This is a genomic window from Provencibacterium massiliense, assembly GCF_900169495.1.
GTDB classification, from domain to species: domain Bacteria; phylum Bacillota; class Clostridia; order Oscillospirales; family Ruminococcaceae; genus Harryflintia; species Harryflintia acetispora.
In genome coordinates this window covers 453,718-510,451 of the sequence record NZ_FWCH01000012.1, presented here as the reverse complement: position 1 = coordinate 510,451, position 56,734 = coordinate 453,718, and the positions used below count along the sequence as shown (strand labels likewise).

At 56.4% G+C, this 56,734-nt stretch carries 56 protein-coding genes, 1 tRNA gene, 1 pseudogene, 1 CRISPR repeat array and 1 riboswitch (1 of these 60 cut by a window edge); of the genes and pseudogenes, 22 read left to right on the top strand and 36 right to left on the bottom strand.

The genetic code is table 11. From position 1 onward, the window contains the following. From B5477_RS07495 to B5477_RS07485, 3 genes are all read left to right on the top strand, one after another. Positions 1 to 3 carry the final stretch of a helix-turn-helix domain-containing protein gene (locus tag B5477_RS07495; protein ID WP_079700423.1) on the top strand. The gene continues 288 nt to the left of window position 1, outside the view, so 3 of the gene's 291 nt are visible here — the last part of the coding sequence; its start codon lies off the left edge, out of view; it ends in the stop codon at positions 1 to 3. 90 nt (positions 4 to 93) lie between these two features. Next, positions 94 to 342, top strand: coding sequence for a helix-turn-helix domain-containing protein (locus B5477_RS07490; RefSeq protein ID WP_079699093.1), 249 nt, complete (start codon positions 94 to 96; stop codon positions 340 to 342). 57 nt (positions 343 to 399) lie between these two features. Beyond that, a complete protein-coding gene (locus B5477_RS07485; RefSeq protein WP_079699092.1) occupies positions 400 to 1,440 on the top strand; it encodes an IS30 family transposase in 1,041 nt (346 codons plus the stop codon). Between the two features lie 124 nt (positions 1,441 to 1,564). Here B5477_RS07485 and B5477_RS07480 read toward each other — a convergent pair whose 3' ends face one another. Continuing rightward, positions 1,565 to 2,275, bottom strand: coding sequence for a YjjG family noncanonical pyrimidine nucleotidase (locus B5477_RS07480; RefSeq protein ID WP_079699091.1), 711 nt, complete (start codon positions 2,273 to 2,275; stop codon positions 1,565 to 1,567). A 128-nt stretch (positions 2,276 to 2,403) separates the two neighbouring features. Between B5477_RS07480 and glpK the strand changes: the two genes are divergently transcribed. Then, complete coding sequence (gene glpK, locus B5477_RS07475) at positions 2,404 to 3,891, top strand: glycerol kinase GlpK (RefSeq protein WP_079699090.1); 1,488 nt, start codon at positions 2,404 to 2,406, stop codon at positions 3,889 to 3,891. A gap of 60 nt (positions 3,892 to 3,951) precedes the next feature. Here the strand turns inward: glpK and B5477_RS07470 are convergent, their stop codons facing one another. From B5477_RS07470 to cbiD, 20 genes are read right to left on the bottom strand one after another with little or no spacing between them, the layout of a single operon-like run. Further along, on the bottom strand, positions 3,952 to 4,140 hold the full coding sequence (locus B5477_RS07470; protein ID WP_079699089.1) for a hypothetical protein: 189 nt from the start codon (positions 4,138 to 4,140) through the stop codon (positions 3,952 to 3,954). Continuing rightward, a complete protein-coding gene (locus B5477_RS07465; RefSeq protein ID WP_341456005.1) occupies positions 4,137 to 4,778 on the bottom strand; it encodes a precorrin-8X methylmutase in 642 nt (213 codons plus the stop codon). Before B5477_RS07465 ends, B5477_RS07470 begins: the two co-directional genes overlap by 4 nt. Positions 4,779 to 4,835: 57 nt before the next feature. Further along, on the bottom strand, positions 4,836 to 5,039 hold the full coding sequence (locus tag B5477_RS07460) for a YdeI/OmpD-associated family protein (RefSeq protein ID WP_079699087.1): 204 nt from the start codon (positions 5,037 to 5,039) through the stop codon (positions 4,836 to 4,838). A gap of 52 nt (positions 5,040 to 5,091) precedes the next feature. Continuing rightward, a complete protein-coding gene (locus B5477_RS07455) occupies positions 5,092 to 6,594 on the bottom strand; it encodes a cobyric acid synthase (protein WP_079700422.1) in 1,503 nt (500 codons plus the stop codon). Positions 6,595 to 6,602: 8 nt separating this feature from the next. Continuing rightward, a complete protein-coding gene (locus B5477_RS07450; RefSeq protein WP_079699086.1) occupies positions 6,603 to 7,769 on the bottom strand; it encodes an alkaline phosphatase family protein in 1,167 nt (388 codons plus the stop codon). Next, positions 7,766 to 8,821 (bottom strand): threonine-phosphate decarboxylase CobD, encoded by a 1,056-nt coding sequence (gene cobD / locus B5477_RS07445; protein WP_079699085.1) that lies wholly within the window; start codon positions 8,819 to 8,821, stop codon positions 7,766 to 7,768. Before cobD ends, B5477_RS07450 begins: the two co-directional genes overlap by 4 nt. Positions 8,822 to 8,839: 18 nt before the next feature. Continuing rightward, positions 8,840 to 9,793 (bottom strand): adenosylcobinamide-phosphate synthase CbiB, encoded by a 954-nt coding sequence (gene cbiB / locus B5477_RS07440; RefSeq protein ID WP_181966663.1) that lies wholly within the window; start codon positions 9,791 to 9,793, stop codon positions 8,840 to 8,842. Then, complete coding sequence (locus B5477_RS07435; protein WP_079699084.1) at positions 9,790 to 10,401, bottom strand: histidine phosphatase family protein; 612 nt, start codon at positions 10,399 to 10,401, stop codon at positions 9,790 to 9,792. The genes cbiB and B5477_RS07435 overlap by 4 nt, the downstream gene beginning before the upstream one ends. Then, positions 10,401 to 10,787 (bottom strand): bifunctional adenosylcobinamide kinase/adenosylcobinamide-phosphate guanylyltransferase, encoded by a 387-nt coding sequence (locus tag B5477_RS07430; protein ID WP_079699083.1) that lies wholly within the window; start codon positions 10,785 to 10,787, stop codon positions 10,401 to 10,403. The genes B5477_RS07435 and B5477_RS07430 overlap by 1 nt, the downstream gene beginning before the upstream one ends. Before the next feature lie 11 nt (positions 10,788 to 10,798). After that, the gene (locus tag B5477_RS07425) at positions 10,799 to 11,569 is read right to left on the bottom strand and encodes an adenosylcobinamide-GDP ribazoletransferase (RefSeq protein WP_242942148.1); all 771 of its coding nucleotides are present in this window, start codon (positions 11,567 to 11,569) and stop codon (positions 10,799 to 10,801) included. Further along, complete coding sequence (locus B5477_RS07420) at positions 11,566 to 12,087, bottom strand: bifunctional adenosylcobinamide kinase/adenosylcobinamide-phosphate guanylyltransferase (RefSeq protein WP_079699082.1); 522 nt, start codon at positions 12,085 to 12,087, stop codon at positions 11,566 to 11,568. Before B5477_RS07420 ends, B5477_RS07425 begins: the two co-directional genes overlap by 4 nt. 12 nt (positions 12,088 to 12,099) lie before the next feature. Beyond that, a complete protein-coding gene (gene cobT / locus B5477_RS07415; protein ID WP_079699081.1) occupies positions 12,100 to 13,158 on the bottom strand; it encodes a nicotinate-nucleotide--dimethylbenzimidazole phosphoribosyltransferase in 1,059 nt (352 codons plus the stop codon). After that, positions 13,158 to 14,528 (bottom strand): cobyrinic acid a,c-diamide synthase CobB, encoded by a 1,371-nt coding sequence (locus B5477_RS07410; RefSeq protein WP_242942147.1) that lies wholly within the window; start codon positions 14,526 to 14,528, stop codon positions 13,158 to 13,160. Before B5477_RS07410 ends, cobT begins: the two co-directional genes overlap by 1 nt. Then, a complete protein-coding gene (cbiE, locus tag B5477_RS07405; protein WP_079699080.1) occupies positions 14,518 to 15,714 on the bottom strand; it encodes a precorrin-6y C5,15-methyltransferase (decarboxylating) subunit CbiE in 1,197 nt (398 codons plus the stop codon). Before cbiE ends, B5477_RS07410 begins: the two co-directional genes overlap by 11 nt. Then, entirely contained in the window at positions 15,711 to 16,481 is a 771-nt protein-coding gene (cobK, locus tag B5477_RS07400) for a precorrin-6A reductase (protein ID WP_079699079.1), read from the bottom strand. The genes cbiE and cobK overlap by 4 nt, the downstream gene beginning before the upstream one ends. After that, on the bottom strand, positions 16,474 to 17,214 hold the full coding sequence (cobJ, locus tag B5477_RS07395) for a precorrin-3B C(17)-methyltransferase (protein WP_079699078.1): 741 nt from the start codon (positions 17,212 to 17,214) through the stop codon (positions 16,474 to 16,476). The genes cobK and cobJ overlap by 8 nt, the downstream gene beginning before the upstream one ends. A gap of 13 nt (positions 17,215 to 17,227) precedes the next feature. Further along, positions 17,228 to 18,262 carry a cobalt-precorrin 5A hydrolase gene (locus tag B5477_RS07390; RefSeq protein WP_079699077.1) on the bottom strand — a complete coding sequence of 345 codons (1,035 nt, stop codon included), beginning with the start codon at positions 18,260 to 18,262 and terminating at the stop codon, positions 17,228 to 17,230. Positions 18,263 to 18,282: 20 nt separating this feature from the next. After that, complete coding sequence (cobM, locus tag B5477_RS07385; protein ID WP_079699076.1) at positions 18,283 to 19,041, bottom strand: precorrin-4 C(11)-methyltransferase; 759 nt, start codon at positions 19,039 to 19,041, stop codon at positions 18,283 to 18,285. Next, positions 19,038 to 19,733, bottom strand: a complete 696-nt coding sequence (gene cobI, locus B5477_RS07380; protein WP_242942146.1) for a precorrin-2 C(20)-methyltransferase — start codon at positions 19,731 to 19,733, stop codon at positions 19,038 to 19,040. Before cobI ends, cobM begins: the two co-directional genes overlap by 4 nt. After that, positions 19,730 to 20,848, bottom strand: coding sequence for a cobalt-precorrin-5B (C(1))-methyltransferase CbiD (gene cbiD, locus B5477_RS07375; RefSeq protein WP_079699074.1), 1,119 nt, complete (start codon positions 20,846 to 20,848; stop codon positions 19,730 to 19,732). The genes cobI and cbiD overlap by 4 nt, the downstream gene beginning before the upstream one ends. Before the next feature lie 123 nt (positions 20,849 to 20,971). Further along, positions 20,972 to 21,153: riboswitch (cobalamin riboswitch) on the bottom strand. A gap of 382 nt (positions 21,154 to 21,535) precedes the next feature. Between cbiD and B5477_RS07370 the strand changes: the two genes are divergently transcribed. Next, a tRNA-Ala gene (locus B5477_RS07370) sits at positions 21,536 to 21,611 on the top strand. 300 nt (positions 21,612 to 21,911) lie between these two features. Here the strand turns inward: B5477_RS07370 and B5477_RS07365 are convergent. From B5477_RS07365 to alsK, 10 genes are all read right to left on the bottom strand, one after another. Then, entirely contained in the window at positions 21,912 to 23,552 is a 1,641-nt protein-coding gene (locus B5477_RS07365; protein WP_079699073.1) for a recombinase family protein, read from the bottom strand. Between the two features lie 600 nt (positions 23,553 to 24,152). Continuing rightward, positions 24,153 to 24,422, bottom strand: coding sequence for an AbrB/MazE/SpoVT family DNA-binding domain-containing protein (locus B5477_RS07360; RefSeq protein ID WP_079699072.1), 270 nt, complete (start codon positions 24,420 to 24,422; stop codon positions 24,153 to 24,155). 101 nt (positions 24,423 to 24,523) lie between these two features. After that, entirely contained in the window at positions 24,524 to 24,817 is a 294-nt protein-coding gene (locus tag B5477_RS07355; protein ID WP_143533562.1) for a hypothetical protein, read from the bottom strand. A gap of 98 nt (positions 24,818 to 24,915) precedes the next feature. After that, positions 24,916 to 25,581, bottom strand: a complete 666-nt coding sequence (locus B5477_RS07350) for a ribulose-phosphate 3-epimerase (protein WP_079699070.1) — start codon at positions 25,579 to 25,581, stop codon at positions 24,916 to 24,918. Continuing rightward, entirely contained in the window at positions 25,575 to 26,591 is a 1,017-nt protein-coding gene (locus B5477_RS07345) for a nucleoside hydrolase (RefSeq protein WP_079699069.1), read from the bottom strand. Before B5477_RS07345 ends, B5477_RS07350 begins: the two co-directional genes overlap by 7 nt. Before the next feature lie 3 nt (positions 26,592 to 26,594). Continuing rightward, a complete protein-coding gene (locus B5477_RS07340) occupies positions 26,595 to 28,154 on the bottom strand; it encodes an ABC transporter substrate-binding protein (RefSeq protein WP_079699068.1) in 1,560 nt (519 codons plus the stop codon). A gap of 31 nt (positions 28,155 to 28,185) precedes the next feature. Next, on the bottom strand, positions 28,186 to 29,049 hold the full coding sequence (locus B5477_RS07335) for a carbohydrate ABC transporter permease (RefSeq protein WP_079699067.1): 864 nt from the start codon (positions 29,047 to 29,049) through the stop codon (positions 28,186 to 28,188). A 5-nt stretch (positions 29,050 to 29,054) separates the two neighbouring features. Next, a complete protein-coding gene (locus B5477_RS07330) occupies positions 29,055 to 29,942 on the bottom strand; it encodes a carbohydrate ABC transporter permease (protein ID WP_079699066.1) in 888 nt (295 codons plus the stop codon). Beyond that, positions 29,923 to 30,384, bottom strand: a complete 462-nt coding sequence (gene rpiB / locus B5477_RS07325) for a ribose 5-phosphate isomerase B (protein ID WP_079699065.1) — start codon at positions 30,382 to 30,384, stop codon at positions 29,923 to 29,925. The genes B5477_RS07330 and rpiB overlap by 20 nt, the downstream gene beginning before the upstream one ends. Next, positions 30,381 to 31,349: an allose kinase gene (gene alsK, locus B5477_RS07320; protein WP_079699064.1), complete on the bottom strand. Its 969-nt coding sequence runs from the start codon at positions 31,347 to 31,349 to the stop codon at positions 30,381 to 30,383. Before alsK ends, rpiB begins: the two co-directional genes overlap by 4 nt. Before the next feature lie 269 nt (positions 31,350 to 31,618). Here alsK and B5477_RS07315 point away from each other — a divergent pair, with 269 nt between their 5' ends. Continuing rightward, the gene (locus B5477_RS07315; protein WP_079699063.1) at positions 31,619 to 32,593 is read left to right on the top strand and encodes a LacI family DNA-binding transcriptional regulator; all 975 of its coding nucleotides are present in this window, start codon (positions 31,619 to 31,621) and stop codon (positions 32,591 to 32,593) included. A 137-nt stretch (positions 32,594 to 32,730) separates the two neighbouring features. On the opposite strand, the gene B5477_RS07310 is transcribed toward B5477_RS07315, so the two are convergent. The 5 genes from B5477_RS07310 to B5477_RS07285 all read right to left on the bottom strand — a co-directional run bounded on the left by B5477_RS07310 (position 32,731) and on the right by B5477_RS07285 (position 36,579). Then, the gene (locus B5477_RS07310) at positions 32,731 to 34,242 is read right to left on the bottom strand and encodes a recombinase family protein (protein ID WP_007215987.1); all 1,512 of its coding nucleotides are present in this window, start codon (positions 34,240 to 34,242) and stop codon (positions 32,731 to 32,733) included. Positions 34,243 to 34,332: 90 nt separating this feature from the next. After that, positions 34,333 to 34,548 (bottom strand): hypothetical protein, encoded by a 216-nt coding sequence (locus B5477_RS07305; protein ID WP_007215986.1) that lies wholly within the window; start codon positions 34,546 to 34,548, stop codon positions 34,333 to 34,335. After that, positions 34,532 to 35,476, bottom strand: coding sequence for a MobV family relaxase (gene mobV, locus B5477_RS07300; RefSeq protein ID WP_007215985.1), 945 nt, complete (start codon positions 35,474 to 35,476; stop codon positions 34,532 to 34,534). The genes B5477_RS07305 and mobV overlap by 17 nt, the downstream gene beginning before the upstream one ends. A 183-nt stretch (positions 35,477 to 35,659) precedes the next feature. Beyond that, positions 35,660 to 36,055: a replication initiator protein A gene (locus tag B5477_RS07290; protein ID WP_007215984.1), complete on the bottom strand. Its 396-nt coding sequence runs from the start codon at positions 36,053 to 36,055 to the stop codon at positions 35,660 to 35,662. 110 nt (positions 36,056 to 36,165) lie between these two features. Continuing rightward, complete coding sequence (locus B5477_RS07285) at positions 36,166 to 36,579, bottom strand: cysteine-rich VLP domain-containing protein (protein ID WP_007215983.1); 414 nt, start codon at positions 36,577 to 36,579, stop codon at positions 36,166 to 36,168. A 470-nt stretch (positions 36,580 to 37,049) separates the two neighbouring features. Here B5477_RS07285 and B5477_RS07280 point away from each other — a divergent pair, with 470 nt between their 5' ends. The 16 genes and pseudogenes from B5477_RS07280 to B5477_RS14870 all read left to right on the top strand — a co-directional run bounded on the left by B5477_RS07280 (position 37,050) and on the right by B5477_RS14870 (position 56,060). Beyond that, entirely contained in the window at positions 37,050 to 37,850 is an 801-nt protein-coding gene (locus B5477_RS07280) for a helix-turn-helix domain-containing protein (protein ID WP_007834095.1), read from the top strand. Between the two features lie 261 nt (positions 37,851 to 38,111). Beyond that, complete coding sequence (locus tag B5477_RS07270; protein ID WP_007215980.1) at positions 38,112 to 38,657, top strand: P-loop nucleotide/nucleoside kinase family protein; 546 nt, start codon at positions 38,112 to 38,114, stop codon at positions 38,655 to 38,657. A gap of 63 nt (positions 38,658 to 38,720) precedes the next feature. Further along, on the top strand, positions 38,721 to 39,485 hold the full coding sequence (locus tag B5477_RS07265) for a class I SAM-dependent methyltransferase (RefSeq protein ID WP_230197147.1): 765 nt from the start codon (positions 38,721 to 38,723) through the stop codon (positions 39,483 to 39,485). Next, positions 39,482 to 39,721 carry an aspartate/glutamate racemase family protein gene (locus B5477_RS15450; RefSeq protein WP_071585656.1) on the top strand — a complete coding sequence of 80 codons (240 nt, stop codon included), beginning with the start codon at positions 39,482 to 39,484 and terminating at the stop codon, positions 39,719 to 39,721. The genes B5477_RS07265 and B5477_RS15450 overlap by 4 nt, the downstream gene beginning before the upstream one ends. A 156-nt stretch (positions 39,722 to 39,877) precedes the next feature. Continuing rightward, the gene (locus B5477_RS07255) at positions 39,878 to 40,744 is read left to right on the top strand and encodes an aminoglycoside 6-adenylyltransferase AadE (RefSeq protein WP_001255868.1); all 867 of its coding nucleotides are present in this window, start codon (positions 39,878 to 39,880) and stop codon (positions 40,742 to 40,744) included. Positions 40,745 to 41,545: 801 nt separating this feature from the next. Next, positions 41,546 to 42,211, top strand: a pseudogene (locus B5477_RS07240) (recombinase family protein). After that, the gene (locus tag B5477_RS07235) at positions 42,163 to 42,489 is read left to right on the top strand and encodes a hypothetical protein (RefSeq protein ID WP_181966671.1); all 327 of its coding nucleotides are present in this window, start codon (positions 42,163 to 42,165) and stop codon (positions 42,487 to 42,489) included. Before B5477_RS07240 ends, B5477_RS07235 begins: the two are co-directional and overlap by 49 nt. 154 nt (positions 42,490 to 42,643) lie before the next feature. Beyond that, positions 42,644 to 45,085: a CRISPR-associated helicase/endonuclease Cas3 gene (locus B5477_RS07230; protein WP_079699061.1), complete on the top strand. Its 2,442-nt coding sequence runs from the start codon at positions 42,644 to 42,646 to the stop codon at positions 45,083 to 45,085. 1 nt (position 45,086) lies between these two features. Then, positions 45,087 to 45,815: a type I-C CRISPR-associated protein Cas5c gene (cas5c, locus tag B5477_RS07225; RefSeq protein ID WP_079699060.1), complete on the top strand. Its 729-nt coding sequence runs from the start codon at positions 45,087 to 45,089 to the stop codon at positions 45,813 to 45,815. After that, a complete protein-coding gene (gene cas8c / locus B5477_RS07220; protein WP_079699059.1) occupies positions 45,816 to 47,642 on the top strand; it encodes a type I-C CRISPR-associated protein Cas8c/Csd1 in 1,827 nt (608 codons plus the stop codon). It begins immediately after the preceding gene. Then, positions 47,626 to 48,471 carry a type I-C CRISPR-associated protein Cas7/Csd2 gene (gene cas7c, locus B5477_RS07215; protein WP_079699058.1) on the top strand — a complete coding sequence of 282 codons (846 nt, stop codon included), beginning with the start codon at positions 47,626 to 47,628 and terminating at the stop codon, positions 48,469 to 48,471. Before cas8c ends, cas7c begins: the two co-directional genes overlap by 17 nt. Next, positions 48,461 to 49,123, top strand: coding sequence for a CRISPR-associated protein Cas4 (cas4, locus tag B5477_RS07210; RefSeq protein ID WP_079699057.1), 663 nt, complete (start codon positions 48,461 to 48,463; stop codon positions 49,121 to 49,123). The genes cas7c and cas4 overlap by 11 nt, the downstream gene beginning before the upstream one ends. Then, positions 49,120 to 50,151, top strand: coding sequence for a type I-C CRISPR-associated endonuclease Cas1c (gene cas1c, locus B5477_RS07205; RefSeq protein ID WP_079699056.1), 1,032 nt, complete (start codon positions 49,120 to 49,122; stop codon positions 50,149 to 50,151). The genes cas4 and cas1c overlap by 4 nt, the downstream gene beginning before the upstream one ends. A gap of 12 nt (positions 50,152 to 50,163) precedes the next feature. Beyond that, the gene (gene cas2 / locus B5477_RS07200) at positions 50,164 to 50,454 is read left to right on the top strand and encodes a CRISPR-associated endonuclease Cas2 (protein WP_079699055.1); all 291 of its coding nucleotides are present in this window, start codon (positions 50,164 to 50,166) and stop codon (positions 50,452 to 50,454) included. Positions 50,455 to 50,636: 182 nt separating this feature from the next. Beyond that, positions 50,637 to 55,560: a CRISPR direct-repeat array (repeat unit 33 nt; unit sequence GTCGCACCCCTCACGGGGTGCGTGGATAGAAAT). A 4-nt stretch (positions 55,561 to 55,564) separates the two neighbouring features. Continuing rightward, on the top strand, positions 55,565 to 55,867 hold the full coding sequence (locus B5477_RS14875; protein ID WP_132085062.1) for a hypothetical protein: 303 nt from the start codon (positions 55,565 to 55,567) through the stop codon (positions 55,865 to 55,867). Further along, positions 55,836 to 56,060, top strand: a complete 225-nt coding sequence (locus B5477_RS14870; protein WP_132085063.1) for a hypothetical protein — start codon at positions 55,836 to 55,838, stop codon at positions 56,058 to 56,060. Before B5477_RS14875 ends, B5477_RS14870 begins: the two co-directional genes overlap by 32 nt. Positions 56,061 to 56,734: the final 674 nt, after the last annotated feature.

Sequence of the window (56,734 nt, the reverse complement as noted above, 5' to 3'; positions counted from 1 at the left end):
TAAACAGAGGCCCGGAACAATCCGGGCCTCAAATTTTTTCTTGACATACTACACCAAAAGGTGTATATTATAAGCACAACGGAGGTGAGCACGATGGACGCCAAGAAAAACAGCAAACTGCAAAACGCCCGCCTGGCCGCCGGGCTCTCCCAATCCCAACTGGCCAGCGCCGCCGGGCTCAATGTGCGGATGCTCCAGTATTATGAGCAGGGAGCCAAGGACCTCAACGGAGCCAAGCTGGCCACGCTCTTGAAACTCTGTCTTGCCCTTGACTGCAAGCTGGGGGACATCTTGACGGATGAGGAAACGGTCAAGCTGCTGGAGCAGTACACGGCGGCATAAACGGCAGATCGGAGCGGGGCGGAAACGCCCCGCTTTTCTTATTTCTGGAGGTGCAGCATGAACCACAAGGACGCCAAGCATTTCACCTGGGACCAACGCTTGACCCTGGAGCGGATGCTCAAAAAAGGATTTACCAAGGCCGCCATTGCCAGCGCTCTGGGCAAATGTGAGCGGTCCATCTACTATGAAATCAACCGGGGCCTCTGTGTCCAGCAGACCTCCGAATATGAGTTTATTGAGGTTTACTGCCCGGAGGTGGCGGAGCGGAAATATAGGGACTTTCTCAAGGACAAAGGCAGGGACCTCAAGATTGGTAAGGACCACGCCCTGGCCCGGCGGCTGGAGGAGCTGGTCATGGTCCAGGGCTTTGCCCCCGGAGCCGCCCTTGCGGAAATCCGAAACAACGGGGAAGTCTATGACACCGTGATATGTGAGAACACGCTCTATAATTACATCTACCGTGGAGATGTGTTCCTCCACCTCACCCCGGAGCACCTGCACAACAAGGGCCGCCGCCACTACGCCGCCAAGAGCAAGCGGCAGGCTGCCCGGAGCTCCTACGGCAAGAGCATTGAAAACCGCCCCCAGGAGGTCAAGAGCCGGGGCAGTTTCGGCCATTGGGAGATGGACAGCATCATGGGGTGCAAGGGCTCCAAAAAAGCCCTGCTGGTCCTCACAGAGCGCCGGACCCGCATGGGCATTGTGATGCTCCTGGAGGACCACACGGCGGCCAGCGTGGTCAAGGCCATCAACAGCCTGGAGCGCCGTTTTGGCAAGCTGTTTTATAAGCTGTTCAAATCCATCACGGTGGACAACGGCTGTGAGTTTCAAGACTTCGAGGGCATCGAGGCCGCCCACCGGCGCAAGGGCAAGCGGACCATTGTGTTTTTCTGCCACCCATACAGCGCCTTTGAGCGGGGGTCCAATGAGAACATGAACAGACTGATTAGACGGTTTTTCCCCAAGGGCACCAGCTTTGACACCGTAAAGCCGGAGGAGGTGAGGGCGGCAGAGAGGTGGGTGAACAACTACCCCCGCAAGCTGCTGGGGTGGAAATCGGCGGCCATGCTCTTTGAGAAAGAGCTCCTGTCCGCTTGACGGCGCATAAAGCAAGCCAGCCGAATGGGCTTGACCCCATCCGGCTGGCTTGCCATGTTGTTTTGTTGTGAAATCGCCCAATAAGGGCACTTTTTATTTGTGCTGATTGCCGTTTTTTCTTGACTTATGCAAATTTCTCTTGACTTTTAGCATCCAGCACAATGGGGACGAATTCCTCAATCGCATGGATCTGGTAAGTCACCGGCAGTCCCGGGGCCCGGTGCCTCCCAAAATTCAGCCAGCAGGTGGCGATGCCATAATCCACCCCGCCCCTCATGTCCGAGGTCAGCGAATCTCCCAATATGATCACCCGCTCGCGCGGCGGGCGGCCGAGCCTCGCAAACACCCTGTCAAAATAGGCGGCCTGGGGCTTTTGCGCGCCCAGGTCCTCTGAAACGAAGAGGTCGTGGATAAAGGGGGCGATGGACGAGCGCCTCAGGCGCCCGCGCTGCACCCAGGACACCCCGTTGGTGGCAAGGCACAGGCGGCAGCAGCCATGCAGCCGCTCGCAGAGCTCCTGCGCGCCCGGCAGCAGGAACGCCCCCTTTTTGAGCTCATCGAGATACTCTTCATTAAAGCGCCGCGGCTCTTCGCCGATCCCCATCTCTTCAAAATAGAGGGAGAAGCGTAGCCGCAGCAGCTCCTCTTTTTGCAGCTCCCCGCGCTCGAAGCGCCGCCAGAGCCCCTCGTTGATCTCCCGGTAGGCGGCGAGGTGCCGTTCCCCGGGCACAATCCCCCTTGCACGCAGCGCGGCAAACAGCGCCTCCCGCTCGGCGCGCTCGAAGTCGAACAAGGTCCCGTCCGCATCCAGCAGCAAAATGTCGTATCGTGGCATCCAAATTTCCCCCCTAAATGTCTTTTATTATATCACAGGAAGCGCGAATTTGCTTTCAACAGGCCGGATTTTATTGTATAATGGCTATAAATTGGCTATTATGCAATTGATTTGTGGGAGGAAGGGCTTTGAAAAAATATGTCGTTGCCCTGGACCAGGGCACTACCAGCTCGCGGGCAATCGTCTTCGATAAGCAGCAGCATATCGTCGGGGTCGCCCAGAAGGAATTCATGCAGCTCTATCCCAAGGCCGGATACGTCGAGCACGACCCGATGGAGATCTACGCCTCCCAATACGGGGTGCTCATGGAGGTGCTCGCCGGCAGCGGGATCGAGCCGCAGGAGATTGCCGCCATCGGGATCACCAACCAGCGCGAGACCACCATCCTGTGGGACCGCAAAACCGGGCGCCCGGTCTATAACGCCATCGTCTGGCAGTGCCGGCGCACCGCGGCGATCTGCGAGGAGCTGAAAGCGCAGGGCCTCGGCGGTTATGTGCAGGAGACCACCGGCCTGGTGATCGACGCCTATTTCTCCGCCACCAAGATCAAATGGATTCTCGACAACGTCCCCGGCGCGCGGGAAAAGGCGCGCCAGGGCGAGCTGCTCTTCGGCACGGTGGACAGCTGGCTGATCTACAAGCTCACCGGCGGCAAGGTACATATCACCGACTACACCAACGCCTCGCGCACCATGCTCTACGACATCAACAAGCTCTGCTGGGACCGGCGGCTGCTCGACGTTTTGGACATCCCCGCCTGTATCTTGCCCGAGGTGCGCCCCTCGAGCGAGGTCTACGGCACGGTGAACATCTCGGGTGTGGAAATCCCCATCGCCGGGATCGCCGGGGACCAGCAGGCCGCCCTGTTCGGTCAGACCTGCTTCGAGGAAGGGGAATGTAAAAACACCTACGGCACCGGCTGCTTCCTATTGATGAACACGGGGCATAAGCCCTGCCAAAGCCGGCACGGGCTGGTTTCCACCATCGCCGCCAGCGTCTCGGGCGAGGTGCAGTACGCGGTGGAGGGCAGCGTCTTCGTCGGGGGCGCGGTGATCCAGTGGCTACGCGACGAGCTGAGGCTGATCACCGATTCGGCCGATTCGGAATACTTCGGCGGCAAGGTCAGGGACAACGGCGGGGTCTACATCGTCCCGGCCTTCACGGGGCTGGGCGCGCCGCACTGGGATATGTACGCGCGCGGGGCGATTTTCGGGCTGACCCGCGGGGCCGGGCGGGACCACATCGTGCGCGCGGCGCTCGAGTCGATCGCCTACCAGTCCAAGGACGTGCTCGACGCCATCGAGGCGGACACCGGGATCGCAGTGCGCGAGCTGCGCGTCGACGGCGGGGCGAGCGTCAACAACCTGCTCATGCAGTTCCAATCCGACATTCTGGACAGGCCCGTCTGCCGCCCGAAGGTGCGGGAGACCACCGCCCTGGGGGCCTCATATCTCGCCGGGCTGGCGGTCGGCTTCTGGAAGGACCTCGAAGAAATCCGCGCCCAATGGGCTCCCGAGCGGGTCTACACCCCCGGCATGCCCGCCGAAACCCGGCAGCGGCTCATGCGCGGCTGGAGCAAGGCGGTCAGCCGGGCAAAGGACTGGGAGGAAGAATAGCTTCGCTTAACGCTTGGTCGTAAAAGGACCGGGAGGGGGATATCCCCCTCCCGGTCCTTTTTATTTAAGTGCATCCCCGGGGTATATCCTCACCGGCGACAGAAAGCTCATGAGCGCGTCCCCGGCCAGCAGCCTTTCCAGCTTGTGCAGACTCCCCGGCAGGCCGGTGTCCACCGGCACCGAGCCCCGCCCGCCCAGGAGCAGGCAGCAGTTCACCGTCCCGCAGCGGATGGCTCTGACCCGGGTCATGGGCGCTCCCTTGCCTGATAGAGCAGCGCGTTGCAGATGGCGGCCGCCACGTTGCTGCCCCCCTTGCGCCCGCGCGCGACGATCTGCGGCACCGGGAGCGAGAGCAGCAGCTCCTTGGACTGGACCACGTTGACAAACCCGACCGGCACCCCAATGACCAGCTCGGGGCGCACCTTACCCTCCCCGATCAGCTCGCAGAGCCTGACCAGGGCGGTGGGGGCATTGCCGATGGCAAAGATCAGCGGGCGGCAAAGCCCCGCCGCCTTGTCCATGCAGGCGCTCGCGCGGGTGGTGCCCGCCCGCCCCGCCGCCTCCCGGATGTCCGGGTCGCTCATGAAGCAGAAGACCTCCCCCCCGCAGCGCGCGAGGGCCTGCTTGTTAACCCCCGCCTTTGCCATCTGGGTATCGGTCACGATGGATGCGCCGCTTCGCAGCGCAGCGATCCCCCGCTCGACGGCTTCCCTCGAAAAGACGAGGTTTTCGGCGTAGTCGAAGTCCGCCGTGGTGTGGATGACGCGCTGTACCACCGAACGCTCGATCCCCTGCGGCAGCCGGGGCCCGGCCTCCCGCTCAATGATTTCAAAGCTGCGCCGCTCGATGTCGCCGGGGGCTACATGCTCCAGTTTGATGTCCACAATCCGTCAGCACTCCTGTCTATGCACACGGCCCTGCCCGGGGCCGTGTATAGAAATTTTTCAGCTCAACATGCCGCCCTTGGGCAGGGAATCGACATAGGCCTGCATCTCCTCCTTGGAGGAAATGGTGTGGGTATAGTTGATAACCGCCTGCTTTTGCGCGGGGGTCAGCGAGGCGAAGAAGTTCATCGCCTCGATGTTCTGTGCCAGGGCCATGCCCAGTCCCATCGGGATTTCGGGGGCGTTGGTAAAGTTTTTCTCCATAGGTATCATCCTTCCTTTCGGTGGTATTCTTGCCGCCGAAGGAAGCGTTTAGTCAGATCCCCGCCTCGATGATCCGGTAGATTTCGTCCATCCTTACATTTTCCCGGATCTCCTGTGCAAGCAGGTCGTACTGCTGTTGGCGGTAGCGCTGCGGGTCGAAGTCCGCAAAGTCCCCCGCCTGCAATCCCTTACGCGCACACAGGCAGCCGATCAGCGCCTCGATCGCCTGGGCGCTGTCAAAAATCCCGTGCAGGTAGCTGCCGTAGACGTTTCCCCGGCAGCAGCCGTCCGGCTTTTTCTGCTCCTGTCCCAGCAGGGAAATCTCGCAGAGCGCCCCATCCGCAAGGAGAGTGGTTTCCCCCATGTGGATTTCGTAGCCCTCGACTTCCTTGCCGCCGAGATCAGCCAGCGCGCCGGGCAGCGGCAAAAACCGTCCGGACGCGCGGGTGCGGGTCTTCTCCCCGGTGAAGACGGTCTCCACCGGAAGCAGGCCCATCCCCGCGAGGGCGCCGCCGTGCTCAATCCCCTGCGGGTCGCGCAGTGTTTGGCCGAGCATCTGGTACCCGCCGCAGATGCCGAAGACGATCCCGCCCGCTGCCGCGTACTTCTTGATTTGTGCCTCCAGCCCGCACTGGCGCAGCCAGAGCAGGTCGTCCATGGTGTTCTTGCTCCCCGGCAAAAAGAGGATGTCCGGGCTCCCGAACTCCCGCGGCGAGGAAAGGTAGCGCACCGAAACCCCGGGCAGGCTGGACAGGAGATTAAAATCGGTGAAGTTCGAGATGCGCGGCAGCCTAATTACGGCGATGTCGATCGCACCGGCTTTCCCCCGCGAAAAACGCTCGGAGAGGCTGTCCTCGTCGTCGATGTCCACCTGCAAATAGGGGATCACCCCCTGCACCGGCACCCCGGCGCGCGCTTCGAGCATGCGCAGCCCCGGCTCCAGGATCGCCCGGTCGCCCCGGAATTTGTTGATCAGCAACCCCTTGACAAGGCTGCGCTCATCCTCCTTTAGCAGGAGCAGCGTCCCGTAGAGCGAGGCGAACACCCCGCCGCGGTCGATGTCTCCGCAGAGCAGCACCGGGGCCCCGGCCATTTTGGCCATCCCCATGTTGACGATGTCGTGCTCGCGCAGGTTGATTTCCGCCGGGCTGCCCGCCCCTTCGAGGACGATGACATCGTACTCGGCCTCGAGCTTTTCATAGGCGCGCTTGATGTGCGGCACGAGCTCTGTCTTGCGGCGGTAGTACTCCTGCGCCGGCATGACGCCCCACACCTCGCCGTCCACAATCACCTGTGAGCCGGTGTCGCTCTGGGGTTTTAACAGGATCGGGTTCATCGCAACGTCCGGCTCGATCCCGGCCGCCTCGGCCTGCACCACCTGGGCGCGGCCCATCTCCAGGCCCTCGCGGGTGATAAAGGAGTTGAGCGCCATGTTCTGGGACTTGAAGGGGGCGACGCGGTAGCCGTCCTGCCGCAAAATCCGGCAGAGCCCCGCTGCAATCAGGCTCTTGCCCGCGTTGCTGGCCGTGCCCTGGATCATAATCGCTTTTGCCATTTGGATCATCATTCCTCTCTGGACGTTTCGTCGTGCGCGATTGACGCCGGCGGCAAAGTTTCTCCTCTCAGCAGGCCGACCGCCGCCGTCCCCGGCAGAGTGCCGAGATCCCCGCGGCGGTGGGGCGAGCGAAGCCAGAAGGGCTGCGCCCCCCGCTCATGGCGGCCGGTCTGGGAATTGGTTCCGTGATCCCCACAGACCAGCAGGCTGTCCTCCGCTCCCAACGCGGCGTACAGCGGGGCGAGGAGCTCCCGCTCAACCCGGGACAGAAACCGCGCCTTTCCCACCGGGTCGCGGCGGTGCGCGCACTCGTCGGCACCGTTGAGATGGAGCAGCAGGAAGTCATGATCCCACATATTTCGCGCGGCGCGCAGCTTTCCCGCAAGGTCGGTGTCCCAGTCGGCCGTGGCGCCGGGGAGGGAGGGGCAATCGATCTCCATCGCCGCACAAATTCCCCGCACAATCCCCGCCGCGCAGACGCCGCCCGCCCGCAGCCCGTGCAGTTCCATAAACGCCGGCAGCCGCCCCTTCATAGCCCCGCCCCAGGGCAGCAGGAGGTAACGCCTGTCCTCCCGCGCGAGAGGTGCGAGGAGCTCGCCGCTTTTTCGGATCAGGCCGCGCAGGAGCGCCGCCTCTTCCCCTCCCCTTGGCAGCAGCGCCGCCAGCGGCTTCCCGAGATTCTGATGCGGCGGCGGAAGGCTCAGCCGCCCCATCCATCCGGCGCGCCCCGGCAGGCAGACCAGCCCCCGGTAGTCCCCGGCGGGGAAGTAGGAGCAGCCGCCTGCTTCGAGCGCGCGCAGCAGCCGCGCGGCCTCGCTAAGCCCGTCGGAATCCAGGCCCGCGCCCACCGCGGAAAGAAGCTCGCCGCTCGCTGACACGGCCGCGAGGCTCACGCGCAGCCAGAGGTCCCCCTCCCGCACCGGCAACCCGAGCGCCATCGCTTCAAGGCAGGCGCGCCCATCGGGAATCCGCTGCGCTTCCACGCCCAACAACGTAAGGATGCACCCCATGCTGTCCGGTTCCCGCCCCGGAGGACAGGTGTCAAAGAAGCCGTGGGCTCCGTGGGCTCGCATGTCGCGAAGGGTTGCGCTCCCGGCCACCTGCAGCGGCGTTTTATAGCCGAGCTGCGGGGCCGGCACGTCGCAGAGCCCGTCGAGGATCAGTAAAACTTTCATCGCACGCAGTCCCGCAGCGCTGCCAGCAGCAAGCTGTTTTCCCTTCTCGTGCGCACCGCGACCCGGTAGTAGCGCCCATCCAGCCCGGGATAGTTTTTGCAGCTGCGGATCAGGATGTTTTCCCGCTCCAACTTCCCGCGCAGGCCGGCAACCGGCGAGCGAAAGAAGATATAGTTTGCCCGCGAGCCCATCACCCCGAACCCCAACGCAAGGAGCCCCCGGCACAAATATTCCCGCTCGCTCCGGATCAACGCGGCGCTCTCCTTTAAATATTCGTGTTCCCGCAGCGCCTGGACCCCTGCCAGCTGGGCGGGTACCGAAACGCTCCAGGGCTGGCCGCATTCGGCCATGCGCTCCAGCAGCGCGCCGTCGGAGCACAGGCAGTAGCCCAGCCGCAGCCCGGCCATGGCATAGATTTTGGTGAAGGCGCGCAGGATCAACAGATGCCGGCTTTCCCCGAGCTGCGCGCGCAGAGTGTGCCGTCCGGGCTCGTCGAGGAAATCAACGAAGCATTCGTCGGCCACGAGCAGAATCCCGTTTTGCCCGCAGCGCAGAAGGATTTCCTCCATCAGCCCGGGGTCCGCCACCTGCCCGGTGGGGTTGTTGGGGTTGCAGAGGAATACGAGGTCAAGCCCCGGCGTCAGCCGCTCCAAAATCGTTTCGGTCAGGCAAAACTCGTCCGCCTCTTTGAGGTAGTGGCGCTCCACCTCGCAGCCAACGGCGCGCAGGGCTTGCTCATACTCGGCGAAGGTGGGCGCCAGGATCAGCGCCCGATGGGGACGCAGCGCCTGGCAGAGGCGGAAAATAAGGTCCGCCGCCCCGTTGCCGCAGAGCACCATTTCTTTCGGCACGCCCTCGTGCGCCGCGATGGCGGCGCAAAGCTCCCGGCAGAGCGGGTCGGGGTAGCACGCGCATGCGTCCGCCGATTCGGCCAGCACCCGCCTGACCCCTTCGGGCAGCCCCAGGGGATTGAGGTTGGCGGAAAAATCGAGGATTTCCCCTTGCATGCGCGCGCGCGCCGAGTAAATATCCCCTCCGTGTATCAGCTCCATTGGGATCGCCGCCTCCTTTTATAATGCCAGCCGCCAAAGGCCCAGCAGAATTAGCGCGAGGGCCGAAGCCACCCACATCAGCCGGTTGGCCGCCGCGATGTCTTGAGGGTCGATGGGGCGGGTATCGTCCCCCAGAGAGGACTTGTGGTGCACCACTCCGAAGTAGGTGGCATCCCCGCCCAGGCACACCCCCAGCGCCCCGGCACAGGCGGCCTCGGTCTGGGCGCTGTTGGGGCTGGGGTGCTTTCGGCGGTCCCGCCGCCAGATACGATAAGCACCGCGTCCGTCGAGCCCCAGTAAAAAGGCCGCCGCGACCATCAGCAGCGCGCAAAGCCGCGACGGAATGAAATTGCACAGGTCGTCGAAATGCGCCGCGAAGCGCCCGAAATAGAGGTAACGCTCATTTTTGTAGCCGATCATCGAGTCCAGGGTGTTGACCGCCTTGTAGAAAAGGCCGAGCGGCGCGCCGCCCAGCAACAAAAAGAAGAGCGGCGCGACGACGCCGTCCGACGCGTTTTCCGCCACCGTTTCGACCGCCGCGCGGGCCACCCCCGCCTCATCGAGGGTTTCGGTCTCCCGCCCGACGATCATCGAAACCGCCGCGCGCGCGCCCGGCAGGTCGCCCTCCCGCAGCCGCCGGCAGACGCACATGCTCTCCTCACAGAGCGAACGCGCCGCGAGCAGCTGGAAGCAAAGTACACCCGCCACGACCAGGTAAAGGTACCGATTGATCCAAAGGCAGAACCAGAGCGCCCCGCCGGCACAGATGGAGGGCAGCAGCGTCACGCAGAGCGTCAGCACGAGCCCCGCGCCGTATTCCCCGCGCGGGGTCTTCGGAAAGAGGCGGCGCAGCGCGCCCTCGCCCCATGCGATCATCCTCCCCAGCCCGCGCACCACATGGGGCATCCCGCGCGGGTCGCCCAGCAAGAGGTCGAGCAGAAAGCCGATGAGCACCGGCAGCAGGATATTCAAACCGCGTCCCTCCCCTGTAGTTTCCCGATCAGCTCCAGCTTGCGCGCTTCCCGCCAGAGCCGCGGCTCAAAGCGCAAAAGGTATCCCTCCCCGTTTCGGAGCTGCCAATCATAGAAGTCCTTTTGCGGCAGCGCGAAGGCTTCCATCAGCGCCATGATGACCCCGCCGTGCAGCACCAGTGCCACATCCTCTTGCGGCGGTTCGCGCTCCACCAGGCGGACAAAGGCCTCCCGGCAACGCTTACAAAACGCCGCGCGCCCCTCGCCGCCGGGAAAGGCGGCGTGCCCGCCGCTCTCCAGCCACTGCCGGTAGCCTGGCCGGTCCTTTAGCTCCTCATAGGTCTTCCCTTCGTACTCCCCGAAGTCGCATTCGCGCAGCCCGTCCACCACGAGCGGCCGAAGCCCCGGATAGATCAGCCCCGCCGTCTCGGCGGTGCGCCGCAGCGGGGTGCAGTAGACCCTGGCGGCGGGCGGATAACACCCTTCCCGGCAGCGGGAGAGAATCTCCTGGCGGCCCTGCGCGCAGAGCGGCTCGTCGCTGCGCCCGACGTAGGCGCCGCGCAGGTTCCCCGCCGTGCGGCCATGCCGGATCAGGGCAAGGCCGCCCATCACGCCTCCCCCTTGATGGTTTGCGCGATCCCGCAGAAGACCCGTTCCACCCGCCCGGCGCGCGCGGCCAGCGTGCGGCAGAGCCGCCCGGTCTCCTCCCGCCAGCGCCGCTCGAAGGGGTCTATAGGCACAATCCCGCAGCCGATCTCGTCACAGATTAAGACAATATCCGGGTTTCCCTCAACCAGGCGAAGGATCAGCACGGCGGGGTCCAGCCCCGCCAGCAGCGCCCGGCGCACCAGCAGGTGCAGCCGGTCCAGCGCCGCCGCCCGGGAAGGGAGCAGCGGGCAGCGCTCCCCGTCGAGCAGCTCGCTCCCGGCGATCCGGTAGGCGGTCTTGACATAGGCGCGTTTCCCCTGTGCCGCGCCGCCGATGATCAGCTTCATAGGCTCTCCTTTTAAACGATTAGATTTAGTAATACCAAAGCCGCGAGCTCCATCAGCTCGCACATCTGCAAAAACCAGCCCGCCAGGTCCCCGGTGATCCCGCCGAATTGGCGGTAGGACATGCGGCGGTAGCAAAGAAAGATGGCCAGCGCCGCCAGCAGGCAGATGGCGCCGTAAAGGGGGCTGCACCAAAGCATTCCCGCCGCGGTCAGAATGAGCAGCGCCGAGAGGATGGCCCCCGCGTTTCGCCGCGCGGCGCCGCTTTGAAAGGCGTGCACCAGCCCGCTGTCCTTGGCGCAGCGAAAGGCGACCACCGACAGCCCGCTCAAAATTCGCGAAAGCAAAAAGAGAAAGCATAGCTCCACCAGGCCCGCCGTATGGCGGTACAATTCGCCATACAGGCCGAAACAGACGAGCAGCCAGAGCGCGCACCCCATCACCCCGAAGGCGCCGATGTGCGGGTCCTTGAGGATCGAGAGCTTTTTCTCCCGCTCCCCATGGGAGGAGAGCGCGTCCACCGTGTCGCAAAAACCGTCGAGATGGATTCCTCCCGTTACCAGCACCGGCAGCGCGGCGGCGACGGCGGCGTAGAGCAGAACTCCCGCATCGATGGATCGGGCGAGCAGGAACCAGCCGTATTCCAGCCCGCCGAGCAGCGCGCCGACCAGCGGGAAGGCGCACATCACATAGCGCAGGTTGCGTTCCTTCCACTCCACATGCGGCATGGGCAGGGCGCTGTACATCGAAAAGGCCACCGCAATGGTCTCAAAAAATGCCTTCAAATTCCCGCCCCCTTGTGGATCAGCACAATCCCGCAGACGACCTCGGCCACAAAATCGCAGAGTGAAGCCGCATAGCGGTTGATTTCTCCCAGAAGGTGCTGGTAGCGCCTTGTCTCAGGGTCACGCTCGCCGGCGCCGAACACCTCGTTCGAGACGATGACGAGATTGTTCGCCGTCCCCGAGAGCCTTCGCAGCCCCGTGCAGACCGCCTCCAGGACCCCATCCCCGGAGCCCCCGGGGGCGTAGAGCTCGTTGGCGGCCAGGTTTCCCAGGCACTCGAGCAGCACGCTGCTTCCGGCGGGGATTATAAGGCTCTGCAGCCCCACCGGGCACTCGAGGGTGGAAAAACCCTTCCCCGCGCGCTGGCGGCGGTGGCGCAACACCCGCGCGCGGCACTCGCCGTCCTGGGCGAGCATGGTCGCCAGATACAGCTTTTCCCCTTCACAAAGCGAGCAGAGCAGCCCCTCGGCATACTCCGACTTGCCGCTGGCAGCGCCCCCGGTGATCAGTGCCGTCATCCCGTCCCCTCCTCAGTCAAGCGGCTTATATTCCTCCACCTGGATGTCCCCGAAGGTGCCCATCTCGCGGTAGACTGCCAGCGCCATGTCCAGCAGCGGCAGCGCCGCCACCGCGCCGGTCCCCTCGCCCAGGCACATCCTGCAGGTAAGGAAGGGCTCGAGCCCGAGCGCTTCCAAAACCATCCGCCCGCCCGGTTCGTTCGAGGCGTGCGAGGCCAGCAGGTAATCCCCCACCGCCGGGGCAATCCTTGCCGCCGTCAGGGCCGCCACCGCCGAGATGAACCCGTCGATCAGCACCGGCACCCCCGCCGCCGCGCCGCCAATGAACACGCCGCAAAGGCCCGCGAGGTCGAGCCCACCGACCTTTTGCAGCACCCCGATCGGGTCGGCCGGATCGGGCCGGTTTTTCTCGATCGCCCGTTCGATGGCCGAAACCTTGCGCCGCATTCCCTCGCTCGAAAGGCCGGCTCCCCGCCCGGTGACCGCGGCGGGCTCCGCTCCCAAAAAGACCGCGGCCAGCGCGCTGCTGGTGGTGGTGTTCCCAATCCCCATCTCGCCGGTGGCGAGAATCCGGTAGCCGCTCTCTCTGAGCGAAAAGACGAGGCCGATCCCGTATTCGAGCGCATCGAGCGCCTGCGCGCGGGTCATGGCGGGGCCCTTGGTCATGTTCGCCGTGCCGGGCGCGACCTTATGGATCAAAAGCCCCTCGCCCGCCACCGGGCACGCGACCCCGATGTCCACCGGGATCACATCTGCCCCGGCGACCTTTGCCATCTTGTTGACACTGGCCATCCCGCGGGTGAAGTTCTCGGTCACGATGGCCGTGACCTCGCTGCCGGTCTGGGTCACCCCTTCCTCGACGACGCCGTTGTCCGCGCACATCACAACCACGCCCCGCTTATGTAAATCCACCGCCTCGCTGCCGGTTATCCCGGCGATTTTTACAATCGCGTCCTCCAGCAGCCCCAGACTGTGCAGGGGCTTTGCCACGCTGTCCCAGCGCGCGCGCGCCGCGGCCATGGCCCTGTCATGCAACGGATGGATACTTTCAATCGCTTGTTGCAGCTTCATTATCTTCTCTCCTTCTGCGCGCCACGGCAGCGCGCGACAAACCGCTTTGCCAGCTCGCCATGACAAAGGTGCAGATGTCCGAACCCCGCGTAGAGGCTTCCGGTCATCACGCCCTCGCGCCAGGAGCCGTCCCGCCCCGGCTTCTGCGCCAAGAAGCCGTCCCCCGGCGCGGTGCTGTCCCAATAGTGAAAGGAATGGATGGGCAGGCTCTCCCCCCTCCCACAGAGCAGCCCGTCCGAAAGGGCGGTATACCGGGCGTAGCCGAAGCGGCAGAGCCGCTGCTGCCGCCTGCACTCCCCGGGCAGAGCGCCCGCCATCGGATAGCGGTTCCCGTCCGTCCCCTCCAGGCTCTCCTGCAGCAGCATGAAGCCGCCGCACTCGGCGATGGTGGGCAGCCCGCCGCGCACAAGGGCGCGCAGCTGGCCCAGCAGCGGCCGGTTTTCGCTGAGCTCATGCGCGTACAGCTCGGGGTACCCTCCGCCGAGGAGCAGCCCGTCAATATGATCCGGAAGCCGCTCATCGTGCAGGGGGCTGAAGGGGACGAGCCGCGCCCCCAGCCCCTGCAGCCGCTGCAGGGCCTCTTCATAATAAAAACAGAAAGCCTCGTCCCTCGCCAGCGCGATTTGCACCGGGACGCCGCCCGAAGGCGCGGCCGCCAAAGCGGGCGCCTCCAGTGCGGGGGCGCCTTTGGCGAGCGCGAGCAGCGCTTCCAGCTCGAAGGAACGCGCCGCCTGCTGTGCGAGCCGCTCCAGCCGCGCGCCAAGATCATGCAGCTCCTGCGCGGGGATCAGCCCCAGATGCCGGCTCTCGAAGGAGCATTCGGGCAGCTCGGGCAGATAGCCGCAGACACGCAGCGGCAGCTCGCGCTCGATGAGCGCCTTCATCCCCGGATAGAGCCGCCCGGGCAGGCGATTGAGGAGCACGCCCCGGATGTTGCTGTCCGCCCGGTGGCAAAGAAACCCCCGGATCTGCGCCGGGACGGAAGCCGCCGCCCCCTTGCAGTCGATCACCAGCACCACCGGCACGCCAAGACTGCCCGCCAGCTCGTAGCCGCTGGCCTCGGTGGTCATGGCGATCCCGTCGTAGTAGCCCATCGCCCCTTCCAGTACAGAGACGCCGTCCTCTTCGCCGTGGGAGGCGAGGGTGCGCCGCAGCTCGGGAGGCTCCAGAAGGAAGGGGTCGAGGTTGAAGGAGGGGACCCCCAGCGCTGAGCGGTGGAACATCGGGTCGATATAGTCCGGCCCGCATTTGAAGGAAGCGACACGCCCGCCCCGCATGCGCAGCGCGCCGAGCAGCGCGCAGGTGATTGTGGTCTTGCCGCTGCCGCTGCGCGGGGCCGCCAGCATGAGGCGGGGGCGGTTAACTTTCATTTTGTACCCCTCCCGCGCGGATCAAAAAGACGGGATTTTGCGCGTCCAGGAGATGATAGCCTCCCACGCGCCGGGTGCGGGTCACCGAAAGCTCGACGACCTCGGCCTTCCGCCGAAGGTCCGCCAAAACCCGAGTTGCTTCGCCCAGTGTCTCGAGTGTCACGGCACTGATCACCAGGCGCGCCGCCGGATTCTTTTCATACAGCGCCAGGATGATCTCCCGCAGGTTCCCGCCCGAGCCGCCGACAAAGGCGCAGTCCGGCGCGGGGAGCCCCGCGAAGGCGGCGGGCGCCGTACCGGGGACGCACTGCATATGATAGACCCCGAAGCGGCGGCGGTTCTGTTCCATCAGCCCGAGCGCGTCGGGCTCCCGTTCAATGGCGTAGACGCAACCGGTGGTGGATAGTGCCAGCTCGATAGCGACCGAGCCGGTCCCGCTCCCCACGTCGTAGACGGTTTCCTCCGCACCGGGGGCGAGCTTCGAGAGGATCACCGCGCGCACCTCGCTCTTGGTCATCGGGACCGGGCCGCGCAGGAACTCCCCGTCCGGGATGCCCGGCAGGCGGCTTCGCGCCGGATTCCCGTTCTCCACCAGCAGCACGCTAAGCGGGGCGTACTCCCCCGCCGCCAGCTCCCGCGCGCTCCCCGAGCTGATCCGCTCGTCGGGATAGGAGAGCCGCTCTCCGATATGGACGCGCAGCTCCCCCACACCCTGGCAAACCAGGGTGCGGCAAATTTTTTCCGCCGTAAGCTCTCCCCCGGCGAGCAGGAAGGTGCGCCGGTTTTTGGCCACCGTCCCGAGCAGGTGGCCCTCCCGCCCATGTAGGCTGAGCACCGCCACATCCTGCCAGGGGATCCCCAACCGGGCGCAGAAATATTGCAGCGAGCTGATCCCGCAGATGGTCCGGCTCTCCCGATCCAAAAGCTCCCCGCGCAGCTTGGTGGCCGCGCTGTAAAAGCCTGCGTCCCCGGACAGGAGCACCGCGACATTCTCAAATTCGGGGTGCTCTTTAATAAAGGGTACGATTTGCGAAGGCAGGCAGCGCTCCTTCTGCGCGGGAAGGTCCGAAAAGCAGTCCACCAGCCGCCCGGCCCCGATCAGGCAGTCGGCGCGTGCGATCGCGTGCAGCGCCTCGAGCGTCAGGCACTCCCGGCTGCCCATCCCGATTCCAATGAGATCAATCATAGTTTCTCCTCTTTTAAGGACCAGTTTTCGACGAGATAGCATATCGCCTGTTCCAGCGTTTTACCCGGCTCCTGCGGCGGCCGGCCGACGACAATCGCCTGCGCGCCCGCCTCCCGCACCGCCGCGAGCTTTTGCGGCAGGCCTCCCGCCTCGCCCGAGTCCTTGGTCACCAAAAAACGCGCCCCGGTCTGCCGCAGCAGCGCCAGATTGAGCTCCTGCGAAAACGGGCCCTGCATGGCGATGATTTTCCCCGGCGAAAAGCCGAGCTCCAGCGCCTGCCTTATCGGCTCGGGCGCCGGCAATATCCGGATATAGAGCCGCCGCTCCCAGCCGGGAATGGCGGTATAGTCCCTCAAATTGCGGCTCCCGGTGGTCAGCAGGATGTTCCCCTCCCGCGCGGCAAGGCAATCCGCCACCTCACGGTGGCTCTGCACCCATATCCCGTCCCGCTCCTCCGAGCGTGGGCGCAGGATGCGAAGGTAGGGCGTGCCGCTCTCCCCGCAGGCCGCCTTGATATTCTCGCTCGCCTGCCGTGCGAAGGGGTGGGTCGCGTCACACACGCAGGCAAAACGCCCCTCCTTCATCAGCGCGCGCATCCCCGCCTGCTCCAGTTTCCCGGACAGGACGGTCAGCCGCTCATCGTTTGGCAGCAGGCTGCCGCCGTATTCGGTTGCGGCGCAGGCCGTGAGCCGCACCCGGTAGCCCAGCAGCGCCTCGCAGAGCGCGCGCCCCTCGCTCGTCCCGGCAAAGACCAAAAACTCACACATCCCGATATCCCCGCGGGGTGACCATCCTCCCGCCGATCACCCTGGTCTTGCTGCTGCCGACAAAGACGATGGTGAACATATCCGTTTCACATTCTTTCAGCTCGCGAAGCGTCAGCAGCCGCATGCTCTCCCCCGGCCGCCCGACATTTTGGGCGAGCCCGGCCACGGTGTTTTCATCCTTATATTGCAGCAGGATTTCGCAGGCGCGCCACAGATGATCCTTTCTTTTTCTGCTCGAAGGGTTATACAGACAGATGGCAAAGTCCGCCTGTGCCGCGGCGGCGAGCCGCCGCTCGATTTGCGGCCACCCGGTCAGCAGGTCGCTCAGGCTGATCACCGCAAAGTCGTCGGTCAGCGGCGCACCGAGCAGCGCCGCCCCGCTGCAGGCGGCGGTGATGCCGGGGATTACCTCGATTTCGATCTTCCCAAGCGCCGCCTGCCGTTCGGCCGTCTCGAAAATCAGCCCCGCCATGCCGTAAATCCCGGCGTCCCCGCTGCAGACCATCGCCACCCTGCGCCCAGACAGCGCCGCCTGCACCGCTTTGGCGCAGCGCTCGGCTTCGCCGAACATCCCGGTGGCGAGCTGCTCCTTATCCGGGAACAGCCCCTCAACCAACTGAATATAGGTGGTGTACCCGGCGAGCAGGTCGCACTCCGTCAGCGCCTGCCGCGCGCGGGGGGTAATTTCCCCCGGCCCACCCGGCCCAAGCCCCACCACAAAAACCTTTCCCATCAAACGCTTATCCTCACTCAAAACACGCCCTCCATTCCCGCACAGCCAGCGCCACCGTCACGCCGTCACGCGCGCGCTTTCGCACGATCAGCCGCCCGCCGGCAAGCACGGCGGCCCGCTCGCAGACGTTGTCCACCCCGACCGTCTCCTCCACAAAGCGCGAGGGGGTATATTCTCCCGGCGCCTTTTGCAGCTGCGCCGCCGTGAAGGTGCGCAGCGGCAGTCGGTACCTTTCGCAAAAATCCAGCAGCCCCGGCTCCTCCCGTTTGCAGTCGATCGAGGCGGCGGCGCAAAGCGCGTGGGGAGAAATCCCCGACTGCGCCAACGCCGCGCATACCTGCTCCTCGATCTGCCGGCCCGAAGTCCCCTTGCGGCAGCCGATCCCGGCCGTGACCAGGCGGGGGACCAGGTTCAGCGTACAGGAAAAGGGATTTTTATTTTCATCCAGGGAGAGGCAGATCCCGCACTCCCCCTTATCCGAGAGAACGACACCGCCGGGAAGCGGGCCATCGATTGCAAAATCGCTGTAAAGGAAAACCTCTTTGCAGTCTAAAAGCCGCGCGGACACTTCCTTTGCGGCCTGCCGCCCGGCAAGATGGAGATCCTCGCGCTTCGCCCAAGCATCCACCGAAAAGAGATCGTTCACGTCGGTGGCGGTGGTGATCACCGGGGTGGCGCCGAGCGCTCCGGCCACGGTCTTCGCCAACTCGTTGGCTCCCCCAACGTGTCCGCTGAGGAGAGGGATGACATACCGTCCCCTGTCATCTATTACCAGCACCGCCGGGTCGGTAAACTTATCCCGCAGATGGGGTGCGATGGCGCGCACCGCGATCCCGCACGCGCCGACGAAGATCAGTCCCCCGCACTCCCGGAAGGCTTGTCCCGCGAAGTCCTGCAGGCTTCCGGGCAGCGGCGGCATCCCCGCCTCGCGGGCGGCGCGGCCGCCCGCAAAGGCTTCGCAGTCATATCCGGTCCCGGCCAGCGCTGTAGCGAGGGCGCGGCAAAGCCGCGCCCCCCGGCCGGTAAAGGCGAGCATGCGCAGCTTCATCCGCTCTCCCTCCCCCGCGATCAATCTTTTTGCGCCTGCCGGCAGCCATGTGAAAAGGAGGGGTCGTAGAGCTTCGAGCGCTCGTATTCTCCCCCTAAAAAACCGCCCACCGTGATCAGCGCGGTCTTTTCGATCCCCTCCTGTGCAGCGAGCGCGGGCAGGGTATCGAGGGTCCCGCGCACCGTCTTCTCCTGCGGCCAGCTCGCCTTATAGACGATCGCCGCCGGGGTGTCGGGCGGATATCCGCCCTCGATCAGCTGGCGGCAGACCTCCCCCGTCTCCTTGACACTGAGAAAGACCACCATGCTCGCCCGATGCGAAGCAAGGCTCTCCAGATTCTCCGCCTGCGGCACCGGGGTGCGCCCCGCCAGGCGGGTGATGATCACCGTCTGGGAGACCCCAGGCAGGGTATATTCCGCCTCCAGCGCCGCGGCCGCGGCGCAGAACGAACTGACCCCCGGCGTATAGTCATATTCGATTCCCTCTCTTTCGAGGGCGTCCATCTGCTCGCGGATGGCCCCATAAAGGCAGGGGTCGCCGGTGTGCAGGCGCACGGCGCTTCGCCCGGTGCGCTCAGCCTTTAGCAGCACCTCGAGCACCTCCTCGAGGGTCATCGAGGCGCTGTTGTAGATTGCGCACCCCGCCTTCGCCTCTTTGAGGATTTCCTCGTTGACCAGCGAACCCGCATAGACGATCACATCCGCCTGCCGCACCAGCCTCTGCCCGCGCACCGTGATCAGGTCCGGCGCGCCGGGCCCGGCGCCGACAAAATGGATCATTCCCCTTCCTCCTTCACGATCAGGATGGTGAAGTAGTCTGGCGGGACCTTTCCCTCCAACCGGCGGCAAACCCGCTCGTTTTCCATCCCGCAATTTTGTACCAGCATGGCCCTCTCTCCCCGCTCGTGCAGCAGATGCAGCACCTCGGGCAGCTCGCGCCCTGCCTTCATCAGCACGCGGGTGCCGCCGAGGCAAAGGCCCTCTTTGACGCCGTAGGAGGCGGGGAGCAGGTGCAGCGCCTCCCCGCCCGAAACCAGCGCCTCCCCCAGCTTCGCCGCCGCCGCACAAAACGAGGACACCCCGGGGATCATCTCTACCGCAAAGCCCATCTTTTGCACCCGCCGGTGCAGGTAGGCGTAGGTGGAATAGATGCTCGGGTCCCCCAGGGTTAGGAAGGCGACATCCTGTCCGGCTTGCAGGCGCTCTGCAAGCTGTAGGGCCGCGCGGTTGTGGCTGCGTTCCAATTCGTCCGCATCCTTAACCATCGGCATGGAGAGGATCAACAGCTCTTTCCTCCCGACCTGCGGCAGGGCGGCCTTCGCGATCTCATAGGCGGCCCTGGAATCCGAGCCCGAGCCGGGCACCGCCAACACGGGGCTGCCGCAAATGATCTCCGCCGCGCGGAAGGTGAGCAGCCGCGGATCTCCCGGGCCGACCCCCACGCCATAGAGTGTTCCCGTTCCCTTCATCATGCTCTCTCCTCCCGTCTGATCTGCCTGCAAAGGGCGTCCGCCAGCGCCGTCCGGCCGAGGACGCCGTACCGGTTGGAAAAGAGGATCGCCCCTGTGGGAATGTCTTCCCCCACCCTTGCTTTCAAATGGTATTCGACCCGGCCGGTCAGCGAGCGCAGCGCCTCGTCTTTTATCTCCGCTTCATCCAGAATCCGCACCGCCTCGTCGGTAGTGAGGCTGTCCATGATCTTCTCGACTACTTCCCGCCCGGCACCGCAGAGGGCGGCATGGACTCCAATCAGCTCCATGCGGGCGTCCGCGACGTGGGAATGGGTGTTCATGATCCCGCCCGCGAGCTTGCACAGCTTCCCCATATGCCCGACGAGCAGAATTCCGGCAAAGCCGAGCTGGACAGCATAATCCAGCGCCTCACCGACAAAGTTTGAGCACTTGACCGCCCGGCCAAGATCAAATCCCAGCTTCTCACGCAGGAAGGTTTCCCCATAATTTCCCGGTGTAAGGATCAGGGTCCTCACGCCCGCCGCGCGCAGCACGTCCATCTCCACATGGATGGTGTCGATCAGGGCGCGTTCGCTCATTGGCTCCACGATCCCGCTCGTGCCCAGTATTGAGAGGCCGCCCTCGATCCCGAGGCGGGGGTTATAGGTCCTGTGCGCGAGCGCCTCCCCGCCCGGGATTGAAATGATTGCCGCAAGACCGCCTCTGTAGTCGGCCTTCCCAGCGGCTTCCTCGAGGGAGCGCGTGATCATTTGGCGGGGCACCGGGTTGATCGCCGCACTGCCGACCGGGCAGGACAGCCCGGCTTTCGTTACCCGTCCGATTCCTTCTCCCCCGTCGACTGTAAAGCCGGTGGGGATCCTCGAAACCTCCGCGAAAACCAGGACGCCGTCGGTCACATCGGGGTCGTCGCCGCTGTCCTTGCGCACCGCACAACCGGCCGATTGGTCCTCCAACACGGCACTGCAGACCGGAAGGATGACCTGTCCGCCGCCCGGGAGCGGCAGACAAATTTCGGCGGACGCCTCCCCCGTAAGCAGAAGAAGGGCCGCCGCCTTTGCCGCTGCGGCCGCACAGGTGCCGGTGGTGTATCCATGGCGCAACTCCTTGACGGGCATAAGCTACCCCTTCCGACAAATAATAAAGCCGCCCGGCCCAAATACCTTGGGCAATCGGACGGCGAAACACCAAAAAAAGGCCTTAACCAGCCTTTCGCCACACACTCCGGATTCCCGCAGAGAGGTATGCATAAAATATGGGCGGGATATTCTGGCTTAGCCTTTCGCGCCTCCTCCCGCCTTCCCGGGAAATCCCAGTGGCATTTTGGAACGAGGCTGGGCAATCACAGCAGCGGACCTGCGCGGGAATTTCACCCGTCTTCCCCCAATCCATATCCGGACTGAACCATTTAAAATTTTAGTCTAATCCCGAAGGGTTGTCAAGCATGATTCGACGCAAAAACAATATGTATCGTACCGGATTGCTCTTTTAACGATATAGAAAGAATTTTAAATATTTTTTCCTTTGAACCTCTTGCATACTCCGACTCATTATGATATAATAATTTTTGCTGTGGGGGCGTAGCTCAGCTGGGAGAGCGAAGGCGGCAGTTCTATGCCACGCCCCGCAAAAACCGAATCACATCAAATCTGGGGGCGTAGCTCAGCTGGGAGAGCGAAGGCGGCAGTTCTATGCCACGCCCTGCAAAAACCGAATCACATCAAATCTGGGGGCGTAGCTCAGCTGGGAGAGCGAAGGCGGCAGTTCTATGCCACGCCCCACAAAAACCGAATCACATCAAATCTGGGGGCGTAGCTCAGCTGGGAGAGCGTACGGTTCGCATCCGTAAGGTCGAGAGTTCGATCCTCTTCGTCTCCACCAAGCACCTGTGAAATCTTAATGGTTTCGCAGGTGTTTTCCTTTACCCTAAGCTGGGATCAAAAAACGCATTTTGCGCTCCCGCAAATGGGGTCTAGACCCCAAATTTGGACCTCTGAGCCGCCTTCAAGGTATCAGGATACCTTGAAGGCTTTTCCATCCTTGTTTTTGGGGTCTGAACCCCTAAATTGAGAACTCCTATGCCAACACTGTGTACCACTCCAAAATGTGTCCCACAATGGGACACATTTTCACTATGGAGGAGAACCCCCGAGGAAGCAGATACTTCCTCGGGGGTTCCTTTTACCGAACCATTTCAAGATTCTTTTTCTTTTTGGGAGTGGGCTGCTCCTGCTCTATTTGCGCCTTTTTCTCCCTTGTTTTACACACCTCCATAAATTGCTCATAGCTCACGCTGAACGCGATATCCAGCTGATACCCCTTCTTGATCGTCACCCGGTCGATCAGTTGGGCAAGGATCATCTTCTTAGCTTCTGTCGTGCTCTTGTCGTAGAGCTCCGACCAGTCAAGCACTTGATGATACTGCTCGTTCGCTCGGGCTATGGCACCAGCAAGATCAGCCGCCGTCTTTTCAATCTCTTCGATCTTCGTCCTTGTTTCTTGAACTTGCTTTTCAGACTTCTCGATCAGTTCTCTCAACAGCTCCCGGCTAAAGGAGCTTGTTCCCCGAATAACCTTCAAAACCTCGGATTTGTAGGATTCAAGCTCTACGGAGGCTTTTGTATTTTCTTTTCGCACCCGTTTGAGCCGCTCTTCATTTTGGCCCAATTGTTTCTCTAACTGCCGCGAGATAAAGCTTTTTGCCGGGACTGCCTTGATTCTCGCAAAAAGGAGCCTTACCGTTTCGTCCACCATGGAATCCAGCTTTTTGGCCTCATAGCCGGATTGTCCGTCGCAGGACTGTGGATGACGAACCTTGTAGTGGCACTGATAACGAAGTCTTGGCTCTGGTCTTTCTCCTTCCTGTACTGCTCGTCCTCCGCTGGTGGTCAGCACCAGCTTGGAACCGCAATGCCCGCAGTATACCTTACCCGGAAGGAGAGACTTTCCTTTTGAATTAAACGGTATGTCGCTGTGTTTCATGGCACGGTCCTTTCTGATCGCCTGTGCCTGCCGAAACAGTTCGGGACGAATGATCTGTAGATCAGGGAAGATTTCACTCTTTGATTCGCCATTCCTCAAGATTCCGGTATAGGCTGGATTCTGGATCATCTTGATTAGGGTCGTGTTCGTGAAATTCTCCCCCTTTCGGTTAAAGATTCTCTGTTGGAGCAGAAACTTTTCCAACCGCTGTGCGCCGTACCCTTCGTTGACGTATTTCTCAAAGATCAGCTTGATCACTTTAGCCTCGCCGGGTTCTATGGCAATATCGTAGACCTCATGCCCTTTTTTGTTGTACTTTCCTTTCTTCACCAGCTTGTATCCATAGGGCGGCGTGCCGCCCCTCCATCTGCCCTCCTTGACAATCTGGTCCAATCGGGTTTTGGTCCGAATCCCCGTTTTGATACTCTCCCCGGAAGCTTGCCAGAATCGTATGTAGTTAATGAGCTTGTCCACATGATTGTCGAACCTTTGCCGGCCCTCCTGTGTGCTCCACACCTCAATTCCGTTATGGTCAAACCATTCGACGACAAAGGGCGTCTCGTCGTCCTTCCTTCCTAGTCGGTCGAACATAAAGACCAGCAGTATATCAAACTTTTTCTTGATTGCGTCCTGTTGTATCTCTATGATCGCGTCCCGGTTTTTGGCGGACACCTTAAACCCCGAGACACCCTTTTCAGAAAACTCGCGCACGATCTCCCAGTCGTTTTGCTGGGCAAATGCCCGGCAGCACTCCTTCTGCATGGGAATATCGTTCTTTTCTACCTGTCCCTTCGTAGAAACCCGGTACAGGCAGTAAACCCTTTTCTTTTTGTTTTCCATCTATTCCCCTATAGTCCGACATCGGCGTTCATTAGGATGTCTTCTATAGAGGACAAAACCGGCTCTTTGCCCTTTGCCGGGAAATGCAGGGTCACTTCCATCCCTTCTATTGTGATCGTCTCAATATGCTCGGCATGGAGTGTCATCGCTTCAGTTGCTTCGTTAATAAAAATCCCCCTCTTTATTCTCGTCTGACTATGGGAACATCCTTTCGATTATTACTTGATCTTATCATCTCCGTTCCTCCTTTTACTTTTTTCAGTACTTTTGTTAAAGGCTTAAAAGCCATGCCCAATTGGGCTACACGGAAAGTAAATCGTACTGTAATTTATTTCCATTTCCATTTCCATTTCCATAATATAACAGTTTAGCCTATATTGTCAAATAATTGGGAATCTTTTTTCTTTCCCTTGAATTCAGAAATTCCGAATTCAAAAAAATGTGTCCCACAGTGGGACACATTTGCATGTGCGGGGGATTGGGGAACTCCCCAACAAGTAAATTTTTACCCCGGCCCCGCAGGAGGGCCGGGGCAAAAATGGCAAGTGTGTACACGCTTGCATTGCTTGCCATCGCACTTACCTGCATATCTATATTGGTTCAGACTAATGACAGCTCCTTGCGCAGCTTACCGGAACATCTTTGGCAGACCGGTTTCCCGCCCACTATTTGCAGCTCCTTTGAGCTGTGACAAAACACACAGGTCGGGGCGCATTTCTTCAAAATTAAAATCTCGTCCCCGTTATCATCGATTTTTGCTTGAATGTCCAGTTCATCTTTTTCGCTGATGTTATATTTCTCCCGAATATCTTTCGGCAGACACACACGACCGAGCTTATCGACCGGGCGAGAATTTCCTTGTGTTTTCATAGGATGGTCCTCCTTTGGTATGGTGAAAGAGACCGGGGCAAAATGTGTCCCACTATGGGACACATTTTGCCCCGTTAGCATAAAAGGGAACTTCGTTCCGTCTAGTGCAGTTCATTTTGAATATCATTAAAAAGATGTTTGAAATATGGAATTGGTTCTTCAAATAAGATGTATTTTATCCTTTGTAAGCGGTCATTGTCGGCTAGGTTAGAATCCACTACAGAGATCAGAGCACTACAATCCTTATAGCCGCAATAAAGCGCCCAGCGAAAATAAACTAACGAATAAGCCAAACTCGCCCGATAATAGGCTCTTAAGACCGCCCGCGAAGGTTGATCCAACTGGGATAACATCGAATGATAAAGGCTGCCCGCTTCGCTTTTTTGCATCGTCACCGAATACTGCCTTTTGAACAGCTGATAAAAGCAAAATTGCTCTTTCACACTAAGGAAAAGGGCCATGTGCAAAGTCATACTCTACACATGGCCCTTTCCTATCCATTTCTCAGTTTCTCAATCAGGGTTGCATACCCCTCCTGCTTTCCAAAAAGCGCCGAAGTGCCCAATACAAAGCCATCTACTCCCATTCCGGAAAGCCGCTGGACGGTCTCTGGAGAGATCGCCCCATCCACCATCAGACGAAAGGGGTAACGAGACTTATATCTCGCCGCCTCAAGGAGCTTCTCATCGACAAACGGCAGGTACTTCTGCCCGGAAAATCCGGGCATCACCGTCATTATCATTAGATAATCCACAAGACTCAAGAGCTCCTTCACCGTATCCAGCGAAGTGCCGGGGTTCAGCGCAATCCCCGCCCTACTCCCCGATAATCGGATTTTCATCAGGGTGCGTACCACCTCCCGGTCCGCCTCGGGATGGACATACAGAATATCCACGCCTAGTTCTGAGAAAAGCCCGACATATCTTCCCGGGTCTTCCACCATCAGATGGACATCCACCAGCTTTTGAGTGTTTTCTCTAATACAGCGGATATCTCCCATCCCCAGCGCAAAATTTGGAACGAACCGCCCGTCCATGACATCACAGTGAAAGACATCTGCTCCCGCCTCATCAAGGGCGCGTACCTCCCGAGCCAAGGAGTCGCAGGGCGCACACATCATTGAGGGACAGAGTAGGTTTCCTCTCTCCTTCTCTAACATAAGGAAAGAAGCCTTTCACATATAAAATCTGTCGCTCGTCGGCCGTCTACCTCCACACAGACCTCCATCTGCTTCTCCTCGTCTGCGGCAAAGAGTTCCAGGGTCTGCCCAGCGGTGTAGAGACCGTTATGTTCCACCGCTATCCTCATGCGCTCGGTGGTAACCAGCGAGCGGTCGATGTAGGCGGCAACCGCCATCGGATCATAGAGGATGCACCCTTTCCGGCGGCCGGTACCGTGGAACATCGGTGCCTCAAGATAGACGCTGCAGACTTCGTATAGAAACTTTCCGGTCCTGGTGGAGCTGCGTTTCATCTGCTCGATGACGTCCTCATACATCACCGTTCCCTTGTTCGGATTGGTGATATCCAGTCCCACCATGGTAATGGGAATTCCGCTCTCGAAAACGATCTGTGCAGCGAGCGGATCATGCCAGATATTGAGTTCGGCCACCGATGTCACATTTCCCCTCCCATAAATCGGTTCTCGGCCCATTGCACCGCCCATGAAGACGATCTCCCCAATCTCTTCCGCAATGGTGGGGTCCTTGAGCAAAGCCAGCGCCAGGTTGGTCTGTGGCCCGATGAGGAGAATATCCACTTCCTTCGGATATCGATGCACCTGTTCGATGATAAAATCAGCGGCATGCAACGGCGAAATTTTTCCTTCCACTCCGGGGAGTTCGATCTTTCCCGGCCGGCCCCGCCCATTTTGATAGGCTCTCGCCACTTCGGGCGCATGTTTTCCACCGAGGGGAAGCTCCATTCCCATCGCGACCGGAATATTAGTACGCGAGGCCTCCATCAGAACCTTAAGCGCCCCTTGTGTCGCGATCTTTGCCGAGACATTTCCAAAAACAGTGGTGACTCCAATAAGATCCACCTCCTCGCTCGCAATTGCCAGACAGAGCGCCAACGGATCGTCCGCATCCACCCCCGCGATTCCGATTCCAGGGTCACAGTCGATTATAATTTTTCTTGGTTTCATAGTCTTTTCCTCTCTTTCCTTCATCGCTCAGGAAATTCCCAGGAACGCCTTATAAGAAGCCATCATGTTGTCCCTTCCATACTCATCCACAACACTTTGGATATCCTGCGCCGCAAGATCAAGCGCCTGCTGAACTGTGGACTGTCCGGACAGGGCCTCGGATGCCCGCAGATCCACGATCTCCTGGATCCGCTCTACTCCCGGGAGGCTGAGTTCTGGCACAGCATTCGGATGGTTTTGTGCCTGAATATTCACGTCTACCCGACGCTGGGCGTCGTCCGGGTCCCAGCCGAACTCGGAACAGCGTGAAATATCCTCTGCATGTGAGTTGCGCCAAGGGGTGAAGTAGCTCAATGGATTGTAGATGTCCAGGCTGCTCTCCTTTTTTCCTGCAATCAGCTTGATGAATCCCCAGGCCTCGTCTTTGTGCTCGGAGGTGGTGGTGATGTAGAGCGCCCAGCCTCCATAGGCCTGATAGGGGGTGAATTTGATCTCGTCGCTCTTTTTCCACTCCCCGCTCTTCCAGTCGTACCATTCCTGTACGCCCGGAACCAGCGCATAGCCGAGCTTGCCCTCGACCACCGATCCTTCCTCATAAGCGGAGGTCGCGGTGTCATCCCAGTCGAAAGAAATCAGCGAGGTGCCGTTGACGATCTGGCTGATAACGTCCCCGCGTGCGGTATCCAGTCCCGGCTTCATAAAATTGTCGACCATGTACTTCATCGTCTCCAGCCCTTTGACATAACCGGGATTGTTAATGATGACATTCATATCAGTGTCAAAATACATCGCGCCCTGAGGGTGGTCTGCATCGGTTGGGCAGACCGCATAGTCTGCGAAGAAGGCATTGGCGTAGTAGTTGCTGTGCCCCCCCTTGGTCACCGCCGTCAGAAACGGGAAGTGCTCCTCGGGCTTGCCGTCCCCGGCCCAGTCCTTGCCCTTAAAAAATTGACAGACCTCGATAAGCTCGTCCATCGTCTGTGGAACGCGCAGCTCCTTATCAGTCTCCTGCCGGAAAGCCTGTTTCCACTGCTCGTCCTCAAACACGTCCCGGCGGTAGATCATGATCAGCACGTCGCCGTCCACTGTGATACAGTAATTTTCTCCGTTCCACATGTTGCGGATCTTCATACCGTGCGGAACATCGTTCCAGTCAAAGTCCGGATCGTCCTTGTCTCGCTCGATATAGTCGTCCAGTACCTGCACATAGCCCAGTTCGCTCAAACTCGCCTTCCAGGAACTCGGCGCCAAGAACATGTCAAAATCGGTGCTTTTGGTCGCAGCCGCCTGTGCGAGTTTGGAAAACATGTCCTCCTGTGGAATCTCCGAAATGGTTACCCGATTTCCCGTCTGTTCCTCGTAAAGCTGGGCGTTCTTGGCGATGGCCGCCACCACCGAGGGACCAACGGTAGTCATGATGTTGAGTTCGACCCCGCCCTTTTCTTCCTGCGTACTTTGAACGCCAGAGGTGGGAATCTCCTGAGATTGGGAGCCTTCCGTCTGCGATTTCGACGAAGAGCCCGCGCACCCTGCGAGCAGGGAGAGGGAAAGCAGCAGCGCTGGTAAGCATGTTTTGATTGTCTTCATAAAAATCCTCCTCTTTTAGTTTGACGGCCTCTCAGCTTTTAAGCGCCCCTGCAGAGAGCCCGCGTACGATGTATTTGTTGGCTGCAATTTCAATGACCAGCATGGGAATCATCACATAAGTCGCCTGCGCCGCAATTTCCGCATACCGCGGCCCCGAGTGGGATACCATCCCCGCAATCTGAAACGGAAGAGTCTTGGCCTTATTGAAGGTGAGCGTCAGGGCGTAGAGAAACTCGTTCCAAGAAAAGGCAAAGCTGAAAAGAAACGCCACAAAGATTCCCGGTACCACCATCGGCACCACGATTTGAAAGAAAATCCCGACCCGGGTCATCCCATCCACCATGGCCGCCTCTTCAATCTCCACCGGAACATCCTTAAAGAAGTCGCTCAGCATCCAGGTGACCAACGGGATGTTCATAGCGGCGTACACCAGGACCATCGTCAAGTTCTTATCCGTCATCCCGGCCCGCAAAAAGAGAACATAATAGGGCATGGCCAGGGCCACCGGCGGGAACATCCGCTGGGCCAGGATAAAAAAGCTGATGTTCTCGTTTTTGATCCGTCCATAGGAAAAGCGGGTGAGCCCATAGGCCACGGCGCTCCCCATCAGTACCGAGAGCAGAGCACCAAACAAGGCATCGGTCAGGCTGTTCCTGGTCGCGGAAAAAATCTGGCCGGAGACGCCCGATGCCTGTTTGTTAAACCCGAAGGCCATTCGCCAGGCCTCCAGCGTCGGCTGATAATCGACAAACGGAATCAGACTTGGCCGGATGGAATAGACCTCGGACTGGGTCTTGAAGGAGGTCACGATCATGTAGTACACTGGAAAGATGGCGACCACCACGAAGATAAGGATCAGTCCCATCAGCAGAAGATTTTTCAGCCGTCTTTTCATACCGTTCACTCCCCCTTTCCCGACTGCCCCTTGCGGCGCATGAGCCTCATCACGAGCATAAAAACCATGTTGGTCAGCAACACGAGCACCCAGCCCATCGCTGTCATATAGCCGATGTTGAAGGTCCTGAAATGGGCGTTATAGGCGTAAATCGTGATGTTTTCTGTTGCACTGCCGGGCCCGCCACTGGTGAGGATATAGATGGTGTCAAAGATTTTGATCGCATCGATCAGCCGCAGCAGGAGGATGGAGGACAGATAAGGGCTCAATAGCGGCAGAACGATGTAATGCAGCATTTGCCATCCGCCTGCACCGTCTACACGCGCCGCCTCTCGGACGCTCATTTCCTGCGACTCCAGGGCAGTGTAAAGATAAAGCGCCACAAAGGGCATCCACTGCCAGACATCCACCATGACGATGGAGAAGACCGCCGTCAGGGGACCGCCCAGCCACATTACCCTGGGCAGACCGAGCGCCTCGAGAAAATAATTGACTGGACCGCTGTTGAAATCGAGCATAATACGCCAGATGTGGGCCATCCCAATTGGGGTGAGCAAGATGGGAATGCTCACCAGCACCCGACTGACCATCGAGAACCGCCCCCGCAAACTGTGCAGCAGTAGCGCGAGTATGGTGCCCAAAACCATCTGAAAAAAGACCGAGAGCAGAATGTAGCACAGGGTCATGAGCAGTGCGTGGTGGAACCGCTCGTCTTTGACGAGCTGGATCAGGTTTTGCAGCCCGACCCACTGGATTCCTCCCGAGCCCGCCTGCCAGCGGCAAAACACCAAGTAGAGGGAAAAAAAGAGCGGAAAGATGCTCAGCAGCACCAGATATCCAAGCCCCGGCAACAAAAACAGGAGCTTGCTTTTCCTATCTTTGGTTCGGCTCATCACGCTTCCCCCTTTCCAAGAGATCCATCATCTCAAGTCTTGCCGCATGCCGCCCTCCCTCGAAGGGAGTACTCAGCCAAACATCTGCGATCATAAACGCCAACTCGCTCCCCACCACCCGTGCGCCCAATGCCAGAATGTTACTGTCGTTGTGGCAGCGGGAAAGCTTGGCCGAATAAGGCTCCGAACAGACCACGCAGCGTATGCCCTGAAAGCGGTTCGCGCAGATCGAAACTCCGATCCCGGTTCCGCAGAAAAGCATACCTCGCGCATATTCTCCCTGGCTGACCGCACGGGCCACCCGGGCCGCGTAAACGGGATAATCCACTCGATCGGTCGTATCGCAGCCAAGGTCCACATAGGGTATCCCCTTATCCTGAAGATGCTGCTTCATCTGCTCTTTGAGTGGATAACCGACGTGGTCGCTTCCCAGTACAATCATATGCTCATCCTCCTTTCCTCCTTAATGCATACACCGGTTTTGAGCCCTTCGAGCGCTGAATAGGCGGCCCCCAAAATCCCGTTCCGTGGGTCGGCGTCCGAAAGCAGAATTTCCACGTCCTCCCCGGGATAGGGCTTACGGGTATGGGACCGGATATCCTCAAGAAATTGCTCCAGAGGAAATCCCTTCATGCTCAGCACTCCCCCGCCCAAAATCACATAATCGGGATCGAAAATGTTGATCTCCGCCACCACCGGGATAGACAGGTCCCGTACGAATTCTTCCAGTATCGGCTGTTCACCGTAACGGAGGAACAGCTCGTCGATCTCGGTTTGAGGAAAGTTTACCCTTGCGATCTCCTCCAGCCTGCGCCCCGCCGCATACCGCTCCACACATCCGACATTTCCACAGTTGCACAGTGCCTTCCTTCCGGGAAGCTGGAAGTGTCCAAGCTCTCCGGCCGCCCCGTGCTTCCCTCTCCAAAACGAGCCCCCCAAGCGGATAGAATTCCCTATCCCGCTGCCGACAAAAATTCCGACCACGGACTTTTCTCTCCCGATCCCCCGCGCTACAATTTCGTAAAGCAGCAGGTGATTGACATCCTTATCAATGAACACCGGGACTCCCAGCCTTTTCCGTAGGATAGAAACGATCGGTAGCCCATCGAAGCCTTCCAGATTCGGCGTCGAATAAAGGGTCTGCCTGTCCCGGCTGATCGCGGAAGGAAACCCGATCGAAACCGCGCGCGGAAACTGGAAATGCTCCTGTATCAGGTAGTCCGAGATGTATTGCACGAGCAAATCAACCGAATTTTCCCGATGGGAAATTTTAAAGCTCCGGTCGGTATGGTGATGTAGGAGCTTACCTCCGTCATCTACAGCGCCGATCCGAAAATTGGTGCCGCCGATGTCGATCCCGATCACGTAGCTCTCCCTCATGTCAAAGCCGCTCTCTTGTGTGCGCACAGCGCCACCTCCCGAAAATTATCATTAGGAGAATCGTTTCACCAAATAGATTAAAAAAGAACCGCAGTGGCGGTGAATCGTTTTTCTACATACAGAATACTTCTTCTTTACCAGAAAGTCAATAGAATATTTAAAAAATTTGTCGATTATTTTGTTTTCGTCTTTCTCAAGGAAAAACAAGTTGCTTCTCTCAGAAGAACCGTTTATACTAATATCAACATCTCCCCGGCCATTCGAGGGCCGTGCTGTGACAGAAAGGTGGACTGTGGATGGCCACAATCAAGGACATTGCGCAATATGCCAATGTCGCGCCCAGTACCGTTTCCTATGTGCTGAACAATACCAAGAATGTTACCCCCGAGACTCGAGAGAGGGTTCTTAGAGCTGCCAGGCATTTTGACTATCATCCCAATCAGCTGGCCCGCAGCCTTAAAACGAGGCGTTCCCACACCATCGGGATTATCGTGCCGGACATTGCCAACGCCTTTTTTACCGAAATCGTACAAGGAATCGAGGAGACCGCGAGCCGGGAAGAATACAGCCTCATCCTCTGCTCTTCCAGCGAAAGCCAGGAAAAAGAGGAGCGCTGCCTGCAAACTCTGCTTAGCCGCGAGGTGGACGGATTGATCATCCTAGGAACTGGGAAAAAGCTCACCTACCAGTCTATCGCCGTGCCCACCATCACGGTAGACCGCAACCTCGACACCCAATATGGTTCGGTGACGGTGGACAATGTCAAGGGTGGCTTTATAGCCACGGATTATCTTTTGCAGAAATATTCGGGCGAGGTGCTGATGCTCACTTCCGATCTACTGACCAATACCTATCAGGAACGCTTTGAGGGCTACCGTCAAGCCCTCCAGAAACGGAGCCTGCCGTTTCGGGAGAAGCTCATCCTGCACTGCCCCGTTAGTTATGCGGGCGGCATGGACGCTGTAGGAGCCGCGCTGGGGAAGGGTCTTTCTTTCGGTAGTGTATTCGCCGCCAACGACCTGATCGCGCTTGGTGCGATCAAAGCCCTCCTGCTTAAGGGATTACGCGTCCCCACCGACATTGCGGTTGTAGGGTACGACGACATTCCCGCAGCGGAATTCACCTCCCCCTCCCTTACCACCATCCGGCAGCCACAAAAAGAAATGGGGCACTTGGCGGCAAAAATTCTGATCGAAAAAATCACAGAAAAGTCGAACCAACCCCGACACATTGTTTTGGATCCTACCCTTGTTGTCCGGGAGTCAGCATAAATTATACTTTCATTTAGAGAGATGAATGTCTTTATCTTCGGCAGAAATTTTCATCTCATGAGTGATTTAGTGTCATGAAAAGTACAGTTTACAAGGGACTACACAGGGTAACGGTCTGACGGGAGGATTACCGCCCGTCAGATTTTCCATGTAATGTTCAAGCTGTCGCTTGTGGCGGCAACGGTGGTAATCATCAAATCCACCACCCGCCGCTTGTCGTCAAAGGATACATCGTCCCATGTGTCGAGGTAGCCGGAAATCTGGTTGACCTGTCCCGGGCTGATGGTTTCCACCGTCAGCTCGGCTATCTGCTTCACAAGTTCCTGCTTGCGCCCGTCCAGTTCCGCTATCTTCACATTCACATAGGAGAGCAGGACATTGTTCGCGCCCGTCAGACTGTCCACCAGCTTTTCAATCTCGCTGTCCACATGGAGAAGCTCTACTTGCAGGGCGGCGATTTTGGGATTGGCCTTTGCCGCTTTCTTCCTGCCCGTCAGCGTCTTGTGCTTTTCCAGCTTCTTCACCATCTGCTGGTAAACCACCGCTTCCAGTTCGGAAGTGATGATTTTCCCACAGCCCGGACAGCTTTTATTGTCCAGCCGTTTCGTACAGCGGAGATATTGCCTGCCGGACGGATTGAAGATACTCATAAGCGCATATCCGCAGTTCCCGCACTTGATTTTCCCCGCCAGCCATGTGTGGGTGGCTTTTCGGGCGGACTGGATTTTCATGTTGTTCATCAGCTTCTTGCGGCAAGCCAGCCATATATCCGCCGGAACAATGCCCTCATGGGGAGCCAGCACCAGCATTTGGTCTTTCAAGTCGTTTTTCTTGCTGGGCTTCACATCCCGCCCCTGATACAGATAACAGCCGTTTGTCCCCGTAAAGTCGGCGGCGTCATTGACGATAACCGTACCCTGGCTTTTGAAAAATTCGTACACATCCAAGTCCGCCTGCACATAGACGGGATTGCGTAACATCTGCGCCAGTGTGGGGCGTATCAGTTCCTTGCCGTAGAACAAAATCCCCTGTTCGGCAAAGTACCGGGTAATGTCCCCGTAAGAGGTTGTGGGCTGGGCGTACATCTCAAATATCAGCCGGATATTGGCCGCTTCGTCCGGGTTTACCACCAGCTTCTTTGTGTTGATACCGTCCATTTTGATAGGCTCGGTGTGGAAGCCGTAAGGGGCTTTCCCGCCCATCTTGAAGCCCCGCTGACTGCGGGAGTAGTAAGCGTCTGTCACCCGCTTCTGTATCGTTTCCCGTTCAAGCTGGGCGAACACGATACAGATATTCAGCATAGCCCGCCCCATCGGGGTGGAGGTATCAAACTTCTCCGTAGAGGACACAAACTCCACATCGTACTGCTGGAACAGTTCCATCATGTTGGCAAAGTCCAGAATGGAACGGCTGATACGGTCAAGTTTGTAAACAATGACCTTTGCAATCAAGCCCCGCTTAATATCCCGCACCAGTTCCTGAAACTTCGGGCGGTCTGTGTTCTTGCCGCTGTACCCTTTGTCTGTGTATTCCTTACAGTTCCCGCCTTTCAATTCGTATTTGCAAAACTCAATCTGGCTTTCAATGGAAATGCTGTCCTTTTTGTCTACCGATTGCCTTGCATAGATCGCGTCTATCCTGTTATTCATTTTGTCGCTCCTTTTCTTAAAAAGAAACGGAGCTGCTGACAGTTCTATTATACCGCCAGCAGCCCCGCAAATCAACGATGGCTTCGGGATTTATGCCCCGGCTTCCTCTTTCTGCCGCTTATCGGCATATTTGCGGAACACCTCATAAAGCTGCTGCTCCAGTTCCCGGCGTTTGGTCGCTTCCTGCTCCGGCGTGAACACCGGGGAGAGGTTTTCCAGCGTGATTTCCTTTCCCTGAAAAGTCACGACTTCTGTTTCCTTTTTGTATCTGATATTGTTACTTATAAAATCACCTTTCCTTTCCATACTGCCGCTGCTGCCGTTTCAGTTCCGCCAGTATATCCGGCGGGATACGGTCAACCAGCCTTTGCATATCGTGCAGTTCGCTTTCCAGCTTTGCCCGCTCCATGCGGTCTTTGATTTTGCCGCTCTCGCTGGCTCTGGCTCGTGCTTCCAGCTTCTCATTTTCTGCCAGCAGGTCATTGATTGTGACCTTGTACTTTTTCAACTGCCCGGAGAAATTCTCCATCTGCGGGAACCACTTTTTCAGCATGGAGAGGGCTTCCTCTTTTTTCTTTCCGGCGTTCAGCGGGTTAATGCCGTCCAGTGTGGCTTCAATGGCTCTTGCCTGCCGGGAGAGGGAAACCGCCTGTTTGAAAAGCCGGGTGGGGATATGCTTCCGGCCTGTCTTGCTGGCGCTTTCCCCACGCTCCAAGTCGGGATATTTCTCCACCATGTAGGCGTGAAAATCATCCTGCCACTTCGTCAGGTTTGCCCGGTTGCCGATAATCTCCTTAGCGCACAGGCGGTTGTCCTTTGTCAGCGGAACAAAGGTCAAATGCAGGTGGGGCGTTTTCTCGTCCATGTGTACCACCGCCGACACGATATTTTCCCGCCCTACCCGGTGGGTGAGGAAATCCGCCGCCCTCTGGAAAAACGCCTGTATCTCCTTTGGGGATTTCCCCTTGAAAAACTCCGGGCTGGCGGTTATCAGCGTATCGACAAACCGTGTGCTGTCCTTGCGGGTTCGGCACCCGGCCTGCTCAATCCGGCTCTGAATGAAGTGGTAATAGCGTCCCTCCGGCTTGACGATATGGAAGTTGTATTTGCTCCGGCTGGTGTCAATATCAGGGTTGCTGGCGTATTGGTCTTTCTGCCGTTCGTGATGGGCTTCCAGCGGCCTTGCCGGGTTGCCCTTGTGCTTCTCAAAACGCAAAATTGCGTGCTGTGCCATTCTGCTCCTTTCCCCATTCCTTTCCTATCCGGGGTTTTCCACAGGGAAAATCCCGCAGAAAATAGCTCGGATAGGATTGGAATGGATAGAATATAAATCAATCTTTTTAATCTTTGTATTTCTATATACCGTCCGGTTTTCGTACTTCTCAGGAGTGATTTCCGTACTTCATGGGTACGGTTTTCAGCCCTCCGGCGTACCAGAACGGGATTTCTTGAAGTCGGTGTTCGGAACCGCTTCATAGGATTTTGGGAAAATGCGGTTGGGTTTTCCACAGCCCTGCTTCTGGATCTCCACCAGTCCGGCATATTGCAGTTCCCGCATGGTATTTACCGCTTTCTGCCGCCCACAGCGGAGCAGGTCAACTACCTCGCAGATGGGATAGTACAGGTAAATCCGCCCGTACTCGTCCGCCCACCCATTCTTGCGGGATAACTCTGTCCGGCGCAGGATAAAGGCGTACAACACCTTTGCCTCGTTGGACAGGGGCTTGAATGTAGGGGCTTCAAAGAGAAAATTCGGGAGCCGGGTGAAGCTGAACGCCTGTTCCGGCTGGTGAATGTAAATCGTGTTTGTCATATCGTGTTTTGTGGACGGTTAGAAGCCCGTTTTCCGGGGCGGGCGATACTTTATACCACCTGCCCCGGTTTGGGGCCTGCGAAGCCTTATAAATCAAGGCTTTTCCGCTCCTAACTGTCCACAGCAGACCTCCTTTTCCGTTCACTTTCTGTTTTCTGCCGCCTGTGAACTCTGGCGGCGCAGTCCGGGCAGTATTTAGCCCGGTTGGATTTGGGGACGAACACGCCGCCGCAAACCGCACAGCGTTTCATGTCCTTATCCCGGAAAATCTCCGCTTTCAGCGTCCCGTCCAGCGGCAAGACCGCCCAGCGGAACCACTTACAGCAGACCGAGAAAGAAACCGTCTGCGGGCAGGTGCAGGCGTCCCCATCGTCAAGGACAATGCAGTTGCCGTCCTCACAGCAACAGCACTCCCGGCGTATCAGGCTGGCCGCCTGTTTCTTCTGCGCCGGTGTCATGCGGTAAAGGGAACCGTCCGGCCTGCGTTCCAGCGGCGGCAAGTCTTTATAGGGGTTATCTCTCATGCGTTCCCTCCATTTTGCTTTCCATTGCCGTTCTCCCCGAAAAGGTTTCCTGCCTCGTCGTCGCAAGCTGCGTATCGCTCGTTTCGCCGCAAGCGGCAAAACTCACTCGCTCCGCTGCTCCTCCTCTCCCCACAAAGCCATGCGGCTTTGCGGGGGCCCCGACAATAGCGGCGTATTCCGGCGTTGGCACGCTCCCCGCAGCTTCGGGACGTTTTGTCCCGAAGTGACCTCTGGACAAAGTGTCCAAAAGTCCGGCTCCTGGCGGTGCTTCCCCAGCCGTGGTATTCTCTTTTCGGACGGTCATTCTGTTTTCAAGGTGCTGTCCATCGATGAACTACCCTAAGTCTACACGAAAAAAATGCAAATCCCGGCTTTTTGCGAGAATTGCATTTTGATGAAGTTTACACTTTGGAAATTGCATTTTTGCAATTATCTTGTATAATGGAAGTATGCGGAGGAGGTGCGTGTCTATGGCTTTACCCGGAACACCCGGACAGCGGATTTCCGATTTATGCAACGGGAACCACATCACACAAAAGGAACTTGCGGAGAAGATAGGCGTTTCCGCTTCCCAATTGAGCCGCATTGTCAGCGGCGAAACAAGAACGGTAAGCAGTGATATTCTCATAGGTGTGGCAAAGGAATTTAAGGTATCGACAGACTACATACTGGGCTTGTCTACCGTGAGCGTCCGTAAAAGTTACGATATTTCTGAATTAGGCTTGTCAGAGGGGGCCGTGAGGGGGCTTGTGACGGGTGCTGTTGATGTGCAAATCCTCAACCGTCTGTTGGAACACAGGAATTTTCCCAAGCTGATAGATTTGATACGGATTTATTTTCAGGATACGGCGGCAAAGGGCATAACAGCAAGAAACCAGCTTATCGAGATGGCAACGGCTTCCCTGTCCGACCTGATGAAAGAACACCCGGAACACCGGGCAGAAGCGAAGCAGGATTTACAGCTTTTGAACGCCCAAAAGATGGGGGAACATGAAGCGGAGATTGAAAAAATCAAAAATGTGTTCCTGGCTATCCTGCGGGACATTAAGAAAGACATAGACAACGGGGAACAGCCGGGAGAAGCTGTGACCGCCGCTATGTTCCAAGCCATGCGGGACGCACTGGCGGAACAGAAACAAAAACCGCTTTCCATTGACGATGTAACGGCGATGATAGCCGGACAGATTGGACAGCTTGCGCCGATGGACGAGGAAACCGCCGACCTGTTTCAGCGGTTAGTAAAGAAAATGATTGAACAGGCAGAGAAATAAATGTAGGAGAATATTAGAAAATGGGAAAAAGCAACTCGTACTATATGCAGCTTCATGTAGAAGCACTGTTTACAATGAATGAAAAGAACGAACTTATGACTATAAGGGAACCATGGGACTCCACTTCACAGCCGGCTCCCCGCTTCTATTTGACAAGACCACTTTACGAAAAACCACATACTTATTTTCGTGCTGACGTACCGAAAGAATTATGATATAATGAGTTATCAACAAATCAAAATTTGTGGAGGTAAAATATAGATGAATCAAGGAAGAATTATTGTGATTACAGGCTCACCGGGGACAGGAAAAACAACAACTGCGTCAATTGTCGCAAAGGAATCAGATATGGATAAATCAGTGCATATGCACACCGATGACTTTTTTCATTACTTAAGCAAAGGCGCAATACCACCACATTTGCCAGAATCCAACGAGCAAAATCTGGTTGTCATTGAAGCCTTTTTAGAAGCTGCAAAGCGATATGCTCGTGGCGGATATGATGTAATTGTAGATGGGATTGTCGGGCCATGGTTTTTGGAGCCATGGAAAGCTCTTGTTCGGGAACATTATGAGGTGCATTATATTATTTTAAGGGCAAGTAAGGAAGAAACCTTAAAGCGGGCTGTTGAACGCTCAAAGTTAGACCGAAAAACAAATATCGAATTGGTAGAAACAATGTGGGAGCAATTTTGCAATCTGGGAATATATGAATCGAATGTTGTAGATACGACCAATTATTCCATTCAAGAAACTGTTTCCGCAGTACAAGAAAAAATCGCAAGTAGGGCAGCATTGTTGTCTTAGATTGTTTTGGTGCAATTCCCATTTATCGAGCAGATGAAGTTGGGGAGCCGCCTGGAGGCGGCGGTGCCGAAGGATAAAATAGGAGATGTTAAGGTTATGAATAATGAATACGATAATGAGAAGTTTTTTGAAGAATATGCAAAGATGTCCCGCAGTAAAGAGGGGTTAAAAGCTGCTGGTGAATGGCATCAATTAAAACCTTTGTTTCCTTCGTTAGAAGGAAAATCTGTTCTTGACTTGGGGTGCGGATATGGCTGGCACTGCAAGTTCGCAGAAGAACAAGGAGCTACAAAAATATTAGGGATCGATTTAAGTAAGAAAATGATTGAGGAAGCCCAAAAGCGCAATTCAGGAAATCAAATTGAATATCGTATTAGCGGATTAGAGGAATATGACTATCCAGAAAATGAATGGGATTGTGTTATATCTAATTTAGCTCTGCACTATATAGAGGACATAGTGGAAATATTTCAAAAAGTGTATAGGACATTAAAACCAGGTGGAATTTTTCTTTTTAATATCGAACACCCTGTTTTTACCGCAGGAGTTGGGCAGGATTGGATTTATACAGATGATGGGAAACCGCAATATTGGGCGATTGATAATTACTTTATAACAGGAGAACGAAATACACATTTTTTAGGATGTGATGTAGTAAAACAACATCACACACTTACACAGATTATAATGGGATTGCTGAACAATGGGTTTGAGCTTAAAGTTGTAGAGGAAGCAGAACCGCCTAAAGAGATGATGGATATTCCGGGTATGGAAGATGAACTTCGCCGCCCGATGATGTTACTTGTAAAGGCGATAGCGAAAAAATAATATCTCTATTAGGAAAACTGATATACCCCAATTTAGAGAATGGCATAGTAATTCCTAGTGATAAAGAGAAAATGATTGCACTGGCAAATAAATACATTGAAAAAGAAAATGTAGATGCACTCATTCTCGCCTGTACGGAGCTGCCACTTGCCATAAAGCCCGAAGATGTTAATGTGCCAATCGTGAATACAACCCAAGTACATATCAATGCAATTTACCAATATGCAATTCGATAAAAATAGCAAAGCCAGCCGAGCCAGTCAACGGTCAAGATGAACGGCGCATTTCATGCGCCGCCGTTGACAGCCCCGCCCGTCTTTGCTAAAGGGTAATCAAGGCGGGAAAGCCCTAAAATGGCTTCACACCTATTTCAATAATTGGAGGAGATAAAAATGAGATCAGAAAAGGAAGTTTATGATATTGTTTTGAATTTTGCAAAAACAGACAAACGCATTCGCATGGTTACTTTGGAAGGATCTAGAACAAATACAAATATTCCGCCTGATGATTTTCAGGATTTTGATATTACTTTTTTTGTTACGGATATGGACAGCTTCACAAGTGATGATAAATGGCTAGATATATTTGGTGAAAGGTTGATTCTGCAAAAGCCGGAAGATATGGAATTATTTCCAGCTGTAGAAAAGGGATTTTCATATTTAATGCTGTTTACTGATGATGTTAAGATAGATTTAACTTTGCTGCCGCTGGAACTGATAGACGAGTATTTTACATGGGATAAACTGGTAAAGTTACTGTTGGATAAAGACAACCGTATCGTAAAGCCGCCAATACCAACGGATATAGACTACCACTTGCAGAAGCCTACTCAAAGAATGTTTGACGATTGCTGTAATGAATTTTGGAATACTACAACATATGTAGTAAAGGGCTTATGCCGCAAAGAAATTCTTTTTGCTATTGACCATATGAATGATATAGTACGAAAAGAATTGCTTCGCATGATTTCCTGGCTGATTGGTATCAAACAGGGATTTCATTTCAGTTTGGGAAAAAACTATAAATTTATGAAGCAATATGTCCCAGAGGAATTGTGGGAACGACTTATGTCCACTTATAATATGGATTCCTATCCCCATATGTGGGAATCCTTTGAACAATGTATGGCATTGTTCCGGGAGGTTTCGTCAGAAGTGGCATGCCAGTTGGATTACCAGTATCCACTATATGATGAAAAAATCAGTAATTATGTGATTCGGCAAAAGAAAAAATATGGCATTGAAGATGATAACAAATAAAATTTTTTCAATCGAAAAAATTTATTTTGATTATTCAATTTTGAAAAACTGAATACCTCAAAATCAGAAAGAGCGCGGACAAGCACTTTGAGGGATTGGCCGCCTTGTCCACCCATCCAGCGGGGCGGCGGGCGGCGGTCAAGGCCGGGTGTAACCCCGTTCATTTCAGCCTTGACGGTTGCCCGCTGTCCTGCTACTTTTCCGGGAGTGTGGCCACAACTTCGGGACACTTTGTCCACAAGTCGGAGCGTAGGACGAGGGACGGGGGCTTTCATATACCTGCCGCCGTTCTCTGAAAACAGGCCGATTTTTTGCTCATTCCCATTCGCAAAAATTCAGCCTGTTTTCCTGCCGGAGCAAACGGGGCGCAAGAAGCACCGCACCCCGTTTCCCCCGTCAGCCACGCCAGCAGGTATAACACACTACACTTTGCAAGCAAAGTCGTGTGCCAAAGGGGGCACCCCTTTGGAAACCCCGGACAACAAAACAGGCGGTATGCTGCCCTCTCCGGGAGCATACCGCCGTTTGTTGTCAGCAGCCCGTTTCACGGTCTGCGTGTAGTTCCTTGTAAACTGACCTAAAGTTGTAAATAAAAATTTTTAAATTTAAGCTCATTTTAATAGTCTATTATGTAAAAAAAAACTTTTGGTCGCACCCCTCACGGGGTGCGACTGTTTTTCAACGGTATTTTTCCCCTTTAGTCGTCGAAAAGGGACTTTGGGCCAAAGGGCAGTTTGATTTTTCTCTCGATGAGATAAACAAAACTGGTATGCAGCCTCCCATATCATCCAGTTAACGCAGGTGAGCGCATTCAAGAAAAACGTCAAAAAGCAGGGGGTAGCCGCCTATTGTCAGGTTTCTACCGACCGGGACGATCAGGCAAATTCTCTGGAAAGTCAAAAACGTTATTTTACTCAGTATATTGAAAGTAACCCTTTGTGGGAACTCAGCGAAATCTATGTCGATGAGGGCATCACCGGTACCTCCACCAAGAAACGCGCCGCTTTCAACTGTATGATTGCGGATGCCTAAAATCACTGCTTTGAGCTGATCGTCACCAAGGAGATCAGCCGTTTTGCCTGCAACACGCTGGACAGCATTTTCTACACCCGGAAGCTCAAGGAGTTGGGAATCGGCGTGATCTTTCTCAACGACGGCGTTAACACCCTTGTCCCGGACGCAGAGCTTCGATTGACCATTCTCTTCTCCATTGCGCATGAGGAGAGCCGCAAGACCTCCGAACGAGTAAAATGGGGGCAAAAACGCAGGATGGAACAGGGCGTAGTTTTCGGGCGGGACCTTCTGGGCTACGATGTGCAAGGTGGGAAACTCCTGATCAACGAATCCGCCGCCGAAATTGTCCGGTCTGCGCTGCAGCTAGACGAAAAGAATCATGCCGCCAAAAAAATGAGGAGGGGTTGCTGCGCCTGGAGAAAAAGCGGCAGGAATTATTGGAGCTTTACCTAGAGCACAGCATCACCAAGGCCGAATTCCAACACACAGCCGCCAAATGCGACGGCGAGATGGCCCGGATACAGGAAGCGCAAAGGGATCAAACCGCACAATCTGATTTACCAGAAGTGCGGCTTAGGCAGGTGGAAGCGCTCATCGATGGGACCGAGTGGGACGACACCTTTTACCGGCATATCCTTGAGCGAATCACCATACACCCTGACAACACCCTCGAAATTTCCCTTATGCAGCTGTCCCAGAGCCTGTGCTACTCCTTCGGCCAATCGGATTGATTTGCGGCAATTTTGCCTCCACGAAAGGTACCGAGGCTGTAAAGTTGCACCTTGCTTGCCTCCCGCGGCCAAGCGTCCAAGCTGTTGACTTTTAATGAAAATTGTAATATTATTAAAATAATAACTATGCAAAATTAACCAAAACAAGAAAACCATGGTGGAAATTGTCGAAAAAAGCACAGAGAATCGGGAGGTGATTATAACGGAAGTATTCCCCGCTCATATTCTGATTGATAAAAGGAAAGGCGAACATATCCAGACCGTAGGCGAGCATTGCTGCAACGTCGCCCGGTACACGCGTGAAACCCTCATGCCGCTGGGTCTTCCCTCTACTGGCGAACTCGCCGGCCTCATCCACGATGCCGGTAAATTCTGCCGGGCATTCTCCGAATACATTTATCATGCCGTCCGGGGTGAACCGGTGCGCCGGGGAAGCGTCAACCACACGTTTGCCGGGGTGCGCCTGCTTCTTGAAAGGTACTTTGACCCGGCCGGCGACCCCTACCACAACATGACCTGTGAAATTCTCGCCTTTGCCGTGGGCTCCCACCACGGGCAGTTCGACTGCATCGATCCGGATGGAAAAGACGGATTCCTACATAGGCTAGAAAAGGAAGGGATTTCTTACCCGGAGTCAAAGGAAAACTTTCTTTTCCTATGCGCCGATACGCAGAAATTGGACAAGCTCTTCGAGCAGTCTGTGGAGGAAATTAAGCAGGCGGTCGCGATCTGCAAGACCGCCGCAAAATCCACGGAGGAGCTGCTATTCGTCCTTTCCCTGCTCAGCCGCTCAGTTCTTTCGGCCCTCATCGACGCCGACCGGCGGGACACGGCAGAGTTCATGCATGCAATGGATTTTCCTCAGCCCCCGCGCGATATGCGCCCGGTTTGGCAGAAAAGTCTTATGCGAGTGGAGAAAAAGCTGCTGGAGTTTGGCAACGAAAAGCCGATCGATCAGGCACGCCGCGTTATCTCGGATCAGTGCCGCGCCTTCGCAAAGCGGGAGGGCGGCGTTTACCGCCTTTGGGTTCCCACCGGCAGCGGAAAGACGCTTGCCGGCCTGCGCGCCGCGCTTGCCTTTGCCGCCGGGCACGACAGCACACGCCTTTTCTTCGTCATTCCCCTTCTGGGTGTGTTGGAGCAAAACGCCAAGGTCATCCGGGAGTATCTGCAGGACGACAGCCTGATTTTGGAGCACCACTCCAATGTATTGCGCATCAAAAATGATAGAGACGAGCTGGACGAAAATGAGTTGCTGTGTGAAAACTGGCGCTCGCCGGTGGTCATCACCACCCTGGTGCAGTTCCTGAACACCCTGTTTGACGGCGGCACCTCCAGTATCCGCCGCATGAACGCGCTGGCCGGCAGCGTAATCATTCTGGACGAGGTCCAGTCCGTCCCGCGGCGCATGCTCTCCCTGTTTAACCTCGCACTCAATTTTCTCTCCAAGGTTTGCGGTGCCACGGTGATCCTCTGCTCGGCCACCCAGCCCTGCCTGGAAGAGGTTCGCCATCCGGTTTCCCTGGCCGCCAACCCCGACCTGGTTCCCTATGATCCGGCGCTTTGGCAGCCCTTTTTGCGCACCGAGATCATCGACCGGTGCAAACCGGACGGGTATACGGTGGGGGAGCTGGCCGATTTCGCACTCGAAGAACTCGACCGCTTTGGAAGCGTTTTGATCATCTGCAACAAGAAGGAGCAGGCCCGGGCTCTCTATCAGGAGCTACACACCGCTGACGCAAAGGTTTTCCATCTGTCCACCGCCATGTGCATGGCGCACCGGATCGACACCATGAAACAGATAAATGCTCTCCTTTCGGACAAGGCCAGGGTGATCTGCGTCGCGACCCAGCTGGTGGAGGCGGGGGTGGACTTCTCATTCGGCTGTGTCATGAGGGCCTGCGCCGGGATGGACAACATCATCCAGGCCGCCGGACGCTGCAACCGCCATGGGGAGGTTGGATGTATCTGTCCCGTTTATATCATCAACTTCCAGGGCGAAAAGCTGGGCTTTCTGCGGGAAATCGGGGAGTCCCAAACCGCTACCGCCGAACTGCTTTCCAGCTTTGCGAAAGACTGGGAAGCCTTTGACGGCAGCCTGCAGTCCGAACGTTCGATCCGGTATTACTACCGCCGCCTGTTCGATGCCATGCCCCGCCAGGCCCAGGACTACTCTGTTTCTGAATTGGGGAGCTCTCTTTATGAGATGCTCTCACACAACAGCGTCTTTCGGGCCAAAGGGCAGAATGCGGTTTTCCACACCATCTGTCAGGCCTTTCGCAGCGCGGGCGATTCTTTCCAGGTCTTCGATCAGGAGAATACCGACGTCCTCGTGCCCTACGGTGAGGGAAAAACGCTGATCGAGGAGCTCGGCTCCGAGCGGGCCCGGTATGATCTTTATTACCGCAAAGAGTTGCTGGAGCAGTCGAAGCCCTACTGTGCCGCACTCTTTCAGTATCAGCTCCGACAGCTCGAGGAGGGGCACGGCCTGGAACCGCTCTGCGGGGATGCGATCCTGTCGGTCCTGCCCGAATTTTACAACACGCACACGGGAATCGACTTTAGTGGCGGCAATCAATCTTTTTGGGAGGCGTGAGATGGAACACAAAAATATCGTGGAATTTGAAGTTTGGGGCGATTATGCCCTCTTCTCCGACCCGGTCATGCGCATCGGCGGAGAAAAATGTTCCCTGCAAATCCCCACCTATGAGGCGCTCAAGGGGATTGTTTCCTCGATCTATTGGAAGCCGACCTTCATTTGGGTGATCGATGCGGTGCGGGTGATGAATCCCATCCAAACCGAGGTCAAGGGGATCCGCCCCATCAAGTACGGTGGCGGAAACGATCTGTCCTATTATACCTATCTCAAGGACTGCCGCTACCGGGTGCGCGCGCATTTCGTCTGGAACGAAAACCGGCCCGAGCTGGAGGGGGACCGCAACGAAAACAAGCATCACAACATCGCCAAGCGCATGATTGAGCGGGGCGGCCGGCGGGATATTTTCCTGGGTGCCCGGGAATGTCAGGGCTATGTGGAGCCCTGCGTATTCGAGGAGGGGACAAGCTGCTACCAGGACATTCCCGAGTTGGCCTTCGGCCTCATGCCGCACGGCATCACCTATGCGGATGAGGCCTATTCCCCCGAGACGCAGGGAAATATGACGCTGCGCTACTGGTACCCGGTGATGCGCCAGGGACAAATCGATTTCATCCTCCCGCAGGACTGCCCCATCACCCGCGTGTCGCGACCGATGTCCATCAAGCCCTTCGGCCAAGAACAGCAGAACTTCACCGGACACTCGGAATTCATAGAGGAGGTGTTGTAAATGGGCCTGCTCCAGGCTGCCTTGCGCACCTACGAAAGCCAGGCGCACCTGGCCGGGGTCCCGGTGGAGGGCAAAGAGACCCTCACCCCGATCTCTCATACCATCCAAAAAGCACAAATTGAAATCATCATTGACGAGGACGGCAGCTTTCGGGAAGCAAAACCGGTTCCCAAAGCCCAGTCCCGCACCATCATCCCCGTGACCGAGGAATCCGCCGGACGCACCAGTGGAAAAGGACGCTCCCATCCCCTGTCCGATCAGCTGCAATATCTCTCGCCCATCAACGAGGATCATCACAAGGCGTATTTGGAGCTGCTGGAGCGCTGGGCCCAGTCTGAATATTCCCATCCCAAGGTGCGCGCGGTCCTGCGCTACATTCAGGGCGGCACCATCCTAAAGGATCTTTGCGCCGCGGGCGTCATTTCGCTCGAAGAAGACGGGACGCTCGCGGGCGGCAAGATCGAGGGAAGCGAGTACGAAAAGTGCTTGGTGCGCTGGCGGGTCATGCCGCCGCCCGAGCGGGGCTCCTCCGCCTGCTGGGAGGACCAGTCCCTCTTTGAAGCCTATATCTCTTTTTATCACAGCCTGCAAAGCGGGGAGGAACTGGAATACTGCGTGCTCTGCGGGGAGCGGGACATCCCCGCGCAGAGTCATCCCAAAGGGGTTGTCTCCGCAAATTTTGGGGCCAAGCTCATCTCCGCCAACGATGGCAGCGGCTTCACCTACCGCGGGCGCTTCGCCGATACCAGCCAGACCGGCTCGGTCGGCTATACCGCCTCGCAGAAGGCGCACAGCGCCCTGCGCTGGGTCGCGGCCAACCACGGAGTCGTGATGGGGGGCCGAACGTTTTTATGGTGGAACCCGGGCGGAAAACCCCTCCCCTCCCCGGATTTTCTGGGCATGGAATCCGAGTTGGAGCAGCAGACCACCTTCGTCGGGTATAAGCGACAGCTTCTTGATACCTTGAGCGGTTATCAGCTAAATCTAAAGGATCAGGACGATGTGATCGTTGCCGCCCTGGACGCGGCCACCACCGGGCGGCTCTCGGTGACCTATTACAACGAACTTCGGGCAAATGATTTTTTCCTGCGGCTGCAGCGATGGTATCTCAGCTGCTGCTGGGAGACCCGGTACAAGGGGATGTGGTCTCCGCCTCTCAAGCAGATTGTGCGCTGTGCCTATGGCACCCAGCGGGAAAATTTCATTGAGGTGGACGACCGGATCCTGCGCGAGCACATCCAACGGCTGCTGCACTGCATTCTGGACTGTCAAAAAATTCCCCATGACATGGTGCAGGCGCTGGTGAGCAAAGCGAGTTGCCCACTCGCCTATAAGCCCGGCAACCGGGAGCTGCTGCTTACGACTGCCTGCGCCATTGTAAGAAAATATGAAAACGAAAAGAGCGGCGAAAACAAAAAGGAGGTATGGACCTTGAATTTAGACGAAAACAATCATGACCGCAGCTATCTGTTTGGCCGGCTGTTGGCGGTGGCTGAGCAGGTCGAGCGCAGCACCTATTCTCTGGATGAGAAGCGCGAGCCCAACGCCATTCGGATGCAATCGGTCTTTTCGCAGCGGCCCCTGTACGCCTGGCGCATCCTAGAAGAGGCTCTGAATCCCTATTATCAACGTCTTGCCCCCGGGCTACGCTATTATTACAGAAATATCACCCAGGAAATCACAGAGAATCTGCTTGCCGGCGATTCCGATTTGGACAAAAAGTTGGACGATGTGTATCTGCTGGGATACTATCATCAACGCTCTGCCATGACGAAGAAGAAAGACAAAAACGTAACGGAGGATGAAAGCAATGAGTCTGCTAAGTAAAAAGATCGATTTTGTAGCCTTGGTAAGCGTCGATCGGGCCAATTCCAACGGAGATCCGCTCAATGGAAACCGTCCCCGTACCGATTACAACGGCTACGGCGAAATTTCCGACGTCTGTATCAAACGCAAAATCCGCAACCGGATGCAGGATCTGGGCGCCGACATCTTTGTACAGTCCGACGACCGGCGCAGTGATGAGTTCGGCAGCCTCAGTGAACGGGCCTCCGCTGCGCTTGGTAAAATCAAGGACCGGGAGGAGTACGCCCGGCTGGCCTGCGAAAAATGGCTGGACGTACGCAGCTTCGGCCAGGTGTTCGCCTTCAAGTCCACCGATAAAAATGGGGTCTCTGTCGGGGTGCGCGGCCCGGTGTCCGTCCATCAGGCGGTCAGCGTCTCGCCGGTGGAGATCGATTCCCTCCAGATCACCAAGAGTGTCAACGGCGAGCCCTCCGAGAAGCGCTCGTCCGACACGATGGGCATGAAGCATATGGTCCGCTTCGGACTTTATAAAATTAAGGGCGCCATCAATGTGCAGCTGGCGCAGAAGACCGGCTTTACCGAAGACGACGCCCTCCTCATCAAGGAGTGCCTGCGCACCCTGTTTGAAAACGACGCCTCTTCCGCGCGGCCCGAGGGCTCGATGGAGGTCTATAAGCTCTATTGGTGGGAGCATGACTGCTCCAGCGGGCAATACTCCTCCTCCAAGGTGCATAACCTGGTCAAGGTGAATCTAAAGGAAGGAATCAAGAGTCCTTCCAGTGTGGAGGATTATGAGATCACGCTGAAGGAGCTGCCCGGACTTCATTGTGAGGTCATCGATGGAATATGAGGAAGAGCAGTTCCTGCAGCTCTCCGGGCTTCAGCACTTTTACTTTTGCCGCAGACAATGGGCACTGATCCACATCGAGCACCAGTGGGCTGAAAACTTTCGCACGATGGACGGCGCACTTATGCACGAGCGCGCCCATGACAAGGAGCTCACCGAGAGCCGGGGCGATCGAATCGTCACGCGCGGGATGAACGTCTTTTCCCGCACGCTGGGGGTTTCGGGCGAATGCGACGTGCTGGAGTTCCATCGCGCCCCGTGCGGCATCCCGCTGCCGGGACGACAGGGACTCTGGCAGCCCTTCCCTGTCGAATACAAGCGCGGCAAACCGAACCCGCAAGCCGGCGACACGCTCCAGCTCTGCGCACAGGCGCTCTGCCTGGAGGAAATGCTCTGCTGTGAGATTGCACAGGGAGCTCTCTATTATGGGGAGCTCCGTCACCGACAGCCGGTTGATTTCACGCAGGAGCTGCGTCAAAGCGTGCGGGACTGCTTGCGGGAGATGCACGAGCTCTACCGCAGAGGGCACACGCCCAAGGTAAAGCCCACCAAGTCCTGCAACGCCTGCTCACTCAAGGAATTGTGCTTGCCGCAGCTGCTGCGCAGCCGTCCGGTCAGTGCCTACCTGCACGAGCATTTGGAGGAAGAGCCATGAGGCATCTGCTCAACACCCTATTTGTGACGACGGATAACGCCTATCTGTCGCTGGACGGAGAAAACGTCGTAGTCAACTGTGATAAACAGATTATCGGCCGTTTTCCGCTCCACACGCTGAGCGGGATCATTTCATTTTCCTATGCAGGCGCTTCTCCCGCGCTGATGGGGGCCTGCGCCGAACGGGAGGTGTCACTCGCCTTCTGCACCCCGCGCGGCAAATTTTTGGCACGCGCATGCGGCGAGAGCAATGGGAACATCCTGTTGCGGCGCACACAATATCGCGTCGCGGATGATCCCACACAGAGCTGCCGTGCCGCACGTGGGAGCATTTTCGGAAAGCTCTACAATGCGCGCTGGAGTATCGAACGCACCCGGCGGGATCACAAACTGCGCGTAGATGATGAAAAGCTCCAAGCGGCTTCTGAAAGGCTCAAAGGTCTTCTGCCAGCAGTCTCTGCCGAAACCTCGATGGAGTCCTTGCGGGGGTTGGAAGGTACTGGAGCAACCGTTTATTTCAGTGTATTGGATGATATGATCCTGAGCCGGAAGGAAGATTTTTATTTCCACGGCCGCAGCCGCCGTCCTCCACTCGACCGGATGAACGCCCTGCTCTCGTTTACTTATACTTTGCTGGCGCACGATTGTGCCAGCGCATTGGAGGCGGTGGGACTGGATTCCTATGCTGGCTTTCTCCATCGGGACCGGCCAGGGCGCGCCTCGTTGGCATTGGATCTGATGGAGGAGCTTCGTCCCTGTATGGCAGACCGTTTTGTGTTGACGCTGATTAACAACCGGATGATTTCCGGGAATGACTTCGAAATGCGGGAGAGCGGTTGTGTGCTGATGAGCGATGAAGCCCGACGCACATTGCTTAAAAACTGGCAACAGAAAAAGCAGGAAACAATTAAACATCCCTTTCTCGGAGAAAAAATCCCCTGGGGATTGGTGCCATATATTCAGGCTTTGCTGCTGTCTCGGTATTTGCGCGGCGATTTGGACGAGTATCCGCCATTTTTATGGAAATAAAGGGGTTTAACGATGTTGGTTCTCATCACCTATGATGTCAGCACCGAGGACGCAGCAGGCCGTAAACGCCTGCGTCAGATTGCCAAACAATGTGTCAATTATGGCCAACGTGTTCAGAATTCGGTATTCGAATGTCTATTGGATGCTGCGCAATGCCGCTTGCTCCAATCCAAACTTTGTTCTATTATAGATACAGAACGAGACAGTTTAAGGTTTTACTATCTCGGAAATAAGTATGATACTAAAATTGAGCATTTTGGCGCCGGCAAAAGCTATCAGCCCGAGGGCCCGCTGATCATCTGAGCTGTGCGAAGCATAAGCAAACACCTTTTCACTGATGTTTCGCACTTATCTTTTTTATTAAAAAGCTATATTTTAAGAAATTTTATCTGTTTTAATCGTTTAGATGGGCTATTTTATTTGATATTCCCATTGATATTTGACAAAAGTGGCAAAAGATTAAAGCTATATCTGTCATTTTTGCGGTCGCACCCCTCACGGGGTGCGTGGATAGAAATCGCCTCATCGGCAAATTGTTGGACCGACTGCAAGTCGCACCCCTCACGGGGTGCGTGGATAGAAATCCACACGCAAAATTGTAGGCAAACAGTATTGGCGTCGCACCCCTCACGGGGTGCGTGGATAGAAATATTTCGAGAAAACGCGCAAGCTGCCCGTGAGTGGTCGCACCCCTCACGGGGTGCGTGGATAGAAATCTACGGCGAGATGTTCGGGCACGACGACTGGTACGTCGCACCCCTCACGGGGTGCGTGGATAGAAATCGGCACCAGACCACCACGGGGGCGTTGGGGTTTTTGTCGCACCCCTCACGGGGTGCGTGGATAGAAATAAATAGGTGGTGGACTGCTTAATCTTATCCTTGGTCGCACCCCTCACGGGGTGCGTGGATAGAAATAAAATCTATTCGGATGGATAAGGCGGGTGAAACAGGTCGCACCCCTCACGGGGTGCGTGGATAGAAATCGACAACGATCTGCTGGTAATCCGAGCGAGCCAGGTCGCACCCCTCACGGGGTGCGTGGATAGAAATTTATTTGCTCCCCTCTGCATTTCCCCGGCTTGGGGTCGCACCCCTCACGGGGTGCGTGGATAGAAATGACTGCTTGATACCAATGGGGACGGGGACTCAGAGTCGCACCCCTCACGGGGTGCGTGGATAGAAATCCTGCTTGCGAAAAGGGTTAAAGCCTACTTCCAGGTCGCACCCCTCACGGGGTGCGTGGATAGAAATCTCTGTCCCGGATTGAGGGCAATCAGGAAGGGGCGTCGCACCCCTCACGGGGTGCGTGGATAGAAATTGCAATGCGCTTGAAAAGGCTGGCTATTATGTAGTCGCACCCCTCACGGGGTGCGTGGATAGAAATTTTGATTCTGATTGTTGGGCTTTCCTTGTGAAGCGTCGCACCCCTCACGGGGTGCGTGGATAGAAATTATCAATGACGCTTGACGAACTGAAACAAATGCTGGTCGCACCCCTCACGGGGTGCGTGGATAGAAATGCTAGTGTAGCTCAATTAAGGCAGAGCAGCCGCGTCGCACCCCTCACGGGGTGCGTGGATAGAAATGTCACGGAGATAACGGTGATTGCATAAGGAGGGAGTCGCACCCCTCACGGGGTGCGTGGATAGAAATATCATCATCCGATTGGACGGTGAAACTCCAAACCGTCGCACCCCTCACGGGGTGCGTGGATAGAAATGTAGAATTTGCTTTAAATGGCTTGAAACGGTTCCGTCGCACCCCTCACGGGGTGCGTGGATAGAAATGTGATTGGATGGAGCATTATAACCCGGCAGATTATGTCGCACCCCTCACGGGGTGCGTGGATAGAAATGGGATTATGACAGCTTAGAGGCTGCAATCGAAAGGTCGCACCCCTCACGGGGTGCGTGGATAGAAATCCGGATGATGAAAGCTATCAGCGTCAAAAAGCCAGGTCGCACCCCTCACGGGGTGCGTGGATAGAAATGCCCGATGGTATCACATGGACAGTAAGAACGGCAGCAGGTCGCACCCCTCACGGGGTGCGTGGATAGAAATCTTCGCTGCAAGAAGATTTACCCGAGGACGAAGAAGTCGCACCCCTCACGGGGTGCGTGGATAGAAATTCAAATGGCCTGCGCTACCCGGGAGACCCGGCATGTCGCACCCCTCACGGGGTGCGTGGATAGAAATATCGGCAACTTGTTTTTGGGTCAGGCCCATTTCGTCGCACCCCTCACGGGGTGCGTGGATAGAAATCGTCATGGACGAGGTAGAAAACGGGGCCAACCGGTCGCACCCCTCACGGGGTGCGTGGATAGAAATATAGGGAAAACAAGCACCGTGCCGATATGTATGAGTCGCACCCCTCACGGGGTGCGTGGATAGAAATTCCCTCCTGTATCCTTGATTTGTTGAAAATTACTGGTCGCACCCCTCACGGGGTGCGTGGATAGAAATCCGTCGCCAAGATCGGCAAGAGCCTGTTGATTTGTCGCACCCCTCACGGGGTGCGTGGATAGAAATCACAGGTCGGGCGGGGCGTAGTAGGCGGTGATCGCGTCGCACCCCTCACGGGGTGCGTGGATAGAAATGGGAGGTTCGGGACGCTAAATTAAAAACGCTTGATGTCGCACCCCTCACGGGGTGCGTGGATAGAAATGGTTAACAGAGCCAAAGCGGAGTATGTATACAGGTCGCACCCCTCACGGGGTGCGTGGATAGAAATCCAAAGTGTAGCCGCAGAGTATAGAGATAAAGAGTCGCACCCCTCACGGGGTGCGTGGATAGAAATATCCATGCACCAGCCCTTGTTATTCGAGACAATAGTCGCACCCCTCACGGGGTGCGTGGATAGAAATGCCATCTATTCCACCTCGAATGTCAAGCCTCTGTGTCGCACCCCTCACGGGGTGCGTGGATAGAAATTGTTATATTCCAGAGTGCTATCCTTAGCCGATCTTGTCGCACCCCTCACGGGGTGCGTGGATAGAAATGATCATATCTATAATGGGCTGGATTTTGGATTTGCGTCGCACCCCTCACGGGGTGCGTGGATAGAAATATCAAATAAGCCAAGAGATTTCAACCTTGCTTCTGTCGCACCCCTCACGGGGTGCGTGGATAGAAATGTTAAGGCGGAAGTGGATAAGACTTTCAAAGATAGCGTCGCACCCCTCACGGGGTGCGTGGATAGAAATAGGCGCACCCGAGGTCATCAAGATTTTGCCCCTGGTCGCACCCCTCACGGGGTGCGTGGATAGAAATACGAATGCGCTAGATTGCTAAACAAGTCCCCGCGTCGCACCCCTCACGGGGTGCGTGGATAGAAATATGAGCGAAGAATATATACGCCTTGCCGAAGATGTCGCACCCCTCACGGGGTGCGTGGATAGAAATACTCTTGGAATAATATTTTTAGCAACCGTTACCGTCGCACCCCTCACGGGGTGCGTGGATAGAAATATACAAAGAATCCATCATAGTGGAAAAAGCCCAGTCGCACCCCTCACGGGGTGCGTGGATAGAAATAAAGTGCATTGCCGAGCTACAGGAGAAGGTGACAGTCGCACCCCTCACGGGGTGCGTGGATAGAAATATGTCCGCCGCTGACAAGGCAAAGCTAGATACCATGTCGCACCCCTCACGGGGTGCGTGGATAGAAATATCCCGAGGGGGAAAAATGTATTGCTTCCGAACGTCGCACCCCTCACGGGGTGCGTGGATAGAAATACCATCACCGAGACGGATTATATCGAGGAAATAGGTCGCACCCCTCACGGGGTGCGTGGATAGAAATGCCCATCGATGTGTTTGTGATCGAATACCGCATGTCGCACCCCTCACGGGGTGCGTGGATAGAAATGAGATATGGCGGATAATGCTAACAAAATGGGCACGTCGCACCCCTCACGGGGTGCGTGGATAGAAATGCGATCAGCACCGGCGCTATATTGGTCGGATATAGTCGCACCCCTCACGGGGTGCGTGGATAGAAATTATTCGCACCCTGTCTCCCGGCGAAAATAATACGTCGCACCCCTCACGGGGTGCGTGGATAGAAATTCAGAACCAAATTTAACTGATTGGGAAAAGGTCGTCGCACCCCTCACGGGGTGCGTGGATAGAAATTGCGAGATTTTTGGTATCCCGCTGCGACTGGGCAGTCGCACCCCTCACGGGGTGCGTGGATAGAAATGGTCGTGGTTGCATAGCTATAATGATATACGCCATGTCGCACCCCTCACGGGGTGCGTGGATAGAAATATCCAGCGGCACAATTTCCAGACAAGGGAATCTGTCGCACCCCTCACGGGGTGCGTGGATAGAAATCTATATTCCAGTCCTTTTTACCCATTGTTAAAGGTCGCACCCCTCACGGGGTGCGTGGATAGAAATTGAAGCCGTCAAGCAGCATCTCCAGGCGAAGTGGTCGCACCCCTCACGGGGTGCGTGGATAGAAATTTCCAGAGGTGCTTACCAATGGTACCGCCGACAAGTCGCACCCCTCACGGGGTGCGTGGATAGAAATTGCCGATGGCGCGCGTGCTGGTAAACCATATACGTCGCACCCCTCACGGGGTGCGTGGATAGAAATCGTAAGTATGCCTGTGTGGAGGACTCCGTTGCAGGTCGCACCCCTCACGGGGTGCGTGGATAGAAATATGTTCGGTGCGTTGAATATGGAGAAGTTGGTAATGTCGCACCCCTCACGGGGTGCGTGGATAGAAATTTTTTCCTGCTTGAATAAAGCGGCTTGCCCTTCCGTCGCACCCCTCACGGGGTGCGTGGATAGAAATCTTAAAATAGGTGATATTTTACTACCGTTTGTGCGTCGCACCCCTCACGGGGTGCGTGGATAGAAATCGTCCAGAAACTCCGTGAAAACAACCAGACTATGTCGCACCCCTCACGGGGTGCGTGGATAGAAATATCAGTGGGAAGCCACTGATTAAGCCCCAAACTCGTCGCACCCCTCACGGGGTGCGTGGATAGAAATGCCAGGGAATAGGTGGCGAACAGGTAGCGGCGGGTCGCACCCCTCACGGGGTGCGTGGATAGAAATGCGGTGTAATTCCTTGGGACAAACGAAACGCGCGCCGTCGCACCCCTCACGGGGTGCGTGGATAGAAATCGTGAGGGTGTCCAGAAGGTCCTCGGGGTCTTTAAGTCGCACCCCTCACGGGGTGCGTGGATAGAAATCGCAAGGACGTCACCGATGACACCGTCGTGATCTTGTCGCACCCCTCACGGGGTGCGTGGATAGAAATCAAAGATGGGGGCGTAGCGCTTAAGAGCGCCCAGTCGCACCCCTCACGGGGTGCGTGGATAGAAATATCCCGCACGAGATCGGGAAAGACCGTAACAGGCGAGTCGCACCCCTCACGGGGTGCGTGGATAGAAATACCAATGAAAGATATTATACATTTAAGCGCACAAGACGAAGAAAGTTCTCAAGTAGATCAAAGAGCGGGATTAAATAAGCCATTACAATCAAGAGCGGTGTTTTTTGATAATAAAAGAATACCTTATCAGAAGAAACCCTGTGAGAGCATTCAATTCTTTTGGAAAAAGCTAAGGGATACTGGTAGTGATGTCTCTTTTCCTGTTAAGATTTATGAGAACAAAGGGAGGGGCTTATTTAAGTTCTCTAAGTATACAGCAAAGGAGGATATTGAAAATGTATTATTCTCAATTATTGATGCTCAGTAATAGTTTTTCAGAGAATACACTTGATAATATGGATAAATACCTTTCAGGCTTGTCTCCCGCAGCTCAAAAGCTAATTACTATTTCAAAAGTGTCTGACGCTCTCCAACTTGATTATCAGACAACTTCAGAATCACCTAAAAAAGTGCTTGGATATAGGATTATTCAAGAAAAGATACGCATTAAAATGCCATGAATGTGGCGTTCTCTTATATAAATAAAATCTTTACAAAGCATCGCGGATGTACTACCATACTGTCCAATATGTGAAAACGTAATTAATATTAAAGATATTAACTTTCAAAATGATGTAATTTTACTATTTTCCCTTAATACTCAACTCCCTTTTCAAATGGGACAACAGGATAGGATTCCTGTTTTGAACGCCTCAGGAGGAACTGTTGTCCATGTGGGTTCTCTTGACGGTGACGTTCAATATAAACTTGTAACATATGATGACCTGTTCTGTGTACAAGACTTTGAAAAACTGAGGTATCAGTTAGATCAGGTAAAAGGAGTCCATGGTACAACAACTAGGCAAGGCGCATCGCTTGAAAATTTTATATGCAATTTGTTTACGCAATGTGTCTTATTCCGTGCCACAACAGGGCAAAGAACACAGACAAATCAAATTGACACAATGATTAGAATAAAATGGCTAAGTAATTGCATGCTACTTAATCGAATTGGTAGTAGCTTTTATATTGAATGCAAAAATGAAAACCAAACGCCGTCTATAGATTACTTACAGAAATTTCGGGGAATTTTACATGACGCCGGAATGAAATTCGGTGTGTTTGTTAGTAAGCAGAGCGAACCTAGAACATACAAAGAAAATGTTAATTATATTTTCTTAAAAGACGATCTTGT

Bases quoted from the DNA above. Each gene is read 5' to 3' on its own strand.
- B5477_RS07490 (WP_079699093.1), top strand. From the start codon at position 94: ATGGACGCCAAGAAAAACAGCAAACTGCAAAACGCCCGCCTGGCCGCC.
- B5477_RS07485 (WP_079699092.1), top strand. From the start codon at position 400: ATGAACCACAAGGACGCCAAGCATTTCACCTGGGACCAACGCTTGACC.
- B5477_RS07480 (WP_079699091.1), bottom strand. From the start codon at position 2,275: ATGCCACGATACGACATTTTGCTGCTGGATGCGGACGGGACCTTGTTC.
- B5477_RS07470 (WP_079699089.1), bottom strand. From the start codon at position 4,140: ATGACCCGGGTCAGAGCCATCCGCTGCGGGACGGTGAACTGCTGCCTG.
- B5477_RS07460 (WP_079699087.1), bottom strand. From the start codon at position 5,039: ATGGAGAAAAACTTTACCAACGCCCCCGAAATCCCGATGGGACTGGGC.
- B5477_RS07455 (WP_079700422.1), bottom strand. From the start codon at position 6,594: ATGGCAAAAGCGATTATGATCCAGGGCACGGCCAGCAACGCGGGCAAG.
- B5477_RS07450 (WP_079699086.1), bottom strand. From the start codon at position 7,769: ATGAAAGTTTTACTGATCCTCGACGGGCTCTGCGACGTGCCGGCCCCG.
- cobD (WP_079699085.1), bottom strand. From the start codon at position 8,821: ATGGAGCTGATACACGGAGGGGATATTTACTCGGCGCGCGCGCGCATG.
- B5477_RS07435 (WP_079699084.1), bottom strand. From the start codon at position 10,401: ATGGGCGGCCTTGCCCTGATCCGGCATGGCCGCACGGCGGGGAACCTG.
- B5477_RS07430 (WP_079699083.1), bottom strand. From the start codon at position 10,787: ATGAAGCTGATCATCGGCGGCGCGGCACAGGGGAAACGCGCCTATGTC.
- B5477_RS07420 (WP_079699082.1), bottom strand. From the start codon at position 12,087: ATGACGGCACTGATCACCGGGGGCGCTGCCAGCGGCAAGTCGGAGTAT.
- cobT (WP_079699081.1), bottom strand. From the start codon at position 13,158: ATGAAGCTGCAACAAGCGATTGAAAGTATCCATCCGTTGCATGACAGG.
- B5477_RS07410 (WP_242942147.1), bottom strand. From the start codon at position 14,528: ATGAAAGTTAACCGCCCCCGCCTCATGCTGGCGGCCCCGCGCAGCGGC.
- cbiE (WP_079699080.1), bottom strand. From the start codon at position 15,714: ATGATTGATCTCATTGGAATCGGGATGGGCAGCCGGGAGTGCCTGACG.
- cobK (WP_079699079.1), bottom strand. From the start codon at position 16,481: ATGTGTGAGTTTTTGGTCTTTGCCGGGACGAGCGAGGGGCGCGCGCTC.
- cobJ (WP_079699078.1), bottom strand. From the start codon at position 17,214: ATGGGAAAGGTTTTTGTGGTGGGGCTTGGGCCGGGTGGGCCGGGGGAA.
- B5477_RS07390 (WP_079699077.1), bottom strand. From the start codon at position 18,262: ATGAAGCTGCGCATGCTCGCCTTTACCGGCCGGGGGGCGCGGCTTTGC.
- cobM (WP_079699076.1), bottom strand. From the start codon at position 19,041: ATGATCCATTTTGTCGGCGCCGGGCCCGGCGCGCCGGACCTGATCACG.
- cobI (WP_242942146.1), bottom strand. From the start codon at position 19,733: ATGATGAAGGGAACGGGAACACTCTATGGCGTGGGGGTCGGCCCGGGA.
- cbiD (WP_079699074.1), bottom strand. From the start codon at position 20,848: ATGCCCGTCAAGGAGTTGCGCCATGGATACACCACCGGCACCTGTGCG.
- B5477_RS07365 (WP_079699073.1), bottom strand. From the start codon at position 23,552: ATGGAAAACAAAAAGAAAAGGGTTTACTGCCTGTACCGGGTTTCTACG.
- B5477_RS07360 (WP_079699072.1), bottom strand. From the start codon at position 24,422: ATGAAAACACAAGGAAATTCTCGCCCGGTCGATAAGCTCGGTCGTGTG.
- B5477_RS07350 (WP_079699070.1), bottom strand. From the start codon at position 25,581: ATGTTAGAGAAGGAGAGAGGAAACCTACTCTGTCCCTCAATGATGTGT.
- B5477_RS07345 (WP_079699069.1), bottom strand. From the start codon at position 26,591: ATGAAGGAAAGAGAGGAAAAGACTATGAAACCAAGAAAAATTATAATC.
- B5477_RS07340 (WP_079699068.1), bottom strand. From the start codon at position 28,154: ATGAAGACAATCAAAACATGCTTACCAGCGCTGCTGCTTTCCCTCTCC.
- B5477_RS07335 (WP_079699067.1), bottom strand. From the start codon at position 29,049: ATGAAAAGACGGCTGAAAAATCTTCTGCTGATGGGACTGATCCTTATC.
- B5477_RS07330 (WP_079699066.1), bottom strand. From the start codon at position 29,942: ATGAGCCGAACCAAAGATAGGAAAAGCAAGCTCCTGTTTTTGTTGCCG.
- rpiB (WP_079699065.1), bottom strand. From the start codon at position 30,384: ATGATTGTACTGGGAAGCGACCACGTCGGTTATCCACTCAAAGAGCAG.
- B5477_RS07315 (WP_079699063.1), top strand. From the start codon at position 31,619: ATGGCCACAATCAAGGACATTGCGCAATATGCCAATGTCGCGCCCAGT.
- B5477_RS07310 (WP_007215987.1), bottom strand. From the start codon at position 34,242: ATGAATAACAGGATAGACGCGATCTATGCAAGGCAATCGGTAGACAAA.
- B5477_RS07305 (WP_007215986.1), bottom strand. From the start codon at position 34,548: ATGGAAAGGAAAGGTGATTTTATAAGTAACAATATCAGATACAAAAAG.
- mobV (WP_007215985.1), bottom strand. From the start codon at position 35,476: ATGGCACAGCACGCAATTTTGCGTTTTGAGAAGCACAAGGGCAACCCG.
- B5477_RS07290 (WP_007215984.1), bottom strand. From the start codon at position 36,055: ATGACAAACACGATTTACATTCACCAGCCGGAACAGGCGTTCAGCTTC.
- B5477_RS07285 (WP_007215983.1), bottom strand. From the start codon at position 36,579: ATGAGAGATAACCCCTATAAAGACTTGCCGCCGCTGGAACGCAGGCCG.
- B5477_RS07280 (WP_007834095.1), top strand. From the start codon at position 37,050: ATGGCTTTACCCGGAACACCCGGACAGCGGATTTCCGATTTATGCAAC.
- B5477_RS07270 (WP_007215980.1), top strand. From the start codon at position 38,112: ATGAATCAAGGAAGAATTATTGTGATTACAGGCTCACCGGGGACAGGA.
- B5477_RS07255 (WP_001255868.1), top strand. From the start codon at position 39,878: ATGAGATCAGAAAAGGAAGTTTATGATATTGTTTTGAATTTTGCAAAA.
- B5477_RS07230 (WP_079699061.1), top strand. From the start codon at position 42,644: ATGGTGGAAATTGTCGAAAAAAGCACAGAGAATCGGGAGGTGATTATA.
- cas5c (WP_079699060.1), top strand. From the start codon at position 45,087: ATGGAACACAAAAATATCGTGGAATTTGAAGTTTGGGGCGATTATGCC.
- cas8c (WP_079699059.1), top strand. From the start codon at position 45,816: ATGGGCCTGCTCCAGGCTGCCTTGCGCACCTACGAAAGCCAGGCGCAC.
- cas7c (WP_079699058.1), top strand. From the start codon at position 47,626: ATGAGTCTGCTAAGTAAAAAGATCGATTTTGTAGCCTTGGTAAGCGTC.
- cas4 (WP_079699057.1), top strand. From the start codon at position 48,461: ATGGAATATGAGGAAGAGCAGTTCCTGCAGCTCTCCGGGCTTCAGCAC.
- cas1c (WP_079699056.1), top strand. From the start codon at position 49,120: ATGAGGCATCTGCTCAACACCCTATTTGTGACGACGGATAACGCCTAT.
- cas2 (WP_079699055.1), top strand. From the start codon at position 50,164: ATGTTGGTTCTCATCACCTATGATGTCAGCACCGAGGACGCAGCAGGC.
- B5477_RS14875 (WP_132085062.1), top strand. From the start codon at position 55,565: ATGAAAGATATTATACATTTAAGCGCACAAGACGAAGAAAGTTCTCAA.
- B5477_RS14870 (WP_132085063.1), top strand. From the start codon at position 55,836: ATGTATTATTCTCAATTATTGATGCTCAGTAATAGTTTTTCAGAGAAT.